Source organism: Pseudomonas reidholzensis (assembly GCF_900536025.1).
Taxonomy (GTDB): Bacteria; Pseudomonadota; Gammaproteobacteria; order Pseudomonadales; family Pseudomonadaceae; genus Aquipseudomonas; species Aquipseudomonas reidholzensis.
Map to the genome: position 1 here is coordinate 170,543 of NZ_UNOZ01000003.1, position 55,402 is coordinate 225,944.

Here is a 55,402-nt window from a genome sequence, read left to right on the forward strand (position 1 = left end):
GCCTCGGAACCGCAGTTGTGGGCGCCACCGGCCGTGCTTGCGCACTGGCAGCGGATGCGCCGGCAACAGGCCGAGGAAGCCCTGCGCAATGAAGCTCAGACAGCCGCGCCCGGGCAGGAAAAAAAGCCTGCCAGCCACTAAGCTGTGTGTAACAAGGGAGAGACATCATGTACTTGACGCCTCAGCATGTCCTGCTTGCCGGAGCCACCGGTCTGACGGGTGAACACCTGCTCGACCGCCTGCTCAACGAACCGACCATCAGCCGAGTCCTGGCGCCGACCCGCCGGCCATTGGCCGAGCATCCGCACCTGGAAAACCCGGTGGGCGACCCCGCGGTGTTTCTGCCGCAGCTGGGCGGGCGCGTCGACATCGCGTTCTGCTGCCTGGGCACCACGCTCAAGCAGGCAGGCTCGGAGTCGGCCTTCCGCCAGGTCGACCTGGACATGGTCGTGGCGTTCAGCAAGCGCGCCCGGGAGATGGGCGCACGGCACCTGCTGGTGGTCAGTGCGATTGGCGCCGATGCCACGTCGTCGATCTTCTACAACCGGGTCAAGGGCGAGATGGAACAGGCGCTGAAGGCGCAGGACTGGCCGCAGTTGACCATTGTCCGGCCGTCGCTGCTGCTCGGTGAGCGGGTCGAGCCGCGTTTGGGTGAGCGGCTGGCGGCGCCGTTTGCGCGGTTCATGCCGGGGAAATACCGTGGGATCGAGGCATGCACCTTGGCCCGGGCGCTGTGGCGTCTGGCGCTGGAGGAGGAAGACGGGGTTCGGGTGATCGAGTCCGACGAGTTGCGCAAGCTAGGCAAGAAATAGGCTTGACCGAACGACCGCTGGGGGCGCTTTGCGCCCCTTCGCGGGTGAACCCGCTCCCACAGGTTTCGGCGGCGCTGAAAAACCCTGTAGGAGCGGGCTTGCCGGGACGCCGGACCGCCGCGAAGGGCTGCAGAGCAGCCCCGGCAATCTCAAAGACCGCCGGTGGCGTTGAAGCCCACCCCAAGCGCGGTCAATAGCGACAACGGCAACAGCACGGTATCGAGCAGTGCACTGCCCGGCAGGTCCAATCCGGGATACGTCGGCGCCTCGGCGCCAAAGCGATCAGCCGGGCAACACCCACCGTTCATCACATACAGATCAAGCCGCGTGCCGGCATACACCACCGGCGCGCCCGGCTTGTTGGCGTCCAGCGTGCGCACCGTGGCACAGCCGCCCAGCTGGGCCAGCAGCAGCACACCCAGCAGCGCCCGCTTCAATCATCGACCCCATAATGGTGCTCGCCCCAACGCGGCAGCATGTCCTGGGGGATGTTCAGCAGGTTGAGAACCCGCGCCACGACAAAATCCACCAGGTCGTCGATGGTCTGCGGCTGGTGATAGAAGCCCGGTGCCGCAGGCAGGATCACCGCGCCCATCTGCGACAGCTTGAGCATGTTCTCCAGGTGAATGGTCGAGAACGGCGCCTCGCGCGGCACCAGGATCAACTGGCGACGCTCCTTGAGGGTCACGTCCGCAGCGCGCTCGATCAGGTTGTTGCACGCGCCGGTGGCGATCGCCGACAAGGTACCCGTCGAGCACGGCACCACCACCATCGCCGCCGGCGCACCCGAGCCCGAGGCCACCGGTGACATCCAGTCTTCCTTGCCGTACACGCGGATCTGCCCATCGGCAGCCCCGGTGTACTCGGTCAGAAAAGCCTGCATCGATTGCGGCTTGGCCGGCAGTTGCACGTCGGTCTCGGTGGCCATGACCAGCTGCGCCGCCTTGGAGATCAGAAAGTGCACCTCGCGGTCTTCGCGGACCAGGCAATCCAGCAGGCGCAAGCCGTACTGCGCGCCCGAGGCGCCGGTCATGGCCAGGGTGATGCGTTGCGGACCGTTCACTTCAGTGCCTCGGCCAGCTTGCCATGCAGGCCGCCAAAGCCGCCGTTGCTCATGATCACCACGTGGGTGCCCGGACGCGCCTGGCCCTTGACCCGCTCGATGATCGCCTCGAGGCTGTCGGCGACCACCGCCGGCACCTTGCATTGCGCCGCCGTGCCGGCCAGGTCCCAGCCCAGGTTGGCCGGGGCGTACCAGATCACCTGATCGGCGTCGTTGACGCTCTCGGGCAGGCCATCACGGTGGGCACCGAGCTTCATCGAGTTGGAGCGCGGCTCGATCACGGCGATCACCGGCGCCTCACCGACGCGCTTGCGCAGGCCGTCGAGGGTGGTGGCGATCGCGGTCGGGTGGTGGGCGAAGTCGTCATAGATGGTCACGCCCTGTACTTCGGCGACCGTTTCCATGCGCCGCTTGACGCTCTTGAAGGCGCTCAGGCCGTCGATCGCCATGGCCGGCACCACGCCGACATGGCGGGCAGCCGCCAGGGTGGCCAAGGCGTTGGCGACGTTATGCTGACCGGTCAACGGCCACTGCACCACGCCTTGGACGACACCGTCGAACAGCACTTCGAAGTGCGAGCCGTCGGCGCTGAGCAGGCGCGCTTGCCATTGGCCGCCCTCACCGGTGGTCTGCACCGGTGTCCAGCAGCCCATCTCGATGACCCGCTGCAGCGCAGGCTCAGTGGTCGGGTGAATGACCAGGCCTTCACTAGGGATGGTGCGCACCAGGTGGTGGAACTGCCGCTCGATGGACGCCAGGTCGGGGAAGATGTCCGCATGATCGAACTCAAGGTTATTGAGGATCGCGGTACGCGGGTGGTAGTGGACAAACTTCGAGCGCTTGTCGAAGAACGCGCTGTCGTACTCGTCAGCCTCGACCACGAAGAACGGCGTGTCGCCCAGGCGGGCCGAGACCGAGAAGTTCTGCGGCACGCCGCCGATCAAGAAACCCGGACTCATGCCCGCGTGCTCCAGGACCCACGCCAGCATGCTGCTGGTGGTGGTCTTGCCGTGGGTGCCGGCCACGGCCAGTACCCAGCGGCCCTGCAGCACATGGTCTGCCAGCCACTGCGGGCCGGAAACGTACGGCAGGCCCTTGTTCAGGACATGTTCCACCGCCGGGTTGCCACGCGACATGGCATTGCCGATCACCACCAGGTCCGGGGCGGGCTCCAGCTGGGCGGGGTCGTAGCCTTGGGTCAGCTCGATGCCCTGGGCTTCGAGCTGGGTGCTCATCGGCGGATAGACATTGGCGTCGGAGCCGGTGACGCGGTGGCCCAGCTCCTTGGCCAGGACGGCCAGGGAGCCCATGAAAGTGCCGCAAATACCGAGAATATGAATGTGCATGATCGACCTCGCAAAACGTCGAGGCAGGGTAGCCCAGGGCGAGCGAAATCGCACCCAGTGAATCACTCAGCCGGTGCGGGCAATGCCGTGTTTGCGAAGTTTTCGATACAAGGTATTGCGGCTGATGCCCAGGTGGCTGGCGACGTTGGTCAGGTGCCAGCGTTTCATCTCGAGCACCACCAGCAGGGCCTCGCGCTCGGCATCCTCGAGGGGCGCGCACACTGCTGGGGAGCGGGCCGCCGGCTGACTGAAAAGTGCCGGCAGGTCTGACGCTGTGATCCTGGCGTTGTCACACAGCGCCACCAACGTACGCAGCACATTGCGCATCTGCCGCACATTGCCCGGCCAGGCGAACGCCAGCAACGCCTGGCGCGCCGCCGGTTCGATCTCGACCCGCTGCCCCTCGGCCTCCTGGCTGAGGATGAAGTCCAGCAACGCGTCCTTGTCACTGCGCTCGCGCACCGAGGGCAAGGCGACCTCCAGCCCGTTGAGCCGGTAATACAGGTCTTCGCGGAAACTGCCCTGCTCCACCCGCTCGAGCAGATTACGGTGGGTGGCGCTGATGATCCGCACGTCCACCGCCTGCGCCTCACCGCCGATCGGCACCACCTGACGGTCCTCCAGCACCCGCAGCAAGCGGGTCTGCAAGGCCAGCGGCATGTCGCCGATCTCGTCCAGCAGCAGCGTGCCGCCATCAGCCTGGAGCAGCTTGCCGCGCATGCCTTCCTTGCGCGCGCCGGTAAAACTGCCGCCGCGATAGCCGAACAGCTCGCTCTCGATCAGGCTCTCCGGGATCGACGCACAGTTGATCGCCACGAACGGCTTGTGCCGACGCTGGCTGGCCTGGTGCACGGCCTGGGCGAAGGCCTCCTTGCCACAGCCCGTCTCGCCGCACAGCAACAGCGGCACGTCGCGCTCGAACACCCGCACGGCACGGGAAAAGTCAGCCTGCAAGGCGGGGTCGAGCAAGCAGATCTGTGCCTGCGGCTCGCGCCCTTTCACCTGCAAGGCGGCAGGCACGGTCCAGCTCGGGCTGCGCGGCTGGCCGCGCAGGCTGGCGAACACCTGGCGGCCGTCACGCGTGTGCAGCGGCCAGACCGTGCTGCCCTGCGGCGTCGCGCGGCCCAGCAGGTCGTCCTGGGTGCAGGCGAAGAACCGCTCGACCGGTTGCCCCAGCAGGCCACCGCGAATGCCCCCGAGCAGGTTCAGGGCGCTCTGGTTGACCGCGCAGATCCGCCCCTCGCCGTCGAACGCCAGCAGCCCTTCGCTGAACAGCCCGACCGACTCGGCCTGCAGGTGAAAACGCAGCAACCACTGATGTTCGAAATGGCGCAGGAAGTAACAGCTCTCGATCATCTTCGCCGAGAGGTTGACCAGCGCCATGGTATGGAACTGGCTCTGGCGCGAGACGTCCGCCCGCGCCGACGAGACGTCGAGCACCGCCAGCAGCTCGCCGTGCGGGTCGAACACCGGGCTCGCCGAGCAGGTCAGGCCGGTGTGCCGGCCGCGGAAGTGTTCATTCTGGTGAATGGTCAGTGCCTGGCGCTCGACCAGGCAGGTGCCGATGCCATTGGTGCCCTCGCTGGCCTCGCTCCAGTCGGCGCCGAGCCACAGCCCGGCGCGCTCGAAAATGCGCCGCTCGGTGGGCGCGGTAACGCAGTTGAGGATCACCCCACGGGCATCGGTGAGCAGCACCGCGTGGCCCGCGCCGGACAGCTGCTGGTGCAGGCTGTTCATCTCGCTGCCGGCGATCTGCAGCACCTGGCGCAGGCGCTCGCGGGTTTCCAGCAGGCGACCGTGTTCGAGTACCACCGGTGCCTGGCTGCGCGCCGGGTCGAGGTGGTAATCATCCAGGCAGCGCAGCCAGGAGCGGGTGATCGACGGATCACTGGCAGGGCCGCTGCCTTCGCCACGGGCGACCGTCAGCACTTCATGGGCATGGCGGCTGAACGCATTGCTCTGCATTGTTGTTTTTCTCCGCAGATAGAGACTCAAGCCAGCATCCTCCACCGCGCAAAGCTTTGCAATGGTGCACGGACCCGCCAGTCACGCTGCGTGTCGCACACGGTACAAAGTGTCACCCAGGGCGTACCAAGGCTGGCACAGCCACCCATCACGTACCGCCCACTCCAGCGCCAAGCCATTGATCTATATGGGCCTCCAAGCAGTGGCCCGACCTTTGCTCTACGCTTTGGTACTCCCAACAAAACAATTAACCAGGAGACACACCATGCGTTACGCACATCCCGGTACCGAAGGCTCGAAGATCAGCTTCAAGAGCCGTTACGGGAACTTCATCGGTGGCGAGTTCGTAGCGCCGGTCAAAGGCCAATACTTCGAAAACACCTCGCCGGTGAACGGCAAGCTGATCGCCGAATTCCCCCGCTCCACTGCCGAAGACATCGACAAGGCGCTGGACGCCGCCCATGCCGCCGCCGACGCCTGGGGCCGCACCTCGGTGCAGGACCGCTCCAACGTCCTGCTGCGCATCGCCGACCGCATCGAGCAGAACCTCGAGCTGCTGGCCATCAGCGAGACCTGGGACAACGGCAAGCCCGTGCGCGAAACCCTGAATGCCGACATCCCGCTGGCCGTCGACCACTTCCGCTACTTTGCCGGCTGCATCCGCGCCCAGGAAGGCGGCGCCGCCGAGATCAACGAAGGCACCGTCGCCTACCACATCCATGAGCCGCTGGGCGTGGTCGGGCAGATCATCCCGTGGAACTTCCCGATCCTGATGGCCGCCTGGAAACTCGCCCCGGCCCTGGCCGCAGGCAACTGCGTGGTGCTCAAGCCGGCCGAACAGACCCCACTGGGCATCACCGTGCTGGTCGAGCTGATCGGCGACCTGCTGCCACCGGGCGTGCTCAACGTGGTGCAAGGCTACGGCCGGGAAGCCGGCGAAGCGCTAGCCACCAGCAAGCGCATCGCCAAGATCGCCTTTACCGGCTCGACCCCGGTCGGCTCGCACATCATGAAATGCGCCGCCGAGAACATCATTCCGTCCACCGTCGAGCTGGGCGGCAAGTCACCGAACATCTACTTCGAAGACATCATGCAGGCCGAGCCGAGCTTCATCGACAAGGCCGCCGAAGGCATGGTGCTGGCGTTCTTCAACCAGGGCGAAGTGTGCACCTGCCCGTCCCGCGCGCTGATCCAGGAGTCGATCTACCCGCAGTTCATGGAAGCGGTGCTGAAGAAGGTCAAGCTGATCAAGCGTGGCGACCCGCTGGACACCGAGACCATGGTCGGCGCCCAGGCCTCGCAGCAGCAGTTCGAGAAGATCCTCTCGTACCTGGACATCGCTCAGGAAGAAGGCGCCGAGCTGCTGACCGGCGGCAAGGTGGAAAAACTCGAAGGCGCCCTGGCCACCGGCTATTACATCCAGCCGACCCTGCTCAAGGGCAACAACAAGATGCGCGTGTTCCAGGAGGAAATTTTCGGGCCGGTGGTCAGCGTCACCACCTTCAAGGATGAGGCCGAGGCGCTGGCGATCGCCAACGACACCGAGTTCGGCCTGGGGGCGGGTGTATGGACCCGCGACATCAACCGTGCGTACCGCATGGGCCGCGGGATCAAGGCGGGTCGCGTGTGGACCAACTGCTACCACCTGTACCCGGCGCACGCGGCGTTTGGCGGGTACAAGAAGTCGGGGGTTGGGCGTGAGACGCACAAGATGATGCTCGACCATTACCAGCAGACCAAGAACCTGCTGGTGAGCTACGACATCAATCCGTTGGGCTTCTTCTAGGTTCAAAGGCCTCGGGGGCTGCTTTGCAGCCCTTCGCAGGCAAGCCAGCGCCTACACACTGTAGGAGCGGGCTTGCCCGCGATGGCGCCCCAACACTTCTTCCAGGGCAGCAACCGCTCTGGCGCGCTTCCTGCAACACAAATCACCAAGCGGCCGAGCGTCCCTTCGGCTATCAAGAAAAAAAACAGGTGAACCCATGCCAAGCGATCAATCCGCCGGTGCGCCGGCCAATACCTCTGTCGACTTCGAAAAGGTCGGCTCGGACTACTTCCAGCAACGTGAACTGAAAAAAGGCGCCGCCGGCTGGGTCCTGCTGGTCGGCCTGGGGGTGGCCTACGTCATTTCCGGCGACTACGCCGGCTGGAACTTCGGCCTCGCCCAGGGCGGCTGGGGCGGCATGTTTCTCGCCACCCTGCTGATGGCGACGATGTACCTGTGCATGTGCTTCTCGCTGGCCGAACTGTCGTCGATGATCCCCACCGCCGGCGGCGGCTACGGCTTCGCGCGCAGCGCCTTCGGGCCCTGGGGCGGCTTTCTCACCGGCACGGCGATCCTCATCGAATACGCCATCGCCCCCGCGGCGATCGCGGTGTTCATCGGCGCCTACTGCGAGTCGTTGTTCGGCATCGGCGGCTGGATGATCTACCTGGCCTTCTACATCATCTTCATCGGCATCCACATCTTTGGTGTCGGTGAGGCGCTGAAACTGATGTTCATCATTACTGCCGTGGCCGCGATCGCCCTGGTGGTGTTCCTGATCGGCATGGTGCCCCATTTCGATGCAGCCAACCTGTTCGACATCGCCCCGACCAGCGCCGCCGGCGCCAGCAGCTTCCTGCCGTTCGGTTACATCGGCGTGTGGGCGGCGATCCCCTATGCGATCTGGTTCTTCCTCGCGGTCGAAGGCGTGCCGCTGGCCGCCGAAGAAACCAAGAACCCCAAGCGCGACCTGCCACGCGGGCTGATCGGCGCGATGCTGGTGCTGCTCGCCTTTGCCCTGCTGATCCTGGTGATCGGCCCAGGTGGCGCCGGCTCTGAAGCCCTCAAGGCCTCCGGCAACCCGCTGGTCGAGGCGCTGTCCAAAGCCTATGGCGGCTCGACCTGGATGAGCGGCTTCGTCAACCTGGTCGGCCTGGCCGGGCTGATCGCCAGCTTCTTCTCGATCATCTACGCCTATTCGCGGCAGATCTTCGCCCTGTCGCGCGCCGGCTACCTGCCGCGCAAACTGTCCGAGACCAACAAGAGCAAGGCGCCGGTGCTGGCCTTGATCATCCCGGGGATCATCGGTTTCGGCCTGTCGCTGAGCGGCCAGGGTGACCTGCTGATCCTGGTCGCGGTATTCGGCGCTACCCTGTCCTACGTACTGATGATGGCCGCGCACATCACCCTGCGCATCCGTCGCCCCAAAATGGAGCGGCCGTACCGCACCCCGGGCGGCATCTTCACCTCGGGTGTGGCGCTGGTGCTGGCGTGCCTGGCGGTGGTGGCCGGGTTCCTGGTCGATCCGCGGGTGGTGATTGGCGCTGCGCTGATCTATGGCGTGTTGATCGCCTACTTTGCGTTCTACAGCCGCCACCACCTGGTCGCGGGGACGCCGGAAGAGGAATTCGCCGCGATCCAGAAGGCCGAAGAGGCCCTGCACTGATCGCCGCTACGCGCCGCAGCCAACCGCTGCGGCGCTCTGGAGAGTCTGTATGGCAAGTTTCGTCCACACGGTAGGCAACCTGGTCTACCGCTTCGACAGCCTCAAAGAGGTGATGGCCAAGGCCAGCCCGGCGCGCTCGGGCGATTTTCTCGCCGGGGTCGCGGCGAGCAACGACGGCGAACGGGTCGCCGCGCAGATGGCCCTGGCCAACATCCCGCTCAAGCACTTCCTGAGCGAAGCGCTGATCCCCTATGAAGACGATGAAGTCACTCGGCTGATCATCGACAGCCACGACCCGGCGGCGTTTGCCGCCGTCAGCCACCTGACCGTCGGCGGCCTGCGCGACTGGCTGCTCGGCGAAGCGGCCGATGAACACAGCCTGCGCGCCCTGGCGCCAGGCCTGACGCCGGAAATGGCCGCGGCGGTGTCGAAGATCATGCGCGTGCAGGACCTGGTGCTGGTCGCGCAGAAGATCCGCGTAGTGACCCAGTTCCGCGGCACCATGGGCCTGCGCGGGCGGCTGTCGACCCGCCTGCAGCCCAACCACCCGACCGACGAGCCGGCCGGGATTGCCGCGAGCATCCTCGACGGCCTGCTGTACGGCAACGGCGACGCCATGATCGGCATCAACCCGGCCACCGACAGCATCGCCTCGATCTGCGCCATGCTGGAGATGCTCGACGCGATCATCCAGCGCTACCAGATCCCCACCCAGGCCTGTGTGCTGACCCACGTCACCACCTCGATCGAGGCGATCAACCGCGGGGTGCCGCTGGACCTGGTGTTCCAGTCGATTGCCGGCACCGAGGCGGCCAACGCCAGCTTCGGCATCAACCTGAATGTCCTCCAGGAAGGCTACGAAGCCGGCCTGTCGCTCAAGCGCGGCACGCTCGGGCAGAACCTCATGTACTTCGAGACCGGCCAGGGCAGCGCGCTGTCGGCCAACGCCCACCACGGCGTCGACCAACAGACCTGCGAGACCCGCGCCTACGCCGTGGCGCGCCACTTCAAGCCGTTTCTGGTCAACACCGTGGTCGGCTTCATCGGCCCCGAGTACCTGTACAACGGCAAGCAGATCATCCGCGCCGGGCTCGAAGACCACTTCTGCGGCAAGCTGCTCGGCGTGCCGATGGGCTGCGACATCTGCTACACCAACCACGCCGAAGCCGACCAGGACGACATGGACACCCTGCTGACCCTGCTGGGGGTCGCCGGGATCAACTTCATCATGGGCATCCCCGGTTCTGACGACATCATGCTCAACTACCAGACCACCTCGTTCCACGACGCGCTGTACGCGCGCCAGACCCTCGGCCTCAAGCCCGGGCCGGAGTTCGAGGCGTGGCTGGAGCGCACCGGTATCTTCACCCAGGCCGATGGCCGCATTCGCTTTGGCGACAACCTGCCGCCAGCCTTCCGCCAAGCCCTGGCGCAGCTGGCCTAGAGGTGACCATGGATAGACCCACTCCGACCCCCGACAACCCCTGGCTGGCCCTGCGCACCCTGACCCCGGCGCGCATCGCCCTGGGCCGCAGCGGCACCAGCCTGCCGACCGCCGCCCAGCTGGACTTCCAGTTCGCCCATGCCCAGGCCCGCGATGCGGTGCACCTGGCCTTCGACCATGCCGGCCTGCGCAGCCAGCTCAGCGAGCGCGGCCGCGACAGCCTGCTGCTGCACAGCGCGGCCAGCGACCGTCACGAGTACCTGCAGCGGCCTGACCTCGGCCGCCGGCTCAACGCAGACTCCGTCAGCCAACTGCGCGAGCACGCCCAGGTCAACCCCGGTGGGGTCGACCTGGCGATCGTGGTCGCCGATGGCCTGTCGGCGCTGGCCGTGCACCGGCACACGCTGCCCTTTCTTACGCGCTTCGAAGAGCAGGCCGCCGCCGACGGCTGGCGCAGCGCCCCCGTGGTGCTGGTCGAACAGGGCCGGGTGGCGGTGGCCGACGAGGTCGGCGAGCTGCTCGGCGCACGTATGACGGTGATGCTGATCGGTGAACGCCCCGGCCTCAGTTCACCCGACAGCCTGGGCCTGTACTTCACCTTCGCGCCCAAGGTCGGCCTGACCGACGCCTACCGCAACTGCATCTCCAACGTGCGCCTGGAGGGCCTGAGCTACGGGATGGCCGCCCACCGCCTGCTGTACCTGATGCGCGAAGCCTGTCGGCGCCAGCTGTCGGGGGTGAATCTTAAGGACGAAGCCGAGGTCCATAGCCTCGACAGTGAGCATTCCACCGGCAAAACCGGAAACTTCCTACTCGGCGAAGAGTAAAAATCCTGTCACGGAAGGTGGATTGCGCTTCTAGCCTGCATTGGGCAGCATGCTGTTGAAGACTGCTGGCAATCCGCTGTTTCCCCAAATGGACTCTGAGGGCCGCACATGCGCATCATCAAGGCAACCCTGGAACACCTCGACCTGCTCAACCCGCTGTTTGTCAGATACCGTGAGTTCTATGGGCAGTTGCCCTACCCGGACAGTTCGCGCAGCTTTCTCGAAAAGCGCCTGCGGCTCAAGGAATCGGTGATCTACCTGGCGCTGGCGGATGACGACGACAGCAAATTGCTGGGCTTCTGCCAGCTGTACCCGAGCTTCTCGTCGCTGTCGCTCAAGCGCGTGTGGATCCTCAATGACATCTACGTGGCCGAAGATGCCCGCCGCATGCTGGTCGCTGACCACCTGATGCGCGAGGCCAAGAAGATGGCCAAGGAGACCAACGCCGTGCGCATGCGCGTGTCGACCAGCGATGACAACGAGGTGGCGAAGAAAACCTACGAGTCGATGGGGTTTCGCGAAGACACCGAGTTCAAGAACTACGTGTTGCCGATCAACGGCGACTAGGCAGGCTTTTTCCGTCGCCTGCTCCGCCCTCTTCGCGGGGCAAGTCGCATCGGCGCACCGCCGCTCCCACAGGATCTCCGCTGACCGAAGGAGCGACGCTATCCTGTGGGAGTGGGCTTGCCCCGCGAAGAGGCCGGGGCCAACAACAAAAGCCTTGGCCCTGACCTCGTAACCCGCCGCTACAATCTGCCCGGGCACATTCCCGTCTTCTCCGTATAATCCCCGTTCTACATGTGTGAATATTTACCCACCCGCAGGTAAGTAAACCTACGCCCTTGCCGATTTCCGTCTTTGCGCGCCCGTAGTCGCGGGTCAAGAACACAGGTGCTGTACATGGATTTCAACCCGCTGGACCTCATCCTCCACCTCGATGCCTACCTTGATCTGCTGGTGACCAACTACGGCCCCTGGATCTACGCGATTCTGTTTGCGGTGATCTTCTGCGAAACCGGCCTGGTGGTGATGCCGTTCCTGCCGGGCGACTCGCTGCTGTTCATCGCCGGCGCCGTCGCCGCCGGTGGCGGCATGGACCCGGTCCTGCTCGCGGGGCTGCTGATGGCTGCGGCGATCCTGGGCGACAGCACCAACTACGTGATCGGCCGCACGGCCGGCGAGCGCTTGTTCAACAAGCCCAACTCGAAAATCTTCCGCCGCGACTACCTGCAACGGACCCACGACTTCTACGACCGCCACGGCGGCAAGACCGTGACCCTGGCGCGCTTCCTGCCGATCCTGCGTACCTTCGCGCCGTTCGTCGCCGGTATCGCGCACATGCATTACCCGCGTTTCCTGACCTTCAGCGTGGTCGGTTCGCTGCTCTGGGTCGGTGGCCTGGTGACCCTGGGCTACTTCTTCGGCAACGTGCCGTTCATCAAGCAGCACCTGTCGCTGATGGTCGTGGTGATCATCCTGCTGTCTCTGGTACCGATGATCCTCGGCCTGCTGCGCGGGCGCTTCGGCCGCGCAGCCAAGGCGCACTGACCGGCCCATGTGGTCGTTTCGCGCCTGGCGGCGCCGGCGCACCCTGGCCCGTTATCCGATCGATGCCCAGCTGTGGCAGGCCGTGCGCGCAGGCCTGCCCCTGCTCGACGGCATCAGTGACGAAGAAGACCGCTGGCTGCGCGAGGCCTGCGTGCTGTTCCTGCATGCCAAGCACCTGACCGCTCTGCCCGGAGTCGAACTGGACGACGAACAGCGCCTGCTGCTCGCCGCCCAGGCGCAACTGCCGCTGCTGCACCTGGGCGACCTCGACTGGTACCAGGGTTTTCACGAGATCATCCTCTACCCCGACGACTTCAAGAGCCCCCAGCGCCACCGCGACGCCAGCGGCGTCGAGCACATCTACGACGCTGAGCACAGCGGCGAAGCCTGGCACCAGGGCCCGGTGATCCTGGCCTGGGACGGGGTCCTCGGCGGAGGCGGCTGGGAGGCCTACAACCTGGTGATCCACGAGCTGGCGCACAAGCTCGACATGCTCAACGGCGACGCCAATGGCCTGCCGCCGCTGCACCACGGGATGGACGTGGGCGACTGGTCGAGGGCCATGCAACAGGCCTATGACGACCTCAACCGGCAGCTGGACGCCAACCCCGACGCCGAGACCGCCATCGACCCGTACGCCGCGGAAAACCCCGCGGAGTTCTTCGCCGTTGCCAGCGAGTACTTCTTCAGCGGCCCGGACCTGCTGCAGCAGGCTTATCCACAGGTCTACCAGCAACTGGCGCTGTTCTACCGCCAGGACCCGCTGGCCCGCCTGAGCCACTTGCAGGCCGAACATCCCGCGTATTGCCAGAGCCCGTCGTGAGCTGCCCGCACATCAGGCGGGGCGTGGCGTGCGCCGGCGGAATATGCCTATAATCGCCGCCAATTTTCTGATCAGACACGGGGGCACTGCCCAATGAGCTACAGCAAGATTCCGGCTGGCAAAGACCTGCCGAACGACATCTACGTCGCCATCGAGATCCCGGCTAACCACGCGCCGATCAAATACGAGATCGACAAGGACAGCGACGCGCTGTTCGTTGACCGTTTCATGGCCACCCCGATGTTCTACCCGGCCAACTACGGTTACATCCCCAACACCCTGGCCGACGACGGTGATCCGCTCGACGTGCTGGTCGTGACCCCTTACCCGGTCGCGCCAGGTGCAGTGATCCGCGCCCGTCCGGTCGGCATCCTGAACATGACCGACGACGGCGGCGGCGACGCCAAGGTCATCGCCGTACCGCACGACAAACTGTCGCAGCTGTACGTCGACGTCAAAGAGTACACCGACCTGCCAGCCCTGCTGATCCAGCAGATCGAGCACTTCTTCGCGAACTACAAAGATCTCGAGAAGGGCAAGTGGGTCAAGATCGAAGGCTGGGACGGCGCTGACGCCGCCCGCGCCGCGATCACCAAGTCGGTTGCCGCCTACAAAGGCTGAGCCGGTCTGGACTGAAAAAACCCGCTTCGGCGGGTTTTTTCATGGGCCTTGGCAAAGGTCACGGCACTGGTGAAAAGCCCTACATAGTCCTAGGACGCTTCCCACAGTTCGCCTACTTTCCCACAGTATTCTCAAACGCCGGGTTCATTTCCCTGGGGGCACCACGCCGCTAGACTCGGTGGCATGACTACTTCTGGCGACCGCCTCAAGGCCCTCCTCCAGGAGTGCCATCTGACCCCTTCCGATTTCGCTGCCCAACGCGGGGTCACGCCCCAGCACATCAACAACTGGTTCAGGCGTGGCGTGCCCCTGGCCCGTCTCGACGAAACCGCCGACCTGTTCTGCGTGCACCGGCGCTGGCTGCACACCGGCGAAGGGCCCAAATACCCCAACGCGATCCTTCGCCAACGCGTTGCCAGCCCGGACCACGTCAACCCCTCCGCGTCGCTGCTGAACCACGACGGCCGCATGCTGCACATTCCCCTGCACCACGTGCGCGGCGATCGCCTGCAGCCCGAAGCGGACATCCACCTGCCCCTGCCCGCCCAGGCCCTGGAAATCATCGGCGTCATGCCCGAGCAGGCCATCTGCCTGAGCATGCCTGCGGCCAACATGGCCCCGCTGATCCCGATGAACGCCATTGTCGCCATCGACCGCGGCAGGACCGAGGTGGTCGACGGCCAGGCCTATGCCCTGTTGCACAACGGCCAGCTCAAGGTCCACAGCCTCAGCCTCGGCCACCACGACACCCTGTGCCTGCACAGCCACGACCGGCACAGCTACGCGGTCGAACGCTACACCCGCGCCCAGCGCCAGGCGCAGGGCCTGGAGGTCCTCGGCTGGGTATTCCACTGGTCATATTTCAGCCAGCGCCGGCCCGGATGAAACACCCTGTGCCACTTTTTGCTGGGCAACCCACGCCAGCCCTAGTATGCTTCTGCGCACATTACGCCCCAGACCGGCCCAGGCCGCGTTCTTCAGGGCTCGGCGACGCCTGACACAGCCGTCTGCCTTCTTTTTCATGGTCCTTGAGGCCATACCGTTTAAGGCGGTTGCGGCTTACCAAAAATGAGCCAAGATCGTCCCCGAGAAGCCGGCCACAAGCCGGCTTTTTAACGCCTGCTCGAAACTCAGCCGCTCAAGCTATGCCGTCCAGTGTCCGCATGTCCGCACATCCCGGCGGCTTCGCGTGCAAGCCACCCCGAGAACGCCTGATGAAACTGTCGACCCTTGCCTTGGCCCTGACCCTGCTCACCGTTGGCACACCCGCGCTGGCGCAGCCCATGCGCGAGCAGAAGATGGACACCCGCCTGCTGCAACGCCAGGACCTGGCGTACCGCTTTACCTCGCTGACGCTGGACTCGGCGGACGGCAAGCGCCACTACCAACTGTGGATCGGCACGCCCGACCGGGCGGCACCGGCCGCGGGCTATCCGGTGTTGTGGATGCTCGACGGCAATGCTGCGCTCGGCGCCCTGCAACCTGCGCAGCTGGCCGCACTCGCGGACGGCCAGGCACCGCTGCTGGTCGCGGTGGGTTACCAGACCGATCAACGGATCGAACGTAACGCGCGCACATTCGACTACACCCCGGCCGTGCCTGGCCAACCTCAACAGCTCGACCCGCTGACCGGACAACCCAGTGGCGGGATAGACGCTTTCCTAGACCTGCTGACCCAGCGCATGCGCCCGATGGTCGCCAGCGTGGCACCGATCGACGCCAGCCGGCAGACGCTGTGGGGGCATTCGTATGGTGGCCTGGCGGTGCTGCATGCGCTGTTCACCCGGCCGGGCGAATTCAGTGACTATGCCGCCGCCAGCCCTTCGTTGTGGTGGCATGAGGGCGCGATCGTGCGTGAGGCCGAAGGGTTGCAGCAGCGCCTGGGCGAGAGCCGTCCTCGCTTGCTGCTGATGCGCGGCAGCGAAGAGCCGGCGCAGCCGCGCGGGCCGAGCAAGGGGGATGACGAACGGCCCGCGCGGCAGTTGAGTGCCGATCTGGCGAAGGTGCCCGGCGTGCAGGTGCGCTTCGAGCGCTTCGACGGGCTGGGCCACGGGCCGATGTTGCCCGCGTCCCTGCGCCGGGTGATCGAGTCGATGTCCAGATAGGCACTCGCCAGGGCCAGGGCTACTGGTATTTTTCCTGGTAGGCCTTCAATGCCTCGAACACCTCCTCCGGCACGCGCGCGCCTAGCAGGCTAGCCTTTTCCAACGTGGCGGAACACGCCTGGACCATCTTCTGGCGAAGGGCGTCGTCTGTGAGCTCGGCGTGCACCACCCGCGCGTACTGGGTGTAGGTGCCATTGGACAGGGTATGTCCCACTAACTGGAACGCTCCACCTGGATACCCCGTCTGGAAGAACGCCTGACCGTCGTAATCCGCCTGAGGGGTGAGCGTGCCATACACATCACAACGGCTGTGGCACAGCGCCTTGCTCTGCTTGTCAGTATCCAGGCCACGCAGATACAGGGTAATCGCCGAACCGACTTTTTCCGTACAGGCCTTTTCAAGTGCTACCAGGATTGCCATGGCATTGCCCAGCACCGCTTCGATCTGGGCCAGCGATACGACGCGCTCCAGCTCATCGCGGGCGATGCTTTTCACCACACGGTCGAGCGTGCCCCAGTGGCTGAACTCTTTCTGGCAGGCGATCAGGTGCACCTCGAAGCGATAGCCATCCAATGCCGCGGCGGGTGGGAAACCTGCAAACTGCGGGTCGTCCAGAGCACACTCCATGATGATGTTGTAACGGTTGGCGAACGCATACGTGTAGACCTTGCCACTCAATGCCTTGATGAACGCCTCGGTATGCTCATAGACGTGCAGTACGCCATGCTCGCTCATCTGTGCGTAATGCGGGTGCAATTCGCGAAATTCCGGCAGGTACAAGCGCACGTAGTTCTCGTAGCGCCCGCTCGGCAGTAGCTTCTTTTCCAGCAGGTACGTTTTGCCGGAGCCCTGGGCGCCGGCAACGAACAGCACGGTCGGGCTCGGCAGTTGATAATCGTCAGGATCATGGTCGCGGGTCTTGTTGAACAGCTCGGTTTCCAGCTGTGCGTAGGCGCGATCTACATCATCAGCGGTGTAGGGGTATTGATCGGACATCAGCGTAGTCTCCAGGGTGGCTTGCGGTTGCCACCACACTAGGGCACTCGCCCGCGCCCAAGCGGTAGACAAGTACCGCCTGCCACGCGGGGTATCCGTGCGCGCTCGCCAAAGGTCGTAGACTGGCCGCTTGCCAGCGGGGTGGCACTGTGCGGTATGCTTGGGCGGTCTTCAGGGCGGGGTGCAAGTCCCCACCGGCGGTAAATCGAAAGATGAGCCCGCGAGCGCCCCGACCCTGTCGGGGGACAGCAGATCTGGTGAGATTCCAGGGCCGACGGTCATAGTCCGGATGAAAGAAGGCGTAAGTCAGAAGCCAAGGGCGCTTCTGCGCGCGCGTTTTGTTCGCCCCGAGACGTTCATCGACTTTTTACGAGGAGCGTTTCATGTCCCCCATGCACCACCCGCAATTTTCCAACGTCGCCGCGGCCATTGCCGCGTTCCAGGCCGGCCGGCCAGTGCTGCTGCTCGACGACAACGATCGCGAGGACGAAGCGGACATCATTGCCGCCGCCGAAAACATCTCGCTGCAGACCATGGCCATGATGATCCGCGATTGCAGCGGCATCGTTTGCCTGTGCCTGGATGAAGCCACCGTCGATGCCCTGCAGCTGGCGCCGATGGTGCAGAACAACCAGGCCCGCCACGGCACTGGCTTCACCGTCACCATCGAGGCGGCCGAGGGCATCACCACCGGGGTTAGCGCCCATGACCGGATCACCACCATTGCGGCGGCGCTGAGCTCGACTGCCGAACAGCGCAATATCGTCAGCCCGGGGCACGTGTTCCCGCTGCGTGCGCGCAACGGCGGCGTACTGACCCGCCGTGGCCATACCGAGGGCACGGTCGACCTGGCGCGCCTGGCCGGGCTGCGGCCTGCCGGTGTGCTGTGTGAATTGATGAACCCGGACGGCAGCATGGCGCGTGGCGAGCAAGTGGCGCTGTATGCCCGCGAGAACAACATGCCGATGCTGACCATCGAGGAATTGGCGCAGTACCGCCGGGCCATGGTGGCGCAGGAAGCGCAGCCAGCCTGATTCACGGCGGCGGCCCCTTCGCGGGGCAAGTCGCATCGGCGCACCGCCCCTCCCACAGGATCCTGCATTGCCTGAATTTTTGGGCCTTGCAGTAACCCTGTGGGAGGGGCGGTGCGCCGATGCGACTTGCCCCGCGAAGAGGCCCTCGGGCTCAGCGCAGGCCCAACGGCCCTTTCAAGAATGCATACAACCCCGCCGCGCTCTTGCGATAACCCTCTGCGGTGAGGTGCACCAGGTCACCCCGCGCCAACCCGCCGTCCTGCCAGGCCGCAATCGAACACGGCCCGCCCATGTAGCGCTGCCAATCCCAGAACAACGCCTTGTGCTTGTGCGCCAGCTGCCGCTGGATCCGCACCACGGCCGCCAACGGCTGTGGCTGACGCGCCGCGCAAGAGCGCGCCTTGCGCTGCTTGATCGAATCCGGCGGCCCGACCAGCAGGATCGCCGCGCGCGGCAGGTCCTGGCGCAGCCGCGTCAACGTGGCGTCCAGTTGTGACTGATACAGGTCCAGGTCGAGTTTGTCGTCGAACGCCTCATTGGTGCCATAGGCCAGAATCAGCAGGTCCGGCCGCAGCGCCTTGAGGCTCTCCTGCCAACCAGCCTGCCACTTGTCCACAACCTCCAGCCGGGCACCATTGATGCCCAGCGACGAATAGGTCACGCCAGCGTTCTTCTGCCCCTGCAGGTACCAACCGCCGAGGGCCACGCCCTGCCCTGCCTCCACGCTCATCTGCAGGGGCAGGCCGAGGTTGACGAAGGCCGGGCTGAACCGCCATTCGCCGCCCGTGGCCGGGAGCATGCGCCGCTGGTTGCCATTGGCGACCAGGGTAGCGTTGGCCGTCGCCTGGTACAGCGCCGACACCTTGTAGCGCTGCGCGTCGGCGTCACGGGCTTGCAGCTTGACCATCGGCCGCGCCGCCTGCGGCAGCGACAGGTAGCCACCCAGGGGGAACTGGCTACTCTGCTGGTTGCGCGCCGACACCAACTGCCACTGGCGCGCTTCGCTGTTGATGATCACCCGGTCGTTGCGAATCCCCGGCACCGAAGTGGCCGGCACCAGGCCGATCCCGCCGTCGCCGTACTGCGCTTGCAGCAAGCGCCGCAGTTCACCACTGAAGATGTCGGCAGCGGTGTGCGAGTCGCCCAGCTGGACGATCGCCACCGGCGCCCGCGCGCTGTTGCGCAGCTTGCCCGCCAGCAGCACGAGGTTGCCGTCCTGACTCGCCTTGGGCACCGCGGCCAGTGTGCTCGCCTGCGGCTGGGGCGGCGTACTCACGCCCGCGCTGCAACCCGGCACGGTGCTGGTCAGCAGGGCCAGGCCCAGCAGGTGAAGCCATTGACGCATGTTAATGTCCTGTAACGGTCAGGCCGGGGAAACTGATCAGCGCCAATACCTGCGCGGCGATCATCTTCTGCCCGGTAATGGTGAAATGCACACCGTCGTCGTAACGCACCTTGACCCGCTTGCCATCTGCCGCCTGCACCGTGAACGAGAACTGCTCGTCAGGGTAGCCGAGGAAGGGGTTGGCCGAGACGAAATGCTGGCCGTACACCGCCGCCTGTTGTTGATACAGGCCGCTCAGGTAGGCCATTGCAGCAGACAAGCGTGGCTGGTTCATGTTCGGCGGGCCGACCCAGATAACCTGCACCCGATGCTGGCGGGCCTGCTCGAGCACCGAGTCGATGCGTGCACGATAGGCCAGTTCCCACTCCGGCGACTTGAAGCGCAAGAACGGCTTGCCCTTGCCCTGCGGCATGTCCCACGGGTCATTAGGGCCGAGGAACACCACCATCAGGCGAATGTTCGGCTCGCGGGCCAGGGTATCGGCCACCGTCTTCGGCCAGTTGAAGAAGCCCGGGTAAGCCAGGCCGGTGCTCTGCCGGCTAAGGTTGACGGTCTTGATCTGGTAGCGTTTGCGCAGGCTGTTGGCCAAGTGCGGCGCCACCCCTTGCATCAGCGAATCACCGACCAGGAACACCTCGTCACCGGCCGCCAGCGCAGCCAGGCTGCCCACTGGCAACAGGGGCGCCGGCGGGGGTGGATGGCCAGGCGGGGGTGGCGGTGGCGGGGCAAACCCCGGTGGCGGTGGCGGCGGCATGCCGCGGCTCGGCGGTGGCGGCGGTGGCGGCGCGGTCATCACCTGCATGGGCCGGGCTGCCGGTGGCGGCAACGGATGCTCGAGGTCGACCGTCACCACCGGCATGCTCGGCGCCAGCACGCGGGTATCCGGGGCCTCGGCCACCTGGGCCTGGCGCGCGAGGCTGTCAATGAAGCTGTCGCGGGCATCGGCCAGCGCCAGGGTCAGGTTGCCACCCAGGCGCCATGCCGACCATTGACCGACCACGGGTATCTCGCAGCTCTGGTGGTACTTCTGCTGGCAATACAGCTTGATCGAGTCCTGGTTCAGCCAGAACAGGATCGCCGTGCAGACAACGATGGCGTACAGCGCCCTGGCCGCACCCAGTTGCACCCGCAACAACGCCTTGCTATCAGAAACTGGCATAGATGAACCCCGGCACACCCGACTGCGAAGCGAAAATCACCAGCGACACGAACAGCGCCAGCGGGATCGGATACAGCTGCCACGGCAAACGCTGGCCAGCCGCGAAACCAGGCCGCAGCAGCGCCAGCCACTGTGGATAACTCGCCACGTAGAGCACGCAGGCGAGGATCATCAGGCCGGTCGGCGAGTTCAGCCCGGCCAGGCTGAGCTGAGCGATGTCGCCGAGCATTTCCAGGGCGCCATCCAGCGTCGGGCTGCGGAAGAAGATCCACGCGAAGGCCACGTAATGGAAGGTCAGCAGGCGCGCCAGCAGCCCTGCCGCCGGCAGCCGAGCAAAGCCTGGGCAGAGCTGGCCGAACAGTTTGTACAGGGCCAGGCCGAGCCCGTGCAACGCGCCCCAGATGATGAAATTGACACTCGCGCCATGCCACAGGCCGGACACCAGCATGGCCAGGAGCATGTTCAGGTTGCCGCGCCACACGCCCTGGCGGTTGCCGCCCAGCGGGATATACACGTAGTCGCGGATGAAGCGCGACAGGCTGATATGCCAACGCCCCCAGAATTCCTTCAGGTTGTGTGCCGCATAGGGCGCGTTGAAGTTCTCCGGCAGGCGGAAACCGAGGAGCAGGGCAATGCCGGTGACCAGGTTGGTGTAGCCACTGAAGTTGAAATAGATCAGCAAGCTGTAGCCGTACACGCTGAGTAGCACCTGCTCGGGGCTGGCGCTGCCCGGGGTGTCGAACACCGGATCGACCCACTCGCTGCCCAGCCAGGCGCTGAGGAAGAACAGCTTGACCACCGCCAGCGCGATCAGGCCCAGCGCGCGATGCGGCTCGAGGACCTGGCGCATGGCAGCCGGGCGAATCTGCGGCAGCATGTCCAGCGCACGGTTGACCGGGCCGGCCACCAGGCTGGGGAAGAACGCCAGGTACAACGCCAGGTCGAACGGCGTGGCGGGGCTCAGCTCGCGGCGGTTGATCGAGACCAGGTAGCTGACCGAATGGAAGGCATAGAACGACAGGCCGATCGGCACCAGCAGCTCGATGATCGGCAGCGACACCGGCAACCCCAGCGCCGCCAGGGCGGTCTGCGCACCGTTGACGAAGAAGTCCTGGTACTTGAACAGGTAGAAGCAGCCCAGCACCAGCGTCAGCAGCAGCACGCCATTGAACCCGCGTCCGGGGTGCCGTGCGGCGAGCAGCCCAAGCAGGTACACCAGCAGGCTGTAGCCCAGCAGGATCAGCAGCGACTGCAGGCTGAAGCTTGCCACCAGGGCATAGCTGGCCGTCAGCAGCAGCGCGTTCTGCAGCCGCACACTCCAGCACAGGCTCCAGTAAAGGAGGAAGAACAGCGTGAAGCAGAGGCCGAATTCGATCGAAAGGAAGCTCACAACGTAGTCCGTTACGTGACGTCAGAGGGGGGCCGCGCCAAAGCCATGCAGGCCCCGGCGCAGAGCGCGCGGGATTATGGCAGAGGGGTCACGGCGCGACAATCGGACGCGCTGGCAAATTGCAAGATGATGGCCACAACGTTAATGCAACAAAATGCGACAAGGGCGCTCAGGGTATCGCACGCTATCGCGGGAGCGGCCTTGCCCCTCGCTGACGGCCTCGCTGGCACCCCTGTGAATACGCCTCCAGCCCGCCTTTGCGAGCTTCGCCAATTTGATCCGAATGCCCCGCTCTGCTAGTGTCGCGCCGTTATGAACGCCACCGAGACAGTCGCCATGGCCCGCAAAAAAACCTCCATCGATTTCGAGCAATCCCTCGCTGACCTGCAAGCCCTGGTCGAGCGCCTGGAGAACGGTGAATTGTCGCTGGAAGAGTCGCTGGCCGCCTTCGAGCAAGGCATCGCCCTCACCCGTGACTGCCAGGGCGCCCTCGCTCAGGCGGAGCAGAAGGTGCAGATCCTCCTCGAGCGTGACGGCGAGCTGGCCGCGCAGCCCTTCGACGCGGAGCCCGAGGCATGATCAGCGCCTACCAGGCGACCTGCCAGGCCCGCGTCGACGCTGCCCTCGAGCCGCTGTTCCACGCCCCCTCCGCTGAACTGCAACGGCTCTACGCCGCCATGCGCTACAGCGTGATGAACGGTGGCAAGCGCGTGCGCCCGCTGCTCGCCTATGCCGCCTGCGAGGCCTTTGGCGTCGCCCCCGAGCAGGCCAACGGCGCGGCCTGCGCGGTTGAGCTGATCCATGCCTATTCGCTGGTCCACGATGACCTGCCGGCGATGGACGACGACGACCTGCGTCGCGGCCAGCCGACCACCCACAAGGCGTTTGACGAAGCCTGCGCGATCCTGGCCGGCGATGGCCTGCAGAGCCTGGCCTTCAGCGCCCTGCTCGACGCCAACCTGAGCCCGCAGTCGGATGCCACCCGCCTGGCGATGGTGCAGACCCTGGCCAAGGCCGCCGGCCCGGCCGGCATGGTCGGTGGCCAGGCGATCGACCTTGGCTCGGTCGGCCTCAAGCTCGACCAGCAAGCGCTGGAGTACATGCACCGGCACAAGACCGGCGCGCTGATCGAAGCCAGCGTGCGCCTCGGCGCCCTGGCCAGCGCGCGCGCCGAGCCGGCCCAGCTCGAGGCCCTGCAGGTGTACGCCCAGGCGATCGGCCTGGCCTTTCAGGTGCAGGACGACATCCTCGACGTGGAGAGCGACACGGCTACCCTGGGCAAACGCCAGGGCGCTGACATAGCTCGTGACAAACCGACCTACCCGGCCCTGCTCGGGCTGGAGGCGGCCAAGGCGTATGCACTCGAGTTGCGCGACCAGGCGCTGCAGGCCCTCGATGGCTTCGGCGCAAACGCCGAGCCGCTGCGGGCGCTGGCCCGCTACATCGTCGAACGTCGCCACTGAGGCGATTCTCGCAACCCGGTGACAGCGCATAGACCCGCTGTCACAGGGTTTGCAGTGTCCTCACCTGCATGGGCAGCTTCCTACACAATGGGGTAAACTGCCGCGTCTTCAAACCTATAACGACTCGCCTGATGCCCACGACGTTTCAAGAGATCCCCCGCGAACGCCCGGTCACCCCGTTGCTGGACCGCGCCGACACGCCCGCCGGTTTGCGCCGGCTGGCCGAAGCCGACCTGGAGAACCTGGCCGACGAATTGCGCCAGGAGTTGCTCTACACCGTCGGCCAGACCGGTGGGCACTTTGGCGCCGGCCTCGGCGTCATCGAGCTGACAGTGGCCCTGCACTACGTCTTCGACACGCCGGACGACCGTCTGGTGTGGGACGTCGGCCATCAGGCCTACCCGCACAAGATCCTCACCGGCCGCCGCCAGCGCATGCTCAGCCTGCGCCAGAAGGACGGCATCGCCGCCTTCCCGCGGCGTGTCGAGAGCGAGTACGACACCTTTGGCGTCGGCCACTCGAGCACCTCGATCAGTGCCGCGCTGGGCATGGCCATCGCCGCCCGCCTGCAGAACAACCCGCGCAAGTCGATCGCGGTGATCGGTGACGGCGCACTGACCGCCGGCATGGCCTTCGAGGCGTTGAACCACGCCCAGGAAGTCAACGCCGACATGCTGGTGATCCTCAACGACAACGACATGTCGATCTCGCGCAACGTCGGCGGCCTGTCCAACTACCTGGCCAAGATCCTCTCCAGCCGCACCTACGCGAGCATGCGCGAAGGCAGCAAGAAGGTCCTCTCGCGCCTGCCCGGCGCGTGGGAAATCGCCCGTCGCACCGAAGAATACGCCAAGGGCATGCTGGTCCCCGGGACGCTGTTCGAAGAGCTCGGCTGGAACTACATCGGCCCGATCGATGGCCACGACCTGCCGACCCTGATCGCCACCCTACGCAACATGCGTGACCTCAAGGGCCCGCAGTTCCTGCATGTGGTGACCAAGAAGGGCAAGGGCTTCGCCCCGGCCGAGGTCGACCCGATCGGCTACCACGCCATCACCAAGCTGGAGCCCGCCGACAAGCCGGTGGCGCCCAAGCAGGCCAGCGGGCCGAAGTACTCGGCGGTGTTCGGTCAGTGGCTGTGCGACATGGCCGCCGCCGACAATCGCCTGGTGGGCATCACCCCGGCGATGAAGGAAGGCTCCGACCTGGTCGACTTCAGCGAACGTTATCCACAGCGCTACTTCGACGTGGCCATCGCCGAGCAGCACGCGGTGACCTTGGCTGCGGGCATGGCCTGTGAAGGCGCCAAGCCGGTGGTGGCGATCTATTCGACCTTCCTCCAGCGTGCCTACGACCAGCTGATCCACGACGTCGCGGTGCAGAACCTCGATGTGCTGTTTGCGATTGACCGCGCCGGCCTGGTCGGCGAAGACGGCCCGACTCACGCGGGCAGCTACGACCTGTCGTACCTGCGCTGCATCCCCGGCATGCTGGTGATGACCCCGAGCGACGAGAACGAGCTGCGCAAGATGCTCAGCACCGGCCACCTGTACAACGGCCCGGCGGCAGTGCGCTACCCGCGCGGCACCGGCCCGAACGCACCGATCAGCGGTGATCTGCTGCCACTGGAAATCGGCAAGGGCGTAGTCCGTCGTCAAGGCGAGAAAGTCGCCTTGCTGGTGTTTGGCGTGCAGCTGGCCGAGGCCCTGCAAGTGGCCGAGCGGATCAACGCGACCGTGGTCGACATGCGTTTCGTCAAACCACTGGATGAAGCCTTGGTGCGTGAACTGGCCGCCAACCATGAGCTGCTGGTGACCCTCGAAGAGAACGCCATAATGGGCGGCGCGGGCGCGGCGGTGGGCGAGTTCCTGGCCAGCGAAGCGCTGCTCAAGCCGCTGTTGCACCTGGGCCTGCCGGACCTCTATGTCGAGCACGCCAAGCCTGCGCAGATGCTCGCCGAGTGCGGGCTGGATGCGCCGGGGATCGAAGCGTCGGTGCGCGCACGGATGGCCAAGCTCGGGCTCTGACGCCTGGGGCTTAGCTGGGCTCTGGCGCGCTCGCCTCGAGCAGCGCACAGAGCGTGGCGATAGCCTCGATCATCTGCCCGCTGGGGCGCTCCAGGCCCTTGTCCGGCACCACCAGCAGGTGCTTGCCGGCCGTCGCGCGCAGCCGGGGCCAGGCCTTCCAGGCCTGCAACTGCGCCTCGTCACCCGCCAGGATCACCTCGGGGTCACGCGCCAACACCGACTCGACGCTCACCAGCGGGGCTGGTTGCGGCAGGTCAGCAAACACATTGCGCGCGCCACAGACGGTCAGTGCGTCGCTGACGATCTGCTGCCCACCCAAGGTATACAACGGCGTGTCCCAGACCTGGTAGAACACCGTCAGCGGCCGCTCGCGCCGATAGCGCTCGCGCAGCCCTTGCAGGCGCTCACGCAAGCCGGCCACGTAACCTCTGCCCTGCTCCGCTCGGCCCACACGCACCGCGATGGCTTCGATGTGTTCGAGCGATTGCGCGAGGCTGCTGGCTTCAGCGCTGAAGGTGGCAATGCCCAAGCGGCGCAATTGATCGCGCTGCGCTGCGGCGACGCTGCCCGGCCAGAGCAACAGCAGGTCTGGCTTGAGGCTGAGCAGCCGCTCCATGTCCAGCTGGCCATGGCGCCCCACTGACGGCAACTGCGCCAACGCCGCCGGCCGTTCGCCGCCATCGAGCACGCCCACCAGCAGGTCATCGGCCTGCAGTTCGAGCATGATTTCAGTCATCGAGGGGGCCAGGCTGACCACCCGCAACGGCTCAGCGGCACGCACGCCACAGGCGATCAGCAGCAACAGGCAGCAGAAGACGCGCATCAGCCCAGCTGGCGCGGAATACGATAGAGGTAGAGCAGCACGACCGTGGACAAGGCCATGAGGACCTGCGCCACCGCCTCCAGCCCGACCAGCACTGACAACGCGGCGACCCAGGCGGGCAGGCAGGCATAGACCATGGCGAGGCGGCGCACCCGCGCCAACTCGATCCAGGCCGCCGGCTCTTCCGCCGTGCCGAGCACCTTGGAAGTGGCGATCAACGCCCGCTTGTAGGCGCCGAAGCGCGGCAGGCTGAGAAACATGCTGGCGGCGCCGGCGATGAACAGCGGCATCGCCAACACCGGGATCAAACCCTCGCCGCCACCAAAGGCCCAGGCCATCACCGGCAGCGGCAACAGGCCGACCGCCAGGTACTGCCACCAGGCCAGGGCCAAGCGCCGCTTGACCTCGCCTCGGGTCACGCCTGAGGCACCTCGCCCTGGTGCTCGGTGCCCATCATGTGGCCGAGCTTGCCGGCCTTGGTGGCCAGGTAAAGACGGTTGTGCGGGTTGTGGCCGGTGTGCAGCGGCACGCGCTCGGCCACGTTGATGCCCATGCTGGTCAGCGCCTTGACCTTGCGCGGGTTGTTGGTCATCAGGCGCAGGGCCTTGATACCCAGGTGCTCGAGCATCGGCAGGCACATGGCGTAGTCACGCTGGTCGGCGGCGAAGCCCAGGCGCTCGTTGGCCTCGACGGTATCGGCGCCACCGTCCTGCAGCTCGTAGGCGCGGATCTTGTTCAGCAGGCCGATGCCACGGCCTTCCTGACGCAGGTACAGCAACACGCCACGGCCTTCGCGGGCGATGGCCTGGAGCGCGGCTTCCAGCTGCGAGCCGCAGTCGCAACGCTGGCTGAACAAGGCATCACCGGTCAGGCACTCGGAATGCAGGCGCCCGAGCACCGGTTCGCCGTCTGCGATATCACCCAGGCTGAGCACCACGTGCTCACGGCCGGTGGCTTCGTCAAGAAAGCCATGCATGGTGAAGGTCGCGAAGGGCGTCGGGAGTTTCGAAGCGGCAACAAAGACGACGGGCACGTTGTGCTCCTGATAAGTAACTTGGAATTTCACGTGGGGCGATTGTATCAGCAGGCTCGCGTGCGTGCGCAGGCTGAATATCGCGACTCAAGATCGAAAAGTTCGATGCTTATTGGAGAATGTGCCGGCGGTCAATGCGGCCGGCTGTCCGCGGCAAACGGATAAGGCTGTTGCCAACGCTCGAAGATCGCCTTCAACTCGCCATTGCGCACCAGCACTTCCATGCGCTGGTCGAACAACGCACTCAGCGCCTTGCCCTGCTCATTGCGGGCAAATGCCAGGTACAGCGGCAACTCGGCGACATGCGTGCGGCGAAAGCGTGCCGGCTCAGGCGACTGCCCTTGCACGTACTCGACTTCGGTCAAGGCATCAATGTAGAAGTCCACGCGCTCATGCTCGAGCATCGGCAGGATACCCTCGCGGCGCTGGATTTCACGGTACTGGCGGACATTCGGCAAATAGCTGGCGTAGTTGTAGCCACGCACCCAGGCCAAGCGGTACTGGCCGATGTTCTCGGCCGTCGGCACGGGCTTGCTGGCCAGGCCCAGCGCGTAGATGTGGTCCATGTCGAAGTGCCAGCGCGGGTAGAGATTGTCTGTGCTCTCATCCTTGTACGACCCGACCCAGGCATCCGCCTCGCCACGCTTGACCAGGCCCACAGCGCGGCTATACGGCGCAGCCTGCAGCGAGACCTTGACCCCGGCGGGCTCGAACACCTTGCGCAAGACGTCCCAGGCCAGGCCCGTGCCGTCAGCGTTGGTGTAGTCGAGCCACTCCTCGCTGACCAGGTGAACCTGCGCCGGACGCACCGGCGCGGCAGCCATCGCTGCACTGCCGCCGAGCAGCAGTACCATCGCCAGCAACGCAGTCCTCACGCCCATCTAACGCTCCCTGTATCAGGCAACCGCCCAGACCAGCACCTGCATGCCCAGCCAGGCGAACACGCCCGCGAGGACATCGTCGAGCATGATCCCCACTCCGCCATGCACATGCTTGTCGATCCAGCGGATCGGCCAAGGCTTGAGTATGTCGAAGAAGCGGAACATCAGGAACCCTGCCAGCAGCCATTGCCACCCTTCCGGCACCAGCCAGAGGGTGATCCACATGCCGACCATCTCGTCCCAGACAATGCCCTCATGGTCGTGCACGCGCAAGTCGTTGGCAACCTTGCCGCACAGCCAGAAGCCGAACAGCATGGTCACCCCGAGCAGCAGCCAGTAGCCCCAGTCGGGCAGCATCTGCCACAACGGAATGAACGGCAGCGCCACCAGCGAGCCCCAGGTACCGGGGGCCTTGGGCAAGGTGCCAGAGCCGAAGCCAAAGGCGATGAAGTGCCACGGGTTGCGCCAGACCGAGGGCGGAACGAACTCCGCAGGCACCTGGTTGGGGTGGTCGGTCACGGTGTCTCCCTAAAGTGTTGATAGCCCCGCTGCTGCGGGGTGATGTCCTGGCCCTGCGGGTCGCGCAGGCTGACCCCCTCGCCGTCGAGCGCGCGCCCGATGACATGGAACGGCACGCCGCTGGCGCGCAGGGATGAAAGCTGTGCTGGCGGCAAGGTAAACGCCAGCACATAGTCGTCGCCACCGGTCAGCGCCGCGTGGCGGGCAGCCTCGACGCCGAGAAAGCCCTCCAGCGCAGGTGACACGGGCACCTCGGCCAGGTTCACCTCGAGCGCCAGCCCAGAGGCCTTGGCGATGTGGCCACAGTCGGCCAGCAGGCCATCGGAGATATCCAGTGCTGCCGTGGCCTTGCCGCGCAGGGCCTGGCCAAGGGCGAACTGCGGCGAAGGCGACCAGTAATGGGCCAGCAACGGCGCACTCAGGCCAGCCTCGGCCTGACGCTCGCCGAGCACCAGTGGCAAGGCGCCGGCGGCATTGCCCAGCGCGCCGCCGACGCACAACAGATCGCCCGCCCGCGCACCCGCGCGCAGCAGTGCCTGCCCAGCCGGAACCCGGCCAAACACGGTCATGGTGATACTCAGGGGGCCGCGGGTGGTGTCGCCGCCAATCAGGCTCAGGCCACAGTGTCGGGCCATGCGGTCGAGGCCCTCGGCATAGGCTTGCAGCCACGCCGCGCTGACCTCGGGCAAGGTCAGTGCGAGGGTGAAGCCGATGGGCGTGGCGCCCATCGCCGCCAGGTCGCTGGCGGCTACGGCCAGCGAGCGCTGGCCGAGCAGCAGCGGGTCGCAGACATGCGGAAAATGCACGCCGGCGACCAAGGTATCGGTGGACACCGCCAGCCGTTCACCGGCGGGCACGTCCAGCAGGGCGCAGTCGTCGCCGATCCCCAATGCCACGCCTTCGCCACCCTGCGCACAGGGCGCGGCAGCGAAGTAATGACGGATCAGCTCGAACTCACCCATGGCTCGTCAGCGCCTGATCAGCGCTTGTACGCCTTGACTTCCGCTTCGCGCAGACGCGGAGCGAGCTTGTCCAGGACACCGTTGACGAACTTGTGGCCGTCGGTGGCGCCGTAGATCTTGGCCAGCTCGACGCCTTCGTTGATGACCACGCGGTACGGCACGTCAGCACGCATCATGAACTCCCAGGTGGACAGGCGCAGAACCGCCAGTTCGACCGGGTCGAGTTCTTCCAGCGGGGTGTCCAGGCACGGCTTCAGGGCTTCGTCGATTTCGCCCTTCTTGGCCGGGACCCCATGCAGGATCTCGCGGAAGTAGGCGCCATCGATGTCGGCGAAATCGTTGTCGACCCGGAACTGCGCCTCGACCTCGTTCAACGAGTGCCGGGCCATGTGCCACTGGTAGAGGGCCTGGGTCGCGAGCTTGCGGGCTTCGCGGCGCTTGGCGCTCTTCGAGGGCTTGCCGGCATCCGCAGGTTTTGGATCGCGCGGGTTGAAACGATCGCTTTCGTCGCTAATCACTTGGCCTCCAACTGCGCCAGCAGGCTGACCATTTCCAGGGCGGACAGTGCAGCTTCAGCACCTTTGTTGCCAGCCTTGGTGCCGGAACGCTCGATGGCTTGCTCGATGGAGTCGACGGTCAGGACGCCGAAGGCCACCGGAACACCGAACTCCATGGACACCTGGGCCAGGCCCTTGGTGCATTCGCCCGCTACGTATTCGAAGTGCGGGGTACCACCACGGATCACTGCGCCCAGGGCGATGATCGCGTCGTAGGTGCCTTGTTGGGCGACCTTCTGTGCCACCAGCGGGATCTCGAAGGCGCCCGGGGCACGGATGATGGTGATGTCGCTTTCGCTGACGCCATGGCGTACCAGGGCATCAACGGCACCGCTCACCAGGCTTTCGACGACGAAGCTGTTGAAGCGGCCAACCACCAAAGCATAGCGACCTTTGGGGGCGATGAAGGTACCTTCGATGGTCTTCAGGGTCATTCCGGTGTTCTCATTTTAAAGAGCGAGGCCGCCCTAGGCGGCCTGCAGGAGGGTTTGGACACGAGCGTCAGGGCAATCAGCGCGCCTGTGTCACTCGGAGGGCACGTATTCTACAACTTCCAGATCGAATCCGGATATCGCATTGAACTTCATCGGCGAGCTCATCAGGCGCATCTTGCGCACGCCGAGGTCACGCAGGATCTGCGAACCGGCGCCCACCGTGCTGTAGGTGCTCGGCGTCTTGACCTGGGTTTCGCCCGCGCTTTCGCGGATATGCGCCAGCACCACGTCGCCGTCCAGCGGATGGCCCAGCAGCAGGACCACGCCGCTGCCGGCCTCGGCCACGGCGCTCATCGCGGCGCGCAGGCTCCAGCGGCCGGGCTGCTTGACCATCAGCAGGTCGCGCAGCGGGTCCATGTTGTGCACCCGCACCAGGGTCGGTTGCTCGGCGCAGATGTTGCCCAGGGTCAGGGCCATGTGCACGTCGCCCTCCACCGAATCACGGTAGGTGACCAGGTTGAACTGGCCCAGCTCGCTGTCCAGCGGCTGCTCGGAAACCCGCTGAACGGTACGTTCGTGGATCATCCGGTAGTGGATCAGGTCGGCGATGGTGCCGATCTTCAGGCCGTGCTCGGCGGCGAACACTTCAAGCTCGGCGCGACGCGACATGGTGCCGTCGTCGTTCATCACTTCGCAGATCACCCCGCTCGGCTCGAAACCGGCCATGCGCGCCAGGTCGCAAGCTGCCTCGGTGTGGCCGGCACGGGCCAGGGTGCCGCCCGGCTGGGCCATCAGCGGGAAGATATGCCCCGGGCTGACGATGTCGTCAGCCTTGGCGTCCTTGGCCGAGGCGGCCTGCACGGTGCGCGCGCGGTCGGCGGCGGAGATGCCGGTGGTCACACCTTCGGCGGCTTCGATCGACACGGTGAACTTGGTGCCGAAGCCCGAGCCGTTGCGTGGTGCCATCAAGGGCAGCTTGAGGGTCTCGCAGCGCTCACGGCTCATCGGCATGCAGATCAGGCCACGGGCGTGCTTGGCCATGAAGTTGATGTGCTCGGCCTGGCAGCACTCGGCGGCCATGATGATGTCGCCTTCGTTCTCGCGGTCTTCGTCATCCATGAGGATGACCATCTTGCCCTGGCGGATGTCTTCCACCAGCTCTTCAATACTGTTGAGCGCCACGCGGCACCCCCTTCTCGATCAGGATTTCAGGTAGCCGTTGGCGGCCAGGAAGCTTTCGGTGATGCTACTGCCCTTGCTCGGTTCGGCAGCCTTGTCACCCAGCAGCAGACGCTCCAGGTAACGTGCCAGCAGGTCGACCTCAAGGTTCACCCGACGCCCTGGGCGGTAGTCGGCCATGATGGTTTCGGACAGGGTGTGCGGGACGATGGTCAGCTCGAATTCGGCGCCATCGACCACGTTGACCGTCAGGCTGGTGCCGTCGACGGTGATCGAGCCCTTGTGGGCGATGTACTTGGCCAGCGCCTTGGGTGCGCGCACGCGGAACTGGATAGCGCGGGCGTTATCGCTGCGCGAGATGATTTCGCCGACACCGTCGACATGGCCGCTGACCAGGTGACCGCCGAGGCGGGTGGTCGGGGTCAGGGCCTTTTCCAGGTTGACCGGGCTGCCGCTCTTCAGGTCGATGAAGGCCGTGCACTCGAGGGTCTCGCGGCTGACGTCGGCCCAGAAGCCGTCGCCAGGCAGCTCGACGGCGGTCAGGCAGACGCCGTTGACGGCAATGCTGTCGCCCAGCTTGACGTCGCCCAGGTCGAGTTTGCCGGTGTGCACGTAGACGCGCACGTCGCCGCCTTTGGGCGTCAGGCTACGGATGGTGCCGATGGATTCGATGATGCCGGTGAACATGGATTTATCCTCGGAAACAGGGCTGCGCAGGCAAGCCAGGCATTATACGCCGGCGGCCGGCAGGGGAATGGCCGTGACCCGCCAGTCATCGCCGACGGCGCGCATTTCGGTGATCTTGAGGCGCGGCGCCTCGCTCATTTTCGCCAGTGGCCAGTCCAGCAACGGCCGCGCCTGGGAGCCGAGGAAGGTACCGGCAACGAACAGCTGGTACTCGTCGATCAGCCCACGCTGGGCAAACGCGCCGACCAGGCCGGCGCCCGCCTCCAGCAGGATCTCGTTGACGCCGCGGGCGGCCAGGGCGCTCAACAGGCCAGCCAGGTCCACCCGGCCATCACCCGCAGGCAGGCGCAGCAGCTCATGGCCGGCTTCGGCGTAGCGCGGGTCGTGCTCGGCAGCCGTCACCACCAGGGCCGGGCCTGCCGTGAAGAATGGCGCCGTCAGCGGCAGGCGCAGGCGGCCGTCGATCAGTACGCGCAACGGCGGGCGCGACAGGGCCAGGGCGGTGGTCTCGGCATCCAGGCCCAGCTCATCCCCGCGCACGGTCATCCGCGCGTTGTCGGCAAGCACGCTCTCGGCGCTGGTCAGCACCACGCTGGCGCGCGCACGCAGGCGCTGCACGGCGGCGCGGGCCGCCGGGCCGGTGATCCACTGGCTCTCGCCACTGGCCATCGCCGTGCGGCCGTCCAGGCTCATCGCCAGCTTGGCCCGGACGAACGGCAGGCCCTGCTCCATACGCTTGAGGAAGCCAGGGTTGAGCGCGCGCGCTTCGCCCTCGAGCACGCCACTGGCGACTTCGATGCCTGCCTCGGCCAACCGCCGCAGGCCTTGGCCCGCCACTTGCGGATTAGGGTCCTGCATGGCCGCGACCACCCGTGCCACGCCCGCCTTGACCAGCGCCTCGGCGCACGGCGGGGTGCGGCCATGGTGGCTGCACGGCTCGAGGGTGACGTAGGCACAGGCGCCCTTGGCCCGCTCGCCGGCCTGGCGCAACGCGTGCACTTCGGCATGCGGCTCGCCGGCGCGCAGGTGCCAGCCTTCGCCGACCACTTCGCCGTCGCGCACGATCACGCAGCCGACACGCGGGTTGGGGTGGGTGCTGTACTGCCCCAGGCGGGCCAGTTGCAGGGCCCGGGCCATGTAGTGAGCGTCGAGAATCGCGGTCTGGCTGGGCATGCTTACTCTTTAGCTGGCTCGCGGGCCAGGCGGTCGATTTCTTCGCGGAATTCGTCGAGGTCCTGGAAGCGCCGGTACACCGAGGCAAAACGGATGTAGGCGACTTCGTCGAGCTCGCGCAGGGCGCTCATCACCAGTTCGCCCACCACCAACGACTTGACCTCACGCTCACCGGTCGCGCGCAGCTTGTGCTTGATGTGCGCCAGCGACGCTTCGAGGCGTTCGACGCTGACCGGGCGCTTTTCCAGCGCACGCTGCATGCCGGCACGCAGTTTGTCTTCATCGAACGGTTGCCGCGTGCCGTCTTGCTTGATCAGGCGCGGCAGCACCAGTTCGGCGGTTTCGAAGGTGGTGAAGCGCTCGCCACAGGCGACGCATTCGCGCCGGCGACGCACTTGTTCGCCCTCGGCGACCAGGCGCGAGTCGATGACCTTGGTGTCGTTGGCACCGCAAAAGGGACAGTGCATGGTGGCAGGCAACAAAAAAAGGGAGGGCCATGGTAGCGCATCCGACTGGCAAGACAACCCAAAGCGGTTACCATCCAGTGAAATCTGCCCGTGAAGGACTTCACCATGCACTCTCGAGCGCTCGTCGTGCTCTGTCTCGCTGGCCTGATGACGGCCTGCAGCAGCGATAAACCGAAGACCGAGCAACCCGCTGTGGCGCCCACGGCTGCAAACGCCCCGAAAGTCGCCAGGCAAGCCCCCGCGCTAGGCCCGTTGCCGGCCTACCAGCGGGAAATCAGCGGCACCCTGCAAGCCGTGCCGGCCGGTGCCGAGGTCGAGCTGGCGCTGCTGGTGATCGACGAGCGGGATCGCCCGCAACGCCTGCTGGCCAGCAGCAACCTGCTTGGCACCGGCCAGGACCTGCCCTACCAATTGCGCTTCAACCCCGAAGCCTTCCCGGCCGGCGCGCGGGTCGAACTGCGCGGCCGCGCCAGCAGCTCCGGCCAGCTGATCATGCACCTGCCGCCGCAACGGATCGTTCAGGCCACCAGCCAGGCCACCGGCCCGCTGCGCTTCGAGAAGGCGCCCTGAGTGCCGCCGTTGCACCTGCAACAGACCCTCAGCGGCCTGATCGGCGAAGCGCGGCTGGTCGCCAGCGCGCTGCCCGAGTGCGACCTCAAGCTGTGGCTGGTGGATGCCGAGAACATGGACCGGGCCTTCAGCCGCGAAGAAACCCAACGGATTCTCGAAGAACCGCCCTATTGGAGCTTCTGCTGGGCCAGCGGCCTGGCCATGGCCCGTTACCTGGCCGAGCACCCGCACTGGGTACGCGGCAAGCGGGTGCTGGACTTCGGTGCCGGCTCAGGCGTCGCCGGGATCGCCGCCGCGCGCGCGGGCGCCGCTGAAGTCGTGGCCTGCGACCTCGACCCCCTGGCGCTGGCCGCCTGCCGTGCCAACGCCAGCCTGAACGAGGTCGAGCTCGGCTACAGCAGCGACTTCTTTGCCGAGGCCGACCGCTTCGACCTGATCCTGGTCGCCGACGTGCTCTACGACCGCGCCAACCTGCCGCTGCTCGACCAGTTTCTCAGCCGTGGCCGGCAGGCGCTGCTCGCCGACTCGCGGGTGCGCGACTTCAGCCACCCGCTCTACCGCCCGCTCGGGGTGCTTGAGGCGCTGACTCTGCCAGACCTGGCCGAGCCGCACGAATTCCGCCGGGTCAGCCTGTACCACGCCAGCCGCGAGCCTTTATAGTGGTGCCATCCAGAGATTTGCGAGAGTCGCGATGAGCCAAGCCCCCGATAGCACAGCCCTGCCTTACCTGTTCGATGCCACCGACGCCACCTTCCAGCAACTGGTCATCGACAACTCCTTCCACAAGCCGGTACTGGTGGACTTCTGGGCCGAGTGGTGCGCGCCGTGCAAGGCACTGATGCCGCTGCTGGAGAAGATCGCCGAGGGTTACCAGGGCGAGCTGCTGCTGGCCAAGATCAACTGCGACGTCGAGCAGCAGGTGGTTGCCCAGTTCGGCATCCGCAGCCTGCCGACCGTGGTGCTGTTCAAGGATGGCCAGCCGGTCGACGGTTTTGCCGGTGCTCAGCCTGAGTCGGCGATCCGCGCCATGCTCGAACCGCATGTGCAACTGCCGGCGCCGCCGACCGCCTCGCCGCTGGAGCAGGCCAAGGCGCTGTTCGCCGAAAGCCGCTTCGCCGATGCCGAAGCCGCGCTCAAGGCGCTGCTGAGCGAGGACAACAGCAATGCCGAGGGGCTGATCCTGTATGGCCGCTGCCTGGCCGAGCGGGGCGAGCTGGGTGAGGCCGAAGTGGTGCTCGGCGCGGTCAAGACCGATGAGCACAAGGCGGCACTGGCCGGCGCCAAGGCGCAGCTGACCTTCCTCCGCCAGGCCACCAGCCTGCCGGAAGCGGCCGAGCTGAAGACCCGCCTGGCGCAGAACCCGCAGGATGATGAAGCGGCCTATCAGCTGTGCATTCAGCAACTGGCGCGCCAGCAGTACGACGCGGCGCTGGAGGGCTTGCTGAAGCTGTTCCAGCGTAACCGTGGTTACGACAATGGGCTGCCGCACAAGGCGCTGCTGCAGGTGTTCGAGCTGCTCGGTAACGAGCATCCGCTGGTTGGCGCGTACCGGCGCAAGCTGTTTGCCGCGATGTACTGACCCATGAATTCGCTCGCCTGATCCGACGCATTCGCGGGGCAAGCCCGCTCCCACAGGATTTCTGCAAAGCCCGGAATCTCGGCCCGTCGCAGATCCTGTGGGAGTGGGCTTGCCCCGCGAATGCGGTGGATCAGGCACTGCAACTGTGCTTGATTCAGCCGACCCAGTGGTACAGCGGCGCATCCGCCCCGCTTTCCACCTTCACCTCGCTGCTGTGGCGCAACCGCACCAGCAAGCGCTTGCCTGCCGCGGTACTCCCCGCCAGCCCTTCCAGGCGCTCGAGCAACTCCGGCCCACTCATCTGCCCCGCCTCGCGCAACACCTCGCACGCCGCCGTCCACTGCCCGTCATCCTGGCGTGGCGCTGAGCTCGTCGCCGCCGGCGCGGCCTGCACGGCCGCTGGCAGCTCGACCTGACGCCCCAACTGCGCCCACTCGGCCGGGTCCAGCTCGACGGTCAAATCCACCGGCCAGTCGCCGATCGTTCCGCGTATTCTCACAATACCTTCCTCGATGCTCGTCATTGACGACCATGCTCCCACGACATGAAACCTTCGCCAAGCGGCTGGCGCGGCCAAGAAAAGTTGTTATAACATTACCAAGTCATTGATCCCCTGCTCCTGGAGTCGTTCATGCGCCGCCTGCTCCTCGCCTTGCCCTTCGCCCTGCTTCCGCTGGCCGTGGCCCATGCCCACGACGAACACGAGCATGATCACGACCACGCCCATGGCAGCCTCGGTGCCCACGAGCATGGCGTCGCCCGCCTGAACGCCGTGCTCGACGGCAAGACCCTGGAACTGGAGCTGGACAGCCCGGCGATGAACCTGGTCGGCTTCGAGCACGCCGCCAGCAGCGACGCCGACAAGGCCAAGGTCGCCGCCGTGCGCAAGCAGCTCGAACAGCCCTTGCAGCTGTTCGGCCTGGCCAAGGCGGCCGGTTGCAGCGAGGAAGCGCAGGACCTGGAAAGCCCGCTGTTCGGCAGCGAGCCCGGCGCCGAAGACAAGGATGGCGATGAGCACGCGCATCAGCACAGCGACATCCACGCGCACTACCAACTGACCTGCGCCACCCCGGACAAACTCGCCAGCATCGACCTGAGCCCGTTGTTCAAGGCCTTCCCGGCCACCCAGAAGATCAACCTGCAACTGATCGGCCCGAACGGCCAGCAAGGGGTCGAAGCGACACCCGCCAAGGCCGTGGTCGCCTTCTGAATGAACCCGCCGCTGATCGACCTGCATGACCTGATGTTCGCCTGGCCCGGCCAACCGCCGCTGCTGGATATCCCCCGGTTCCGCCTGGAGGCGGGTGAGGCGCTGTTCCTCAAGGGCCCCAGCGGCAGTGGCAAGACCACCCTGCTCGGCCTGCTGGGCGGGGTCAACCTGGCCAGCCAGGGCAGCATCCGCCTGCTCGGCCAGGCGCTCGGCGACCTCGGCCAGGGTGCGCGGGACCGCTTTCGGGTCGATCACACCGGCTATATCTTCCAGCAGTTCAACCTGCTGCCGTTTCTCTCGGTGCGGGAAAACGTCGAGCTGCCCTGCCGCTTCTCGCGCAGCCGTGCCCAGCGCGCCAGCCAACGCCATGGCAGCGTCGACCAGGCCGCCGCCGTGCTGCTCGCGCACCTGGGCCTCGGCGACCCGGCGCTGCTTGCACGCCGCGCCGACAGCCTGTCGATCGGCCAGCAGCAGCGCGTCGCCGCCGCCCGCGCATTGATCGGCCAGCCCGAACTGGTGATCGCCGATGAGCCGACCTCGGCGCTCGACGCCGACACCCGCGAGGCCTTCATCCGCCTGCTGTTCGACGAATGCCGGGCAGCGGGTTCCAGCCTGCTGTTCGTCAGCCATGACCAAAGCCTGGCGCCGCTGTTCGACCGCCACCTGTCGCTGGCCGAACTGAACCGCGCCGCCGCGCCCCGGGAGGCCTGATGTACCTGCTCCGACTCGCCTTGGCCAGCCTGGCCAACCGGCGCTTCACGGCCTTTCTCACCGCCTTCGCAATTGCCCTGTCGGTGTGCTTGCTGCTGGCCGTCGAGCGCGTGCGCACCGAAGCCCGCGCCAGCTTTGCCAGTACCATCAGTGGCACCGACCTGATCGTCGGGGCGCGCTCTGGCTCGGTCAACCTGCTGCTGTACTCGGTGTTTCGCATCGGCAATGCCACCAACAACATTCGTTGGGACAGCTACCAGCACTACGCCCAGGACCCACGGGTGAAATGGGCGATCCCCATCTCGCTCGGCGACTCGCACCGTGGCTACCGCGTGATGGGTACCACCGGCGACTACTTCAGCCATTACCAGTACGGGCGGCGGCAGCACCTGGAACTCAGCCAGGGCCGTGAATTTGCCGACGACCCGTTCGAGGTCGTACTCGGCGCCGAAGTGGCCGATGCCCTGCATTACAAACTCGGCGACAAGCTGGTGCTGGCGCACGGGGTGGCCGCGATCAGCCTGGTCAAGCACGACGACAAGCCGTTCACCGTGGTCGGTGTACTCAAGCGCACCGGCACCCCGGTGGACCGCACCCTGCACATCAGCCTGGGCGGCATGGAGGCCATCCACATCGACTGGCACAACGGCGTGCCCGCCCGCGGTGCCGGCCGGATCAGCGCCGACCAGGCGCGCGGCATGGACCTGCAGCCGGCGGCGATTACCGCCTTCATGCTCGGCTTGAACAACAAGATCGCCACCTTCAGCCTGCAGCGGGAGATCAACGAGTTCGGTAACGAACCGCTGCTGGCGATCCTCCCCGGGGTCGCCTTGCAGGAGCTGTGGAGCCTGATGGGCACGGCCGAGCAGGCGTTGTTCGTGGTCTCGCTGTTTGTCGTGCTGACCGGGCTGATCGGCATGCTCACGGCGATCCTGACCAGCCTCAACGAGCGCCGACGGGAGATGGCGATCCTCCGTTCGGTCGGCGCCAGGCCTTGGCACATCGCCGGCCTGCTGGTGCTCGAAGCGCTGGCGTTGGCCGTGGCCGGGATCGTCGCCGGGCTGGGTCTGCTGTATGCCGGCATCGCCTTGGCCCAGGGTTACGTGCAGGCCAATTATGGGTTGTACTTGCCGCTGGCCTGGCCCAGCGCGCACGAGTGGACGCTGCTGGCTATCATCCTCGGGGCGGCGCTGCTGATGGGCAGCGTGCCGGCGTGGCGCGCCTATCGGCAGTCGCTGGCCGATGGCCTGTCGATCCACCTGTGAGAATGTCCATGCGTTGTCTGCTGCTGATACTGATGTTCCTGGCCACCCCACTGTGGGCGGCCGAGCCCCGCGAGCTGGACTGGCCGGCGCTGATCCCTGAGGGCGCCCCGGTGATCGCGCCGCAACTGGTGCCGCTGCACGACCTCTCGCAGATCGGCGACGCGCTGGCCGCCGAGTCCGCGCCCGCCGCCCAGCAGCAAGCGGCCCACGCGCCGGTGGTCAAGGCGCTGGACAACCAGCAAGTGAAACTGCCGGGCTATATCGTGCCGCTGGAAGTCAGCGAGGAAGGCCGCACCACCGAGTTTCTGCTGGTGCCTTACTACGGCGCGTGCATCCACGTACCGCCCCCACCGTCGAACCAGATCGTGCATATTTTCAGCGAGATGGGCGTGCGCATCGAAGACCTCTACCAGCCCTACTGGATCGAAGGGCGGATGCAGGTCAAAGCCTCCAGCAGCGAACTGGCCGACGCCGGTTACCAGATGTCCGCCGAGAAAATATACGCTTATGAGCTGAAATGAGAACTGTTCCCGATTTGTAGTCGCCATTCTTTGAGCTAGGTCAAACAATCGGTTTAGACGCCTCCGTACCATTGGACCATTGATTACCAACGTCCTTTCGGAGCTTCCATGAACAAGTCCTTGCTCGGCGCCTCGCTCGTTGCCTTGGCGCTCGCAGCGCCTGTTGCCCACGCTCACCAGGCGGGGGATTTCATCCTCCGCGCGGGCGCCATCACCACCGCGCCGAACGAAAGCAGCAGCGATCTGAAGTTCGACGGCAACAAGGTGTCCGGCACCAAGGCAACCCTGGACAGCGACACCCAGCTGGGCCTGGCTTTCGCCTACATGCTCACCGACCACATCGGCCTCGAACTGCTGGCGGCCACGCCGTTCCAGCACACCGTGGGCGTCAAGGGCCTGGGCGGCGGGCTGGACGGCAAGCTGGCGGACATCAAGCAACTGCCACCGACCCTGTCGCTGCAGTACTACCCGATGGCGCCGACCTCGAAGTTCCAGCCGTACGTGGGTGTCGGCATCAACTACACGCTGTTCTTCGATGAAGACCTGAGCAGCGAGCGCAAGCAGCAGGGCTTCAGCAACCTCAAGTTGCAGGACTCGATCGGCATCGCCGGCCAGTTGGGCATGGACTACATGCTCACCGACAACCTGCTGGTCAACGCCGCGGTCTGGTACGTCGACATCGACACCAAGGCCACCGTCGACGGCCCAAGCGCGCTGGGCTACAGCCAGACCAAGGTCAACGTCCAGGTCGACCCATGGGTCTACATGGTAGGCCTCGGCTACAAGTTCTGACCCGTTGCGTGCTCTTCGCGGGCCCCCTGCGAAGAGCACCACAGCCAATACCCCAAGGCCAGCACACTGACCCCCGCCCCCAACCCGCATACCGCCGGCCACCCCCAACGCGCATACACCCAGCTCGCCGCCACCGCCCCCAGGCCACTGCCCACCGAGTAGCAGCACATGTAAGCGCCGATCAAACGGCTGGCCATCTCGCCCCTGCCCGCCAGCAACAGCGTCTGATTGGTGACGTGCACCGCCTGTACCGCGAAGTCCAGCAGCAACACGCCGAGCACCAGCGCCAGCAATGACTGCTCGACGAATGCGGTGGGAATCCACGACAGCGTCAACAGCACCAGCGCCAGCCCTGTGGTGCGTTGCCCATGGCCCTGGTCGGCCAGCCGCCCGGCCCGCGACGCTGCCAGCGCACCGGCGATCCCGGCCAGGCCGAACAGGCCGATCTGCCCCTGGCTCAAGGCCAACGGTGCGGCGCTCAGCGGCAGCACCATGGCACTCCACAACACGCTGAACGCGGCAAAGATCAACAAGGCGAACACACCCCGCTGGCGCAACAGGCGATCCCGTCGGTACAGGCCGAACAGCGAACGTAGCAGCGCGACATAGCTGTCGGCACCTCCGACCGGCCGGGCACTGGGCATCGCGCGCCAAAGCAAACATGCCATCACCAGCGACAGCCCCGCCGCGCCGATATACACACTCCGCCATCCCGCCAGGTCAGCCACGCCGCCGGCCACCAACCGCGCCAGCAGGATACCCAGCACTACACCGCTGGTGACGGTGCCCACCGCCCGCCCCTGTTCGGCCGGTGTCGCCAAGGTCGCGGCATGCGCCACCACCACCTGGACCACGACCGCCATCAGCCCGACCACGCCCATGGCGACCAGCAGTACCGCCCATTTCCAGGCGACCCCGACCGCCAGCAGCGCCAGCGTCGAGAGCAGCAACTGACACAGGATCAGCCGCTTGCGGTCGAACAGATCCCCCAGCGGTACTACCAGCAACAGGCCCAGCGCATAGCCGGCCTGGGTCGCCCCCACTACCAGCCCAACCTGCGCGGTCGGCACGGCCAGGCTGCGGGCCATCGATTCGAGCAGCGGCTGGGCGAAATACACCGAGGCCACGGCCAAGGCGCAGGTCATGGCGAGCAACAACGTCAGTGCACGCGTCAGCTGGATATCGCACAGGGCTGCAGAGGGGCGGGATGACATTAGGCGGTCCTTGGCAATCTGGTTTCAAATTGAAACCACATACTGGCTTTCTAGCAAACCTGGTTTTAATCTGCAACCAGAACCCGCGAGAAGGCCTGCAGCATGCTTGATGACAGAAACAACCAATGCCCGGTGGCGCGCGCCCTGGAGGTGATCGGCGATCGCTGGGCGCTGATGATCCTGCGCGATGCCTTCGATGGGCTACGGCGGTTCAGCGAATTTCAGAAGAACCTCGGGCTGGCCAAGAACATCCTCGCCTCGCGCCTGAAGCTACTGGTGGAGGGTGGACTGTTGGCGCTGCAACCGGCTTCCGATGGCAGTGCCTACAAGGAGTACGTGCTGACAGAGCAGGGTCGCGCGGTGTTTCCGATCGTCATCGGCCTGCGGCAGTGGGGGGAGCGGTTTTTGTTCGAGGGCGGCGAGGCGCGCTCGCAACTGCTGGACAATGCCCAGGGCCAGCCGATCGAGGTCTTGCAGGTGCGGGCCAGGGATGGTCGGGTGGTGGGGCCTGAGGATTGCCATCGGCGGGTGGTGCGGCACACCTGAGCACGGTTTGTGTAGTGTCGCGGGCTGATTCGCAGGTATGCGAGATCCTGGGGCTGCTTTGCAGCCCTTTCCGACCGGTCCGGCGCACCGGCAAGGCCGCTCCCACAGGAACGGCGCACGCCTCGAAAGCGGCACCGTCCCTGTGGGAGCGGCCTTGTGTCGCGAAAGGGGCGCACCGCGCCCCCAGGTTCTGAAGTGAACGGCGCCAGTCGCTCAGGCCTTGCCCAGCAGTCGGGCCAGGCCTTCGACCATCGAGGTCGGCTGCGGGAAGTCGAAGCGCGCCAGCAATCGCTGGTTATCCGCCCGCGAGTGCCGGATATCCCCCGACCGCGCCTCGCCATAGCTCACCTCAGGCAAGCTGCCGACCACCTGCTGCAACGCCGCCAGCAACTGATTCAACGAAGTCGCCTGGTTCAGGCCGATATTCACCGCGCCCTCCTCGACCGTCTCCTGCTCCAGTGCCTGCACCATCACCTGGACCAGGTCACCGACATAGAGAAAATCGCGGGTCTGCTCGCCATCGCCAAATACCTTGATCGGCAAGCCTTGGGTGGCGCGCTCGCTGAAGATGCTGATCACCCCCGAGTACGGCGAGGACGGGTCCTGGCGCGGCCCGAAGATGTTGAAGAAGCGGAACACCACCGGCTCCAGGCCATGCTGGCGGCGGTAGAAGTCCAGGTACTGCTCGCTGGCCAGCTTGTCCACGGCATACGGGGTCAGCGGCGCCTTGGGCGTGTCTTCGGCAATCGACTGGCCTTCGCCATTATTGCCATACACCGCCGCGCTCGAGGCGAACAGCACACGTCGCACGCCGTTGACGCGCATCGCCTCACAGACATTCAGCGTGCCGATGAAGTTGCTCTGGTGGGTTTTCACCGGGTCGTCCACCGAGGCCTGCACCGACGCCACCGCGGCCAGGTGCACGACGGCGTGGCAACCGGCTGCTGCGCGGGCGACCAGGGCGGCATCGGCGACGTCGCCTTCGATCAGCTCGAGGGCCGGGTGCTGCAGTTGCAGGTTGTCGCGCTTGCCGGTCGACAGGTCGTCGAGGATGCGCACCGCGTAGCCTTTATCCAGCAACGCATCGCACAGGTGGGAGCCGATAAAGCCGGCGCCGCCGGTGATCAGGATGGGGGCATCAGCCATGTCGGTAGAAACGGTCCAGTAGGGGCCCCAAGCCCGAGCGCCAGGCGCGTGGCTTGATACCAAAGGTGTGAAGGATCTTCCTGCAGGCCAGGACCGCGTTCTGCGGCTCTTCGCTGGCGTCCGGGCGGGCGGCGTGGGCCTGCGCGGTCGGTGCCTGCACCGCCAGCTTGTGCCACTGTTGGGCCTCGCCGAGGATCGCCTGGCCGAGCGCCAGCGGCGTGGTCGCCTCGTTGCCGGCGTAGTGGTAGGTGCCCCACAGCGGCGCGTCGCAGTCGAGCTGCTTGATCACCGAAAGGATCACCCGCGCGGCATCGTCGACCGGCGTCGGGTTGCCCCGGCGATCGTCGGCCAGCAACAGCTCCTGGGGTTGTTCGGCACGGGTCAGGAAGCGCCCCAGCGCGCCGTCGATGCTCTCGTCCAGCACCCAGCCGAAGCGCAGCAGCACGTGCTGTGGGCAGGTCGCCCGCACGCTCTGCTCGATCCGCCACAGCGCCTGGCCGCGGGTGCCCAGCGGCACCGGCTCGTCCTTTTCGCTGTAGGCGGTGGCCCGCGAGCCATCGAACACCCGGTAGCTGGACGGCTGCACGAGGATCATTTCGTGGTGCTGGCACAGCTCGGCCAGGCGCTCTACCGCCCGCTCCTGCTGGGCAAGCCGCTGTTCGCTGACCGACTCGGCCTGGAACCAGTCGAAGTAGTAGGCCAGGTTGATCACCACATGGGGGCGATGTTCGTCCAGCAGCAGGGTCAGGCTGGCTGGGTCCCAACCGTTCTCCGGGGGGCGCGGCGCCAGGAATCCGATGTCCTCCTCGGCCCCGAGACGAATCAGCGCTTGCCCGAGGGCATTGCCACCACCCAACAGCATCAGGCGCATACGCATAGGGTCAAAAGGTCCGCTCAGATCGATGAAAGGAAAAAAGCATTTTGCGGTTTCCGGCTAGGGAAGTCCAACACGGCGGGGGGATGACCCCGTTGCAGGGTGATTACACGGTAAATGCATTGCCCTTCGATGGGCCAGGAAACGTCCTGCGCACCCTACAGAATGAGCTGGCGCTCGCGCCTCCCTGTTGCCGCAGGCCACTGCTAGTCTGCAGGTGGCGCTGCATGGCGCATCAATGGTTTTCCGAGGAGACAGGGATGGACCTGGAGGCAGGTGCGATACAGCGTGCGCGCTGGCAGTACGACGAGCCAGCGCCAGGCGCGGAGCGGTTGATCGAGGCGTCTTTCGACAGCTACCGGCAGCAGGCGCGCCTGCTGCTGGCGGATAACCCTCGGGCGCCGGTGGCGTTTGTGGTGGGCGGCGCACGGTCGGATTTCACCCGGCTCAATCCGCTGCTCTACCGCTTGCAGCAGCACGGTATCAGCTCGTTGACCGGCAACCTGTCTGGCCACAGCCTGGCCAGCGAGCCAGGAGCCGTGGCGCCTTCGCTGTCCACCAACCTGAATGAAGCCCTGCGCTTTCAGCGGACTATCGCCGAGCACTGCCAGACCTTGATCGGCCACAGCCTCGGGGCGGCGATCGCGCTGAAGATGGCGGCGCAGTTGCCAGACGTGCGCAAGCTGGTGCTGATCTGCCCGGCGGTCTACCCCGACGCCGCGCACCAGGCGCCCTTCGGCCCGGCGTTCACGGCAGCGATCAGCCAGCCCTTCGGCTTTCTGGAATGTGACAGCTATGCCTTCCTGCGCCAGTTCCAGGGCAAGGTGCTGTTGGTGATCGGCGAGTACGATGGGCTTAATTCACGTACTTTCGGCCAAGGCCCGGGCACCTCGGCAGGCACCCGCTTGATGGCCGGCATCCCGCGTTACAGCCCGATCCCCGAAGAGGTCACGCATGCCTTGCTGCGCTCGGTGCCTGCGCCCGATGTGCAGTGCCTGCTGCTGACCGACTGCGACCACGGCATCGCCGCGCACTTGCGCGATGCGCCACAGGTGGCGGACCAGGTCGCCGAGGTGGTGGCGGCGTTCATGCTCGACTGAGCGCGGTCATTCGATCTCGAACAGGCCATTGCTCAGCGGGCCGACGCTCAGGCGCTCGCGCACGTCGTCATCGATACGCGGATCCTCCGGGCGGTACAGTTTTACCTGACGGTAGGCATTGATCCGGTTGATCTCTTCGCCGAGAAACTCCCAGACCACGCGGGTGCAGGCCGGGTTGCGCCGGTCGCCGCTGGACACCCCGGTCTTGAGACCGTTGAGGCGGGTAATGCGGCTCTTGAAGCTGGGGATGAGGATGGTCTGGCTCATCTCGTTGAGGGTCAGCGACTCGTAGTCGATGAGAAACATCCGGTCCTGCAACTGGAACGCCGCCCCCAGGTAGCGGCAGCGCACTTCGGCGTGCAGGTCGGTGGCGCTGCTGCGTTCCTGGCGCTCCTGGCGCTCGAACAGGAAGCTGCCGCGCTCTTCACGCAGGTGCACCAGCGAGACCAGGATCGAGCCCGGTACCGACATGCAGTTGGAGTACTCGAAGTAATAGCCGCAGTAGCGCGACAGGTTGCCGGCCTGCGCGTGCAGCGGCTTGAACAGCTCGCTGATCGGGTCGTTGGCCTGCCCCGTCTGCTCGGACGGAATACGCGCGCCGATCAGCCGGGCGAACTGCTCGGGCGGCAGATTCAGCTCGTAATCCTCGACCCCGAAGAAATCGCCGATGCGCTTGAGGTTGTAAGCCGTCGGACGGCTCTGCCCGCTCAAATACTTGTTGAACTGCGCGCGGTTGATCGACAGCTGTCGGCAAACCTCGGAGATAGAGCGGTAGTGGCTGCAGGCCAGTTTCAGGTTGATAGCGAAGTGATCGCTCATGTCAGAGGTCCAGCTGATGCGAGTGGCGCAATCATAGCATCAGGTCGCATCAAGTGAGAGCAATCCGCGAAATTGTAACGACTCTTGTCATGGCCAACCATGCGCCCAACGAAAAGCGGTGCGTCGTAGCCGCCCGCTGGTCATTCCACGCGAAGAATAAGAATCGAGGTCATTTCCAATGCTCGAAGTACTCAACGATTTCCTTTCGGGGAAACTGCTCATCGTCCTTATCGTCGGTCTGGGCAGCTACTTCACCATACGCTCCCGGTTCGTCCAGTTCCGCCACTTCGGCCACATGTTCGGTGTGTTCAAGGAGTCCCTGCGTGGCCAGGCCGGCCAACTGAGCTCGTTCCAGGCCCTGATGCTGAGCCTCGCCGGCCGCGTCGGCGCGGGTAACATCGCCGGTGTCGGCATCGCCGTCACCCTCGGCGGCCCAGGCGCCGTGTTCTGGATGTGGGTCACCGCGCTGGTGGGCATGTCCAGCAGCTTCTTCGAATGCACCCTGGCCCAGGTCTACAAGCGCGCCGACGGCGACGGCCTGTACCGCGGCGGCCCGGCGTACTACATCCTGCATGGCCTGAAGCTCAAGCGCATGGCGGTGGTGTTCTCGCTGCTGCTGCTGGTGACCTACGGCTTCGCCTTCAACGGCCTGCAGTCGTACACCGTGACCCACTCGCTGCAGAACGCCTTCGGCTTCGCCCCGCAGCAGACCGGTATTGCCCTGGCCGTGTTGCTGGCGATCGTCTTCCTCGGCGGCATCAAGCGCATCGCCTCGGTGTCCGACCTGCTGGTACCGGTCAAGACCCTGGCCTACATCGGTGTCACCCTGTACGTGATCGGCAGCCAGATCGAACACGTCCCGGCCATGCTCGAGACCATCTTCAAAAGCGCCTTCGGCCTTGACCCCGCATTCGGCGGCCTGCTCGGCAGCGCCATCGTGATGGGCGTCAAACGTGGCGTGTTCGCCAACGAAGCGGGCCTGGGCAGTGCGCCCAACGTCGCGGCCGTGGCGGCGGTCAAACACCCGGGCGCGCAAGGCGTGGTCCAGGCGTTCAGCGTGTTCCTCGACACCTTCGTGATCTGCACCTGCACCGCGCTGCTGATTCTGCTGTCGGGCTTCTACACCCCAGGCTTCGAAGGTGACGGCATCGTCCTCACGCAGAACTCGCTGGCCGCCGTGGTCGGTGACTGGGGCCGCCTGTTCGTCAGCGTCGCACTGTCGCTGTTCGTGTTCACCTGCATCCTCTACAACTACTACCTGGGCGAAACCAGCCTGCAGTTCCTCAGCCGCAACCGTGCGGTCCTGATGGGCTACCGCGGCCTGGTCCTGGCGCTGATCGTGTGGGGCTCGGCGCAAGACCTGTCGACCGTGTTCGCCTTTGCCGACATCACCATGACCTGCCTGGCGTTCGTCAACCTGATCGCCCTGGCCATGCTGTTCAACATCGGCCTGCGGGTAATGCGCGACTACGATGCCCAGCGCAAGGCCGGCATCAAGCAGCCGGTGTTCGACTCGAGCAAGTTCCCTGACCTGGATCTGGACCGCGCCGCCTGGCCTGTCCCTGCCCAGGCTGAAACAACCGCTGACAACGCCGTCGGCCAGGCGCAGACCCAGCGCTGATATCCTCCCCTGCCAGCCGCCCCGTTCGTGGGCGGCTGCATCCTTCTCCGCTCATCGCTACGGAATGCTCCATGCGTGCAGTCAAGAATCTTCTCGTCCTCTATACCGGTGGCACCATCGGCATGCTCGAAACCCCCGAGGGCCTGGCCCCGGCGGGCGGTTTCGAGGTGCGCATGCGCGAGCACCTGGCCGCGCGCAGCGATGCGCCGCAGGTCCAGTGGGCGCTGTGTGAAATGAACCCGCTGCTGGACAGCGCCAACATGCAGCAAGCCAACTGGCTGGCGATGCGTGACGCCATCGTCGAAGCCGTGGAACACGGCGGGCATGACGGCGTGCTGGTGCTGCATGGCACCGACACCCTGGCCTACAGTGCCGCAGCGTTGTCGTTCCTGCTGCTCGGCCTGCCGGTACCGGTGCTGCTGACCGGCTCGATGCTGCCAGCGGGTGCGCCAGACAGCGATGCCTGGGACAACCTGGTCGGTGCGCTGCGCCTGTTCGAATGCGGCCTGGAGGACGGCGTGCAGCTGTTCTTCCACGACCAGCTGCTGCATGGCTGCCGTGCCTCGAAGCTGCGCAGCGAGGCGTTCGACGCCTTTGCCGCGCTGCCGCGCCATCGTGACGGTGAGCGGGCGGCGGCGATCCCGTCGGTGCTGGACTACCGCCAGCCACGCCAGCCGGTGAAGCTGGCGGTGTTGCCGGTGTTCCCCGGCCTGCAGGCCGAACACCTGCGCGGGCTGCTCGACAGCGGTGTGCAGGGGCTGGTGCTGGAATGTTATGGCAGCGGCACGGGCCCGTCCGATGATCAGGCGCTGCTCGATGCACTGCACGATGCCCGCCAGGGCGGTGTGGTGATCGTCGCGATCAGCCAGTGCCCGGTGGGCTCGGTGGTGTTCGACACCTACGCCGCCGGCAGCCGGCTGCGTGACACCGGGCTGGTCAGTGGCGGCGGCATGACCCGTGAGGCGGCGCTGGGCAAATTGTTCGGATTGCTGGGCGCCGGGCTGGATGTGCAGGCGGCCGAACACTGGTTTGCCCTGGACCTGTGTGGAGAGCGCGCATAGGCTCGCCCTGAAGCGCCATCGCACAGACAAAAAAAGCCCCGTCACCTTATGGTTGACGGGGCTTTTTTATCTCGACCAGTGCCTGTGGCGTTGCCGCCCAGGCGCCCTGGCGCTTCAATCAGAATGGGATATCGTCATCGAAGCTGTCGAAGTCAGCGGCTGGCTGCGGAGCGGGCTGCTGCGGCGCCGGGCGCTGCGGAGCCTGCTGCGGGCGCGGGGCTTGCTGACGCGGCGCTTGCTGCTGTTGCTGGTTGTACTGTTGCGGCTGGCCGCCACCCTGGTTGTAGTTGTTACCACCACCCTGGTTGTACTGATCGCCACCGCCCTGCTGGTTCTGCGGACGGCCGCCAAGCAGCTGCATGGTGCCTTGCATGTCGACGATGATTTCAGTGGTGTAGCGCTTGATACCGTCTTTTTCCCACTCGCGGGTCTGCAGCTTGCCCTCGATGTAGACCTGGGAACCCTTGCGCAGGTATTCGCCAGCGATTTCGGCAACCTTGCCGAACATCGATACACGGTGCCATTCGGTGCGCTCGACCTTCTGACCGGACTGCTTGTCGGTCCACTGCTCGCTGGTGGCCAGGCTCAGGTTGGTCACGGCGTTACCGTTGGGCAGGTAGCGGACCTCGGGATCCTGACCACAGGTACCGACCAGAATGACTTTGTTAACCCCACGGGCCATAACGTTCTCCTAGGCTTCGCACGCCGAAGAGGCCGGGTTCACCAGGCGCTCGAGGGTCGTACGGTCCAAAATTTTCGTATCAAGTTTGATATAGACAGCGGCTTCTTCAGCCACCACCACGGCGTCGGTCACACCAGGCACAGCCATCAGGCGTTCGGTCAACCCGGCTTCCCGGACCGCCTCAGGCGTCAGTGGCATGCGCAGACTGGTCACATAGGGCGGCTCGTTCATGCGCAGTGCAACGAACAACCATACGGCACACAGCGCCGCGCAACCGAGGAACACCGTGTTCAGGCCACCGTGCTGGAACAGCCAGCCACCCAGGATTCCTCCCAGAGCAGCCCCCAGGAACTGACTGGTGGAATACACCCCCATCGCCGTTCCCTTGCCACCAGCAGGCGACACTTTGCTCACCAGCGAAGGCAGCGATGCCTCCAGCAGGTTGAATGCAGTAAAGAATACCACGGTGCCAATCACCAGTCCGCGCAAGTTGTCAGCCCACTGCCAGAAGAACACCTCCACCAGCAGCAACACACCGACCGCCCCGGCCAGCACGCGCTTCATCCTGCGCTTCTTTTCCCCGTAGATGATAAACGGGACCATTGCAAAAAATGAGACGAACAGCGCGGTCAGGTACACCCACCAGTGCTCTTCCTTAGGCAGGCCACCGCGTTCGACGAGGGCCAGGGGCAGCGCGACGAAGCTGGCCATGAGGATGGCGTGGAGGATGAAAATGCCCACATCCAGGCGCAGAAGGTCCGGATGGCGCAGGGTCGGGCCGATTGCCTGGCGCGCCACACCCGACTCACGATGTTGCAAGGTACTGTGACTGTTGGGCACGACGAAGGCGATCAGCAGGATACCCACCAGGGCAAGTCCTGCGGTGGCGAGGAATAATCCTGACAAGCCAAAGGCACTGGTGAGAAGCGGGCCCACCACCATCGCCACCGCGAACGACAGGCCGATGCTCATGCCGATCATGGCCATGGCCTTGGTCCGGTGTTGCTCGCGGGTCAGGTCGGACAGCAGCGCCATGACCGCAGCGGAAATCGCCCCCGCGCCTTGCAGAATTCGCCCGGCGATCACCCCCCAGATGGAGTCGGCCTGTGCCGCCAGGACACTGCCCAGGGCGAAAATCACCAGCCCCAGGTAGATGACCGGGCGCCGGCCGATGCGGTCGGAAACCATCCCGAACGGGATCTGCAAGCACGCCTGGGTCAAGCCATAGGCACCAATGGCCAGGCCAATCAGCGCAGGCGTGGCACCGGCCAGGTCCATGCCGTAGGTGGCGAGCACCGGCAGGACCATGAACATGCCCAGCATACGAAAGGCAAAGACCAGCGCCAGGCCACTTGCGGCGCGGGTCTCGCTACCACTCATGCGCTCGTTGTGGGTGTCGTGCATGGCATAACCTCGTGTGAACCGGCGGCGATTCTATCAGTCCGACGCCTTGACGGCATATACGCGACGCTTTGCCGCGTAATGGCAGCGCGCCGTATACTTCTCTGTTTATGCCCGCCAAGCGAGGCCGCAGTGGACAAGATCCTGATTCGTGGGGCACGTACCCACAACCTGAAGAACATCGACCTGACCCTGCCCCGGGACAAGCTGATCGTGATCACCGGCCTGTCCGGTTCCGGCAAGTCGTCGCTGGCGTTCGATACCCTCTATGCCGAAGGCCAGCGCCGCTACGTCGAGTCGCTTTCGGCCTACGCCCGGCAGTTCCTGTCGATGATGGAAAAACCCGACGTCGATACCATCGAGGGCCTCTCCCCGGCCATCTCCATCGAGCAGAAGTCGACCTCGCACAACCCCCGTTCGACGGTCGGTACCATCACCGAGATCTACGACTACCTGCGTTTGCTGTATGCCCGTGTGGGCACGCCACGCTGCCCGGACCACGATATCCCGCTCGAGGCGCAGACCGTCAGCCAGATGGTCGACCTGGTGCTCGAGCAACCCGAGGGCAGCAAGCTGATGCTGCTGGCGCCGGTGATCCGCGAGCGCAAGGGCGAGCACCTGGCGGTGTTCGACGAGCTGCGCGCGCAGGGCTTCGTCCGCGCCCGGATCAACGGCAAGCTGTACGAGCTCGACGAGCTGCCCAAGCTCGACAAGCAAAAGAAGCACAGCATCGATGTGGTGGTCGACCGCTTCAAGGTCCGCAGCGACCTCCAGCAGCGTCTGGCCGAGTCGTTCGAGACCGCGCTGAAGCTGGCCGACGGCATTGCCCTGGTGGCGCCGATGGACGATGAGCCGGGCGAAGAGATGATCTTCTCGGCGCGCTTCGCCTGCCCGATCTGCGGCCATGCGATCAGCGAGCTGGAACCCAAGCTGTTCTCCTTCAACAACCCCGCCGGCGCCTGCCCGACCTGCGACGGCCTGGGGGTCAAGCAGTACTTCGACACCAAGCGCCTGGTCAACACCGAGCTGACCCTCGCCGAGGGTGCGATTCGCGGCTGGGACCGGCGCAACGTGTATTACTTCCAGATGCTCGGCTCATTGGCCGCGCACTACGGCTTCAGCCTGGAAGTGCCGTTCGGCGAGCTGGCGGCCGACGACCAGAAGGTGATCCTGCAGGGCAGCGGCAAGCAGAACGTCGACTTCAAGTACCTCAATGACCGTGGCGACATCGTCAAGCGCTCGCACCCCTTCGAAGGCATCGTGCCGAACCTGGAGCGGCGCTACCGCGAGACCGAGTCGGCGACCGTGCGCGAAGAGCTGGCCAAGTTCCTTGGCACCCAGCCCTGCCCCGACTGCCGCGGCACCCGTCTGCGCCGTGAAGCACGCCACGTGTGGGTCGGCGAGAAGACCCTGCCGGCGGTTACCAACCTGCCGATCGGCGATGCCAGCGCCTACTTCAGCGACCTGACCCTGAGCGGTCGGCGCGGCGAAATCGCGGCGAAGATCCTCAAGGAGATCTGCGAGCGCCTGCAGTTTTTGGTCAACGTCGGCCTGGATTACCTGACCCTGGACCGCAGTGCCGACACCTTGTCCGGTGGCGAAGCGCAGCGCATCCGCCTGGCCAGCCAGATCGGCGCCGGCCTGGTCGGCGTGATGTACATCCTCGACGAGCCGTCGATCGGCCTGCACCAGCGCGACAACGACCGTCTGCTGGGCACCCTCAACCACCTGCGCGACCTGGGCAACACGGTGATCGTGGTGGAGCACGACGAGGACGCCATTCGCCTGGCTGACTACGTCGTCGACATCGGCCCTGGGGCTGGGGTGCACGGCGGCCAGATCGTCGCCGAGGGCACCCCGCAGGAGGTCATGGACCACCCTGACTCGCTGACCGGCAAATACCTTTCGGGGCGCAAGAAGATCGCCGTGCCGGCCAAGCGCACGCCACGCAACAAGAAGCTCTCGCTGAAGCTCAAGGGCGCCCGCGGCAACAACCTGCAGAACGTCGACCTGGAGATCCCGATCGGCCTGCTGACCTGCGTGACCGGCGTGTCCGGCTCGGGCAAGTCGACGCTGATCAACAACACCCTGTTCCCGCTCGCTGCCACCGCGCTGAACGGCGCAACCAGCCACGAGGCTGCCGCACACAGCAGCATGGATGGCCTGCAGCACCTGGACAAGGTGGTCGACATCGACCAGAGCCCGATTGGCCGCACCCCGCGCTCAAACCCGGCGACCTACACCGGCATCTTCACCCCGGTGCGCGAGCTGTTTGCCGGCGTGCCGGAGTCGCGGGCCCGCGGCTACGGTCCGGGGCGCTTCTCGTTCAACGTCAAGGGCGGGCGCTGCGAGGCGTGCCAGGGCGATGGCCTGATCAAGGTCGAGATGCACTTCTTGCCCGACATCTACGTGCCGTGCGACGTGTGCAAGAGCAAGCGCTACAACCGCGAGACGCTGGAGATCAAGTACAAGGGCAAGAACATCCACGAGGTCCTGGAAATGACCATCGAGGATGCCCGCACGTTCTTCGACGCGGTGCCGGCGCTGGCGCGCAAGCTGCAAACGCTGGTGGATGTCGGCCTGTCCTACATCAAGCTCGGGCAGTCGGCGACGACCTTGTCCGGGGGCGAGGCGCAACGGGTCAAGCTGTCGCGCGAGCTGTCCAAGCGTGACACCGGCAAGACCCTGTACATCCTCGATGAGCCGACCACCGGCCTGCACTTCGCCGACATCCAGCAGCTGCTCGACGTGCTGCACCGGCTGCGTGACCACGGCAATACCGTGGTGGTGATCGAACACAACCTGGACGTGATCAAGACCGCAGACTGGCTGGTCGACCTGGGGCCGGAAGGCGGCTCCAAGGGTGGCCAGATCATCGCCTTCGGTACGCCTGAAGAGCTGTCGGAGATGAAGCAGTCGTACACCGGGCACTACCTCAAGCCGCTGCTCGAACGCGACCGCGCCTGAGCCCACGAAAAAGCCCCTGGTAGCGAACTACCAGGGGCTTTTTTGTGACCGGCCTAAACGGGCTGGATCACTTACATCTGCGATTGCAGGTAGTTCTGCAGGCCGATGGCCTTGATCAGACCCTGCTGCTTCTCCAGCCAGTAGGTGTGATCTTCTTCGGTGTCGGCCAGCTGCGCACGCAGGATCTCACGGCTGATGTAGTCCTTGTGCAGCTCGCACAGCTCGATGCCTTTGCACAGCGCGGCGCGCACCTTGTATTCCAGGCGCAGGTCGGCGGCGATCATCTCTGGCACCGTGGTACCGACGTCGAGATCGTCCGGACGCATGCGCGGCGTGCCTTCGAGCATGAGGATACGACGCATCAGGGCATCGGCGTGCTGCGCCTCTTCTTCCATCTCGTGGTTGATGCGTTCGAAGAGTTTGGCCAGGCCCCAGTCTTCGTACATCCGCGAGTGAATGAAGTATTGATCGCGCGCTGCCAGTTCGCCCGTCAGCAACGTGTTGAGGTAATCGATTACGTCCGGGTGACCTTGCATCGCCCTGCTTCTCCATGTGAAAGCGCTATAGACACATAGTGTGAACCAGGAAAGATCCAAGGTCACTGAAAAATGCGCAATAACCTGCAAAAAAAGCGCTAAACAGTAGTGATATTCATTGAAAAACCGCCCAAATGAGGGCGGTTCTACTTCTCATTCCGACTCAGGCGAGATTGATGCCCAATGCCTTTGCAATGCCTTCGCCATAGGCCGGATCTGCCTGGAAGAAGTACTGCAGCTGACGCTGCACCACGTCTTCACCGACACCCGCCAGGGTCCCGGCGATGTTGCCGATCAACAGCGCCCGCTGCTCATCGCTCATCAGGCGGAACAGCGCACCGGCGTGGCTGTAGTAGTCGCTGTCTTCGCGGTGATCGTGGCGATCGGCGGCGCCGCTGAGGGCCAAGGCCGGCTCGGCGTGGCGTGGCGACTGCTTCGGCGCATCGCTGTAGCTGTTCGGCTCGTAGTTCGGCGCGCTGCCGTAGCTACCCGAGGCCATGGCGCCGTCACGCTGATAGCTGTGCACGGGGCTGCGCGGGGCATTCACCGGCAGGTGCTGGTGGTTGGTGCCGACGCGGTAGCGGTGGGCATCGGCGTAGGCGAATACCCGGCCCTGGAGCATGCGGTCGGGCGACAGGCCGACACCCGGGACCATGTTGCTCGGCCCGAAGG

58 protein-coding genes and 1 riboswitch (2 of these 59 cut by a window edge) are annotated in these 55,402 nt (G+C 65.6%); of the genes, 29 read left to right on the forward strand and 29 right to left on the reverse strand.

All coding sequences use genetic code 11. The features are described 5' to 3' along the window. On the forward strand, positions 1-141 hold the 3' portion of the coding sequence (locus CCOS865_RS03835) for a C13 family peptidase (protein ID WP_119138091.1). It extends 1,593 nt beyond the left edge of the window; the window shows 141 of its 1,734 coding nt (coding positions 1,594-1,734); the start codon falls outside the window, past its left edge; it ends in the stop codon at positions 139-141. A gap of 26 nt (positions 142-167) precedes the next feature. Next, entirely contained in the window at positions 168-812 is a 645-nt protein-coding gene (locus CCOS865_RS03840; protein ID WP_119138093.1) for an oxidoreductase, read from the forward strand. Positions 813-961: 149 nt separating this feature from the next. Here the strand turns inward: CCOS865_RS03840 and CCOS865_RS03845 are convergent, their stop codons facing one another. The 4 genes from CCOS865_RS03845 to CCOS865_RS03860 all read right to left on the reverse strand — a co-directional run bounded on the left by CCOS865_RS03845 (position 962) and on the right by CCOS865_RS03860 (position 5,186). Continuing rightward, complete coding sequence (locus CCOS865_RS03845; RefSeq protein WP_119138095.1) at positions 962-1,249, reverse strand: YceK/YidQ family lipoprotein; 288 nt, start codon at positions 1,247-1,249, stop codon at positions 962-964. Further along, complete coding sequence (ubiX, locus tag CCOS865_RS03850; protein ID WP_119138097.1) at positions 1,246-1,875, reverse strand: flavin prenyltransferase UbiX; 630 nt, start codon at positions 1,873-1,875, stop codon at positions 1,246-1,248. The genes CCOS865_RS03845 and ubiX overlap by 4 nt, the downstream gene beginning before the upstream one ends. After that, positions 1,872-3,221, reverse strand: coding sequence for a UDP-N-acetylmuramate:L-alanyl-gamma-D-glutamyl-meso-diaminopimelate ligase (gene mpl / locus CCOS865_RS03855; RefSeq protein ID WP_119138099.1), 1,350 nt, complete (start codon positions 3,219-3,221; stop codon positions 1,872-1,874). The genes ubiX and mpl overlap by 4 nt, the downstream gene beginning before the upstream one ends. A gap of 66 nt (positions 3,222-3,287) precedes the next feature. After that, a complete protein-coding gene (locus CCOS865_RS03860) occupies positions 3,288-5,186 on the reverse strand; it encodes a sigma-54-dependent Fis family transcriptional regulator (protein ID WP_119138101.1) in 1,899 nt (632 codons plus the stop codon). Between the two features lie 265 nt (positions 5,187-5,451). Here CCOS865_RS03860 and exaC point away from each other — a divergent pair, with 265 nt between their 5' ends. The 10 genes from exaC (at position 5,452) to CCOS865_RS03910 (ending at position 15,985) form a co-directional block, all read left to right on the forward strand. Further along, positions 5,452-6,972, forward strand: coding sequence for an acetaldehyde dehydrogenase ExaC (gene exaC / locus CCOS865_RS03865; protein WP_119138103.1), 1,521 nt, complete (start codon positions 5,452-5,454; stop codon positions 6,970-6,972). Between the two features lie 196 nt (positions 6,973-7,168). After that, a complete protein-coding gene (eat, locus tag CCOS865_RS03870) occupies positions 7,169-8,617 on the forward strand; it encodes an ethanolamine permease (protein WP_119138105.1) in 1,449 nt (482 codons plus the stop codon). 49 nt (positions 8,618-8,666) lie between these two features. Then, a complete protein-coding gene (locus tag CCOS865_RS03875; RefSeq protein ID WP_119138107.1) occupies positions 8,667-10,061 on the forward strand; it encodes an ethanolamine ammonia-lyase subunit EutB in 1,395 nt (464 codons plus the stop codon). Positions 10,062-10,069: 8 nt separating this feature from the next. Next, a complete protein-coding gene (eutC, locus tag CCOS865_RS03880; protein WP_119138109.1) occupies positions 10,070-10,888 on the forward strand; it encodes an ethanolamine ammonia-lyase subunit EutC in 819 nt (272 codons plus the stop codon). Between the two features lie 108 nt (positions 10,889-10,996). Beyond that, positions 10,997-11,455, forward strand: a complete 459-nt coding sequence (locus CCOS865_RS03885) for a GNAT family N-acetyltransferase (protein WP_119138111.1) — start codon at positions 10,997-10,999, stop codon at positions 11,453-11,455. A 333-nt stretch (positions 11,456-11,788) separates the two neighbouring features. After that, positions 11,789-12,436, forward strand: a complete 648-nt coding sequence (locus CCOS865_RS03890) for a DedA family protein (RefSeq protein ID WP_119138243.1) — start codon at positions 11,789-11,791, stop codon at positions 12,434-12,436. Between the two features lie 7 nt (positions 12,437-12,443). After that, positions 12,444-13,259, forward strand: coding sequence for a M90 family metallopeptidase (locus CCOS865_RS03895; RefSeq protein WP_119138113.1), 816 nt, complete (start codon positions 12,444-12,446; stop codon positions 13,257-13,259). A 93-nt stretch (positions 13,260-13,352) separates the two neighbouring features. Next, positions 13,353-13,880, forward strand: coding sequence for an inorganic diphosphatase (gene ppa, locus CCOS865_RS03900; RefSeq protein ID WP_119138115.1), 528 nt, complete (start codon positions 13,353-13,355; stop codon positions 13,878-13,880). Positions 13,881-14,063: 183 nt separating this feature from the next. Next, on the forward strand, positions 14,064-14,765 hold the full coding sequence (locus CCOS865_RS03905) for a LexA family transcriptional regulator (RefSeq protein WP_119138117.1): 702 nt from the start codon (positions 14,064-14,066) through the stop codon (positions 14,763-14,765). Between the two features lie 329 nt (positions 14,766-15,094). Then, the gene (locus CCOS865_RS03910; RefSeq protein ID WP_119138119.1) at positions 15,095-15,985 is read left to right on the forward strand and encodes an alpha/beta hydrolase; all 891 of its coding nucleotides are present in this window, start codon (positions 15,095-15,097) and stop codon (positions 15,983-15,985) included. Positions 15,986-16,004: 19 nt separating this feature from the next. Here CCOS865_RS03910 and CCOS865_RS03915 read toward each other — a convergent pair whose 3' ends face one another. After that, positions 16,005-16,982 (reverse strand): zeta toxin family protein, encoded by a 978-nt coding sequence (locus CCOS865_RS03915; RefSeq protein WP_119138121.1) that lies wholly within the window; start codon positions 16,980-16,982, stop codon positions 16,005-16,007. A gap of 163 nt (positions 16,983-17,145) precedes the next feature. After that, positions 17,146-17,287: riboswitch (FMN riboswitch) on the forward strand. A 78-nt stretch (positions 17,288-17,365) separates the two neighbouring features. Here CCOS865_RS03915 and ribB point away from each other — a divergent pair. Beyond that, a complete protein-coding gene (ribB, locus tag CCOS865_RS03920; RefSeq protein WP_119138123.1) occupies positions 17,366-18,016 on the forward strand; it encodes a 3,4-dihydroxy-2-butanone-4-phosphate synthase in 651 nt (216 codons plus the stop codon). Positions 18,017-18,167: 151 nt separating this feature from the next. On the opposite strand, the gene CCOS865_RS03925 is transcribed toward ribB, so the two are convergent. The 3 genes from CCOS865_RS03925 to CCOS865_RS03935 are packed head-to-tail and all read right to left on the reverse strand — an operon-like array spanning position 18,168 to position 21,910. Beyond that, positions 18,168-19,361 carry an SGNH/GDSL hydrolase family protein gene (locus CCOS865_RS03925; RefSeq protein WP_119138125.1) on the reverse strand — a complete coding sequence of 398 codons (1,194 nt, stop codon included), beginning with the start codon at positions 19,359-19,361 and terminating at the stop codon, positions 18,168-18,170. A gap of 1 nt (position 19,362) precedes the next feature. Next, positions 19,363-20,520 carry an SGNH/GDSL hydrolase family protein gene (locus CCOS865_RS03930; RefSeq protein ID WP_119138126.1) on the reverse strand — a complete coding sequence of 386 codons (1,158 nt, stop codon included), beginning with the start codon at positions 20,518-20,520 and terminating at the stop codon, positions 19,363-19,365. Then, positions 20,507-21,910 (reverse strand): MBOAT family O-acyltransferase, encoded by a 1,404-nt coding sequence (locus CCOS865_RS03935; protein ID WP_119138128.1) that lies wholly within the window; start codon positions 21,908-21,910, stop codon positions 20,507-20,509. The genes CCOS865_RS03930 and CCOS865_RS03935 overlap by 14 nt, the downstream gene beginning before the upstream one ends. Positions 21,911-22,246: 336 nt before the next feature. On the opposite strand from CCOS865_RS03935, the gene CCOS865_RS03940 reads away from it, so the two are divergent. From CCOS865_RS03940 to dxs, 3 genes are all read left to right on the forward strand, one after another. Continuing rightward, positions 22,247-22,489, forward strand: coding sequence for an exodeoxyribonuclease VII small subunit (locus tag CCOS865_RS03940; RefSeq protein ID WP_028690287.1), 243 nt, complete (start codon positions 22,247-22,249; stop codon positions 22,487-22,489). Continuing rightward, positions 22,486-23,373, forward strand: a complete 888-nt coding sequence (gene ispA / locus CCOS865_RS03945; protein WP_119138130.1) for a (2E,6E)-farnesyl diphosphate synthase — start codon at positions 22,486-22,488, stop codon at positions 23,371-23,373. The genes CCOS865_RS03940 and ispA overlap by 4 nt, the downstream gene beginning before the upstream one ends. A gap of 131 nt (positions 23,374-23,504) precedes the next feature. After that, on the forward strand, positions 23,505-25,400 hold the full coding sequence (gene dxs / locus CCOS865_RS03950; RefSeq protein WP_119138132.1) for a 1-deoxy-D-xylulose-5-phosphate synthase: 1,896 nt from the start codon (positions 23,505-23,507) through the stop codon (positions 25,398-25,400). Between the two features lie 10 nt (positions 25,401-25,410). Here dxs and CCOS865_RS03955 read toward each other — a convergent pair whose 3' ends face one another. From CCOS865_RS03955 to nrdR, 12 genes are all read right to left on the reverse strand, one after another. Next, positions 25,411-26,223, reverse strand: a complete 813-nt coding sequence (locus CCOS865_RS03955) for a cobalamin-binding protein (RefSeq protein ID WP_119138134.1) — start codon at positions 26,221-26,223, stop codon at positions 25,411-25,413. Beyond that, positions 26,223-26,642 (reverse strand): MFS transporter, encoded by a 420-nt coding sequence (locus tag CCOS865_RS03960; RefSeq protein ID WP_119138136.1) that lies wholly within the window; start codon positions 26,640-26,642, stop codon positions 26,223-26,225. Before CCOS865_RS03960 ends, CCOS865_RS03955 begins: the two co-directional genes overlap by 1 nt. Continuing rightward, positions 26,639-27,256 carry a GTP cyclohydrolase II gene (gene ribA / locus CCOS865_RS03965; protein ID WP_119138138.1) on the reverse strand — a complete coding sequence of 206 codons (618 nt, stop codon included), beginning with the start codon at positions 27,254-27,256 and terminating at the stop codon, positions 26,639-26,641. Before ribA ends, CCOS865_RS03960 begins: the two co-directional genes overlap by 4 nt. 131 nt (positions 27,257-27,387) lie before the next feature. Beyond that, a complete protein-coding gene (locus CCOS865_RS03970; protein WP_119138140.1) occupies positions 27,388-28,137 on the reverse strand; it encodes a substrate-binding periplasmic protein in 750 nt (249 codons plus the stop codon). Between the two features lie 15 nt (positions 28,138-28,152). After that, positions 28,153-28,656 carry a phosphatidylglycerophosphatase A family protein gene (locus CCOS865_RS03975; RefSeq protein WP_119138142.1) on the reverse strand — a complete coding sequence of 168 codons (504 nt, stop codon included), beginning with the start codon at positions 28,654-28,656 and terminating at the stop codon, positions 28,153-28,155. After that, positions 28,653-29,618: a thiamine-phosphate kinase gene (thiL, locus tag CCOS865_RS03980; protein WP_119138144.1), complete on the reverse strand. Its 966-nt coding sequence runs from the start codon at positions 29,616-29,618 to the stop codon at positions 28,653-28,655. Before thiL ends, CCOS865_RS03975 begins: the two co-directional genes overlap by 4 nt. Positions 29,619-29,635: 17 nt before the next feature. Beyond that, entirely contained in the window at positions 29,636-30,136 is a 501-nt protein-coding gene (nusB, locus tag CCOS865_RS03985) for a transcription antitermination factor NusB (RefSeq protein ID WP_119138146.1), read from the reverse strand. Next, the gene (gene ribH / locus CCOS865_RS03990; RefSeq protein ID WP_063424854.1) at positions 30,133-30,609 is read right to left on the reverse strand and encodes a 6,7-dimethyl-8-ribityllumazine synthase; all 477 of its coding nucleotides are present in this window, start codon (positions 30,607-30,609) and stop codon (positions 30,133-30,135) included. The genes nusB and ribH overlap by 4 nt, the downstream gene beginning before the upstream one ends. 90 nt (positions 30,610-30,699) lie before the next feature. After that, a complete protein-coding gene (gene ribBA, locus CCOS865_RS03995; RefSeq protein WP_119138148.1) occupies positions 30,700-31,791 on the reverse strand; it encodes a bifunctional 3,4-dihydroxy-2-butanone-4-phosphate synthase/GTP cyclohydrolase II in 1,092 nt (363 codons plus the stop codon). Between the two features lie 18 nt (positions 31,792-31,809). Further along, positions 31,810-32,475, reverse strand: coding sequence for a riboflavin synthase (locus CCOS865_RS04000; RefSeq protein WP_119138150.1), 666 nt, complete (start codon positions 32,473-32,475; stop codon positions 31,810-31,812). 42 nt (positions 32,476-32,517) lie between these two features. After that, positions 32,518-33,648, reverse strand: a complete 1,131-nt coding sequence (gene ribD, locus CCOS865_RS04005; RefSeq protein WP_119138152.1) for a bifunctional diaminohydroxyphosphoribosylaminopyrimidine deaminase/5-amino-6-(5-phosphoribosylamino)uracil reductase RibD — start codon at positions 33,646-33,648, stop codon at positions 32,518-32,520. A gap of 2 nt (positions 33,649-33,650) precedes the next feature. Beyond that, complete coding sequence (gene nrdR / locus CCOS865_RS04010; RefSeq protein ID WP_167469006.1) at positions 33,651-34,115, reverse strand: transcriptional regulator NrdR; 465 nt, start codon at positions 34,113-34,115, stop codon at positions 33,651-33,653. A gap of 105 nt (positions 34,116-34,220) precedes the next feature. Here nrdR and CCOS865_RS04015 point away from each other — a divergent pair, with 105 nt between their 5' ends. Genes CCOS865_RS04015 through trxA form a run of 3 tightly spaced genes read left to right on the forward strand, consistent with a single transcriptional unit; the run spans position 34,221 to position 36,264 of the window. Then, complete coding sequence (locus CCOS865_RS04015) at positions 34,221-34,685, forward strand: YbaY family lipoprotein (protein ID WP_119138156.1); 465 nt, start codon at positions 34,221-34,223, stop codon at positions 34,683-34,685. Beyond that, the gene (locus CCOS865_RS04020) at positions 34,686-35,345 is read left to right on the forward strand and encodes a class I SAM-dependent methyltransferase (protein ID WP_119138158.1); all 660 of its coding nucleotides are present in this window, start codon (positions 34,686-34,688) and stop codon (positions 35,343-35,345) included. A 31-nt stretch (positions 35,346-35,376) separates the two neighbouring features. Continuing rightward, on the forward strand, positions 35,377-36,264 hold the full coding sequence (trxA, locus tag CCOS865_RS04025; protein ID WP_119138160.1) for a thioredoxin: 888 nt from the start codon (positions 35,377-35,379) through the stop codon (positions 36,262-36,264). A gap of 154 nt (positions 36,265-36,418) precedes the next feature. On the opposite strand, the gene CCOS865_RS04030 is transcribed toward trxA, so the two are convergent. Then, positions 36,419-36,763 (reverse strand): hypothetical protein, encoded by a 345-nt coding sequence (locus CCOS865_RS04030; protein ID WP_119138245.1) that lies wholly within the window; start codon positions 36,761-36,763, stop codon positions 36,419-36,421. 132 nt (positions 36,764-36,895) lie between these two features. Here CCOS865_RS04030 and CCOS865_RS04035 point away from each other — a divergent pair, with 132 nt between their 5' ends. The 5 genes from CCOS865_RS04035 (at position 36,896) to CCOS865_RS04055 (ending at position 40,763) form a co-directional block, all read left to right on the forward strand. Beyond that, positions 36,896-37,474: a DUF2796 domain-containing protein gene (locus tag CCOS865_RS04035; protein ID WP_119138162.1), complete on the forward strand. Its 579-nt coding sequence runs from the start codon at positions 36,896-36,898 to the stop codon at positions 37,472-37,474. Beyond that, positions 37,475-38,185 carry an ATP-binding cassette domain-containing protein gene (locus CCOS865_RS04040; RefSeq protein ID WP_119138164.1) on the forward strand — a complete coding sequence of 237 codons (711 nt, stop codon included), beginning with the start codon at positions 37,475-37,477 and terminating at the stop codon, positions 38,183-38,185. Then, positions 38,185-39,450, forward strand: coding sequence for an ABC transporter permease (locus tag CCOS865_RS04045; RefSeq protein WP_119138166.1), 1,266 nt, complete (start codon positions 38,185-38,187; stop codon positions 39,448-39,450). Before CCOS865_RS04040 ends, CCOS865_RS04045 begins: the two co-directional genes overlap by 1 nt. 8 nt (positions 39,451-39,458) lie before the next feature. Beyond that, entirely contained in the window at positions 39,459-39,971 is a 513-nt protein-coding gene (locus CCOS865_RS04050) for a DUF3299 domain-containing protein (protein ID WP_119138247.1), read from the forward strand. Positions 39,972-40,079: 108 nt separating this feature from the next. Continuing rightward, positions 40,080-40,763: an OmpW/AlkL family protein gene (locus CCOS865_RS04055; protein WP_119138168.1), complete on the forward strand. Its 684-nt coding sequence runs from the start codon at positions 40,080-40,082 to the stop codon at positions 40,761-40,763. On the opposite strand, the gene CCOS865_RS04060 is transcribed toward CCOS865_RS04055, so the two are convergent. Continuing rightward, positions 40,751-41,977, reverse strand: a complete 1,227-nt coding sequence (locus tag CCOS865_RS04060; RefSeq protein WP_119138170.1) for an MFS transporter — start codon at positions 41,975-41,977, stop codon at positions 40,751-40,753. The genes CCOS865_RS04055 and CCOS865_RS04060 overlap by 13 nt on opposite strands. A gap of 102 nt (positions 41,978-42,079) precedes the next feature. Between CCOS865_RS04060 and CCOS865_RS04065 the strand changes: the two genes are divergently transcribed. Continuing rightward, positions 42,080-42,523, forward strand: coding sequence for a winged helix-turn-helix transcriptional regulator (locus tag CCOS865_RS04065; protein WP_119138172.1), 444 nt, complete (start codon positions 42,080-42,082; stop codon positions 42,521-42,523). Between the two features lie 213 nt (positions 42,524-42,736). On the opposite strand, the gene CCOS865_RS04070 is transcribed toward CCOS865_RS04065, so the two are convergent. Together CCOS865_RS04070 and CCOS865_RS04075 are read right to left on the reverse strand one after the other, a co-directional pair. Continuing rightward, positions 42,737-43,669 (reverse strand): NAD-dependent epimerase/dehydratase family protein, encoded by a 933-nt coding sequence (locus tag CCOS865_RS04070; RefSeq protein ID WP_119138174.1) that lies wholly within the window; start codon positions 43,667-43,669, stop codon positions 42,737-42,739. Then, the gene (locus tag CCOS865_RS04075; protein WP_119138176.1) at positions 43,662-44,546 is read right to left on the reverse strand and encodes a sugar nucleotide-binding protein; all 885 of its coding nucleotides are present in this window, start codon (positions 44,544-44,546) and stop codon (positions 43,662-43,664) included. Before CCOS865_RS04075 ends, CCOS865_RS04070 begins: the two co-directional genes overlap by 8 nt. A gap of 257 nt (positions 44,547-44,803) precedes the next feature. On the opposite strand from CCOS865_RS04075, the gene CCOS865_RS04080 reads away from it, so the two are divergent. Then, entirely contained in the window at positions 44,804-45,643 is an 840-nt protein-coding gene (locus tag CCOS865_RS04080) for an alpha/beta hydrolase (protein ID WP_119138178.1), read from the forward strand. Positions 45,644-45,649: 6 nt separating this feature from the next. Here CCOS865_RS04080 and CCOS865_RS04085 read toward each other — a convergent pair whose 3' ends face one another. Then, on the reverse strand, positions 45,650-46,462 hold the full coding sequence (locus tag CCOS865_RS04085; RefSeq protein ID WP_119138180.1) for a helix-turn-helix domain-containing protein: 813 nt from the start codon (positions 46,460-46,462) through the stop codon (positions 45,650-45,652). Positions 46,463-46,640: 178 nt separating this feature from the next. On the opposite strand from CCOS865_RS04085, the gene CCOS865_RS04090 reads away from it, so the two are divergent. Both CCOS865_RS04090 and CCOS865_RS04095 read left to right on the forward strand, forming a co-directional pair. Beyond that, a complete protein-coding gene (locus CCOS865_RS04090; protein WP_119138182.1) occupies positions 46,641-48,083 on the forward strand; it encodes an alanine/glycine:cation symporter family protein in 1,443 nt (480 codons plus the stop codon). 71 nt (positions 48,084-48,154) lie between these two features. Beyond that, a complete protein-coding gene (locus CCOS865_RS04095) occupies positions 48,155-49,144 on the forward strand; it encodes an asparaginase (protein ID WP_119138184.1) in 990 nt (329 codons plus the stop codon). A gap of 118 nt (positions 49,145-49,262) precedes the next feature. Here the strand turns inward: CCOS865_RS04095 and CCOS865_RS04100 are convergent, their stop codons facing one another. Further along, the gene (locus CCOS865_RS04100) at positions 49,263-49,826 is read right to left on the reverse strand and encodes a single-stranded DNA-binding protein (protein WP_119138186.1); all 564 of its coding nucleotides are present in this window, start codon (positions 49,824-49,826) and stop codon (positions 49,263-49,265) included. Positions 49,827-49,835: 9 nt separating this feature from the next. Continuing rightward, the gene (locus CCOS865_RS04105) at positions 49,836-51,230 is read right to left on the reverse strand and encodes an MFS transporter (protein ID WP_119138188.1); all 1,395 of its coding nucleotides are present in this window, start codon (positions 51,228-51,230) and stop codon (positions 49,836-49,838) included. 129 nt (positions 51,231-51,359) lie between these two features. Here CCOS865_RS04105 and uvrA point away from each other — a divergent pair, with 129 nt between their 5' ends. After that, a complete protein-coding gene (uvrA, locus tag CCOS865_RS04110; RefSeq protein ID WP_167469007.1) occupies positions 51,360-54,194 on the forward strand; it encodes an excinuclease ABC subunit UvrA in 2,835 nt (944 codons plus the stop codon). A gap of 71 nt (positions 54,195-54,265) precedes the next feature. On the opposite strand, the gene bfr is transcribed toward uvrA, so the two are convergent. After that, entirely contained in the window at positions 54,266-54,730 is a 465-nt protein-coding gene (gene bfr / locus CCOS865_RS04115) for a bacterioferritin (RefSeq protein WP_119138192.1), read from the reverse strand. A 163-nt stretch (positions 54,731-54,893) separates the two neighbouring features. Beyond that, positions 54,894-55,402, reverse strand: partial view of a catalase gene (locus CCOS865_RS04120; RefSeq protein WP_119138194.1) — the end only. It continues 931 nt past the right edge of the window; 509 of the gene's 1,440 nt are visible here — the last part of the coding sequence; its start codon lies beyond the right edge, outside the window — the gene reads right to left on this strand; the stop codon is at positions 54,894-54,896.

Excerpts from the sequence above, each read along its gene's own strand:
- ribD (WP_119138152.1), bottom strand. The coding sequence starts at position 33,648 with ATGCCCAGCCAGACCGCGATTCTCGACGCTCACTACATGGCCCGGGCC.
- CCOS865_RS04035 (WP_119138162.1), top strand. The coding sequence starts at position 36,896 with ATGCGCCGCCTGCTCCTCGCCTTGCCCTTCGCCCTGCTTCCGCTGGCC.
- CCOS865_RS04105 (WP_119138188.1), bottom strand. The coding sequence starts at position 51,230 with ATGCACGACACCCACAACGAGCGCATGAGTGGTAGCGAGACCCGCGCC.
- eutC (WP_119138109.1), top strand. The coding sequence starts at position 10,070 with ATGGATAGACCCACTCCGACCCCCGACAACCCCTGGCTGGCCCTGCGC.
- CCOS865_RS04040 (WP_119138164.1), top strand. The coding sequence starts at position 37,475 with ATGAACCCGCCGCTGATCGACCTGCATGACCTGATGTTCGCCTGGCCC.
- CCOS865_RS04060 (WP_119138170.1), bottom strand. The coding sequence starts at position 41,977 with ATGTCATCCCGCCCCTCTGCAGCCCTGTGCGATATCCAGCTGACGCGT.
- CCOS865_RS04095 (WP_119138184.1), top strand. The coding sequence starts at position 48,155 with ATGCGTGCAGTCAAGAATCTTCTCGTCCTCTATACCGGTGGCACCATC.
- CCOS865_RS03915 (WP_119138121.1), bottom strand. The coding sequence starts at position 16,982 with ATGTCCGATCAATACCCCTACACCGCTGATGATGTAGATCGCGCCTAC.
- thiL (WP_119138144.1), bottom strand. The coding sequence starts at position 29,618 with ATGGGTGAGTTCGAGCTGATCCGTCATTACTTCGCTGCCGCGCCCTGT.
- CCOS865_RS03940 (WP_028690287.1), top strand. The coding sequence starts at position 22,247 with ATGGCCCGCAAAAAAACCTCCATCGATTTCGAGCAATCCCTCGCTGAC.
- CCOS865_RS03970 (WP_119138140.1), bottom strand. The coding sequence starts at position 28,137 with ATGGGCGTGAGGACTGCGTTGCTGGCGATGGTACTGCTGCTCGGCGGC.
- ribH (WP_063424854.1), bottom strand. The coding sequence starts at position 30,609 with ATGACCCTGAAGACCATCGAAGGTACCTTCATCGCCCCCAAAGGTCGC.
- eat (WP_119138105.1), top strand. The coding sequence starts at position 7,169 with ATGCCAAGCGATCAATCCGCCGGTGCGCCGGCCAATACCTCTGTCGAC.
- CCOS865_RS03895 (WP_119138113.1), top strand. The coding sequence starts at position 12,444 with ATGTGGTCGTTTCGCGCCTGGCGGCGCCGGCGCACCCTGGCCCGTTAT.
- ribB (WP_119138123.1), top strand. The coding sequence starts at position 17,366 with ATGTCCCCCATGCACCACCCGCAATTTTCCAACGTCGCCGCGGCCATT.
- CCOS865_RS04055 (WP_119138168.1), top strand. The coding sequence starts at position 40,080 with ATGAACAAGTCCTTGCTCGGCGCCTCGCTCGTTGCCTTGGCGCTCGCA.
- CCOS865_RS03890 (WP_119138243.1), top strand. The coding sequence starts at position 11,789 with ATGGATTTCAACCCGCTGGACCTCATCCTCCACCTCGATGCCTACCTT.
- CCOS865_RS03925 (WP_119138125.1), bottom strand. The coding sequence starts at position 19,361 with ATGCGTCAATGGCTTCACCTGCTGGGCCTGGCCCTGCTGACCAGCACC.
- ppa (WP_119138115.1), top strand. The coding sequence starts at position 13,353 with ATGAGCTACAGCAAGATTCCGGCTGGCAAAGACCTGCCGAACGACATC.
- CCOS865_RS03875 (WP_119138107.1), top strand. The coding sequence starts at position 8,667 with ATGGCAAGTTTCGTCCACACGGTAGGCAACCTGGTCTACCGCTTCGAC.
- trxA (WP_119138160.1), top strand. The coding sequence starts at position 35,377 with ATGAGCCAAGCCCCCGATAGCACAGCCCTGCCTTACCTGTTCGATGCC.
- CCOS865_RS03860 (WP_119138101.1), bottom strand. The coding sequence starts at position 5,186 with ATGCAGAGCAATGCGTTCAGCCGCCATGCCCATGAAGTGCTGACGGTC.
- CCOS865_RS04100 (WP_119138186.1), bottom strand. The coding sequence starts at position 49,826 with ATGGCCCGTGGGGTTAACAAAGTCATTCTGGTCGGTACCTGTGGTCAG.
- dxs (WP_119138132.1), top strand. The coding sequence starts at position 23,505 with ATGCCCACGACGTTTCAAGAGATCCCCCGCGAACGCCCGGTCACCCCG.
- CCOS865_RS04070 (WP_119138174.1), bottom strand. The coding sequence starts at position 43,669 with ATGGCTGATGCCCCCATCCTGATCACCGGCGGCGCCGGCTTTATCGGC.
- CCOS865_RS04085 (WP_119138180.1), bottom strand. The coding sequence starts at position 46,462 with ATGAGCGATCACTTCGCTATCAACCTGAAACTGGCCTGCAGCCACTAC.
- CCOS865_RS04080 (WP_119138178.1), top strand. The coding sequence starts at position 44,804 with ATGGACCTGGAGGCAGGTGCGATACAGCGTGCGCGCTGGCAGTACGAC.
- CCOS865_RS03905 (WP_119138117.1), top strand. The coding sequence starts at position 14,064 with ATGACTACTTCTGGCGACCGCCTCAAGGCCCTCCTCCAGGAGTGCCAT.
- mpl (WP_119138099.1), bottom strand. The coding sequence starts at position 3,221 with ATGCACATTCATATTCTCGGTATTTGCGGCACTTTCATGGGCTCCCTG.
- nrdR (WP_167469006.1), bottom strand. The coding sequence starts at position 34,115 with ATGCACTGTCCCTTTTGCGGTGCCAACGACACCAAGGTCATCGACTCG.
- CCOS865_RS03930 (WP_119138126.1), bottom strand. The coding sequence starts at position 20,520 with ATGCCAGTTTCTGATAGCAAGGCGTTGTTGCGGGTGCAACTGGGTGCG.
- CCOS865_RS04090 (WP_119138182.1), top strand. The coding sequence starts at position 46,641 with ATGCTCGAAGTACTCAACGATTTCCTTTCGGGGAAACTGCTCATCGTC.
- CCOS865_RS03885 (WP_119138111.1), top strand. The coding sequence starts at position 10,997 with ATGCGCATCATCAAGGCAACCCTGGAACACCTCGACCTGCTCAACCCG.
- CCOS865_RS04075 (WP_119138176.1), bottom strand. The coding sequence starts at position 44,546 with ATGCGTATGCGCCTGATGCTGTTGGGTGGTGGCAATGCCCTCGGGCAA.
- CCOS865_RS04000 (WP_119138150.1), bottom strand. The coding sequence starts at position 32,475 with ATGTTCACCGGCATCATCGAATCCATCGGCACCATCCGTAGCCTGACG.
- CCOS865_RS04015 (WP_119138156.1), top strand. The coding sequence starts at position 34,221 with ATGCACTCTCGAGCGCTCGTCGTGCTCTGTCTCGCTGGCCTGATGACG.
- CCOS865_RS03910 (WP_119138119.1), top strand. The coding sequence starts at position 15,095 with ATGAAACTGTCGACCCTTGCCTTGGCCCTGACCCTGCTCACCGTTGGC.
- ispA (WP_119138130.1), top strand. The coding sequence starts at position 22,486 with ATGATCAGCGCCTACCAGGCGACCTGCCAGGCCCGCGTCGACGCTGCC.
- CCOS865_RS04065 (WP_119138172.1), top strand. The coding sequence starts at position 42,080 with ATGCTTGATGACAGAAACAACCAATGCCCGGTGGCGCGCGCCCTGGAG.
- exaC (WP_119138103.1), top strand. The coding sequence starts at position 5,452 with ATGCGTTACGCACATCCCGGTACCGAAGGCTCGAAGATCAGCTTCAAG.
- CCOS865_RS03840 (WP_119138093.1), top strand. The coding sequence starts at position 168 with ATGTACTTGACGCCTCAGCATGTCCTGCTTGCCGGAGCCACCGGTCTG.
- CCOS865_RS03955 (WP_119138134.1), bottom strand. The coding sequence starts at position 26,223 with ATGCGCGTCTTCTGCTGCCTGTTGCTGCTGATCGCCTGTGGCGTGCGT.
- CCOS865_RS04050 (WP_119138247.1), top strand. The coding sequence starts at position 39,459 with ATGCGTTGTCTGCTGCTGATACTGATGTTCCTGGCCACCCCACTGTGG.
- bfr (WP_119138192.1), bottom strand. The coding sequence starts at position 54,730 with ATGCAAGGTCACCCGGACGTAATCGATTACCTCAACACGTTGCTGACG.
- CCOS865_RS04045 (WP_119138166.1), top strand. The coding sequence starts at position 38,185 with ATGTACCTGCTCCGACTCGCCTTGGCCAGCCTGGCCAACCGGCGCTTC.